This is a genomic window from Salmonella sp. GDC200615 (genome assembly GCF_050574145.1).
Classification (GTDB): Bacteria; Pseudomonadota; Gammaproteobacteria; order Enterobacterales; family Enterobacteriaceae; genus Salmonella; species Salmonella enterica.
Window position 1 is genome coordinate 1264846 of record NZ_CP192247.1, and the last position, 57671, is coordinate 1322516.

The 57671-nt window shown below is 54.4% G+C and carries 36 protein-coding genes and 7 pseudogenes (2 of these 43 only partly in view); 27 read left to right on the plus strand and 16 right to left on the minus strand.

Features of this window, described 5'->3' with window-relative positions; genetic code table 11:
- From der to shdA, 8 genes and pseudogenes are all read left to right on the plus strand, one after another.
- A protein-coding gene (gene der / locus ACQ29O_RS05870) for a ribosome biogenesis GTPase Der (RefSeq protein ID WP_000249415.1) crosses the window boundary here: on the plus strand, nt 1-440 show its final stretch. 1033 nt of this gene lie to the left of the window's left edge; 440 of the gene's 1473 nt are visible here — the last part of the coding sequence; the start codon falls outside the window, past its left edge; it ends in the stop codon at nt 438-440.
- A gap of 88 nt (nt 441-528) precedes the next feature.
- Nucleotides 529-750, plus strand: coding sequence for a zinc ribbon domain-containing protein (locus ACQ29O_RS05875; protein ID WP_000406466.1), 222 nt, complete (start codon nt 529-531; stop codon nt 748-750).
- Between the two features lie 345 nt (nt 751-1095).
- Nucleotides 1096-3288, plus strand: a complete 2193-nt coding sequence (gene sinH / locus ACQ29O_RS05880) for an intimin-like inverse autotransporter SinH (RefSeq protein ID WP_000252220.1) — start codon at nt 1096-1098, stop codon at nt 3286-3288.
- Nucleotides 3289-3345: 57 nt separating this feature from the next.
- Nucleotides 3346-4305 (plus strand): SinI family autotransporter-associated protein, encoded by a 960-nt coding sequence (locus ACQ29O_RS05885; RefSeq protein WP_001149061.1) that lies wholly within the window; start codon nt 3346-3348, stop codon nt 4303-4305.
- A gap of 119 nt (nt 4306-4424) precedes the next feature.
- The gene (locus ACQ29O_RS05890; protein WP_073938591.1) at nt 4425-9209 is read left to right on the plus strand and encodes an adhesion domain-containing protein; all 4785 of its coding nucleotides are present in this window, start codon (nt 4425-4427) and stop codon (nt 9207-9209) included.
- A gap of 165 nt (nt 9210-9374) precedes the next feature.
- A pseudogene (gene ratB / locus ACQ29O_RS05895) lies at nt 9375-16683 on the plus strand (DUF823/DUF824 repeat adhesin RatB).
- Nucleotides 16684-16697: 14 nt separating this feature from the next.
- Nucleotides 16698-16784, plus strand: a pseudogene (locus ACQ29O_RS05900) (IS1 family transposase); the annotation flags it as partial.
- 559 nt (nt 16785-17343) lie between these two features.
- Nucleotides 17344-22884 (plus strand): fibronectin-binding autotransporter adhesin ShdA, encoded by a 5541-nt coding sequence (gene shdA, locus ACQ29O_RS05905; RefSeq protein ID WP_073938594.1) that lies wholly within the window; start codon nt 17344-17346, stop codon nt 22882-22884.
- 161 nt (nt 22885-23045) lie between these two features.
- Here the strand turns inward: shdA and xseA are convergent, their stop codons facing one another.
- The gene (xseA, locus tag ACQ29O_RS05910; protein ID WP_000953166.1) at nt 23046-24395 is read right to left on the minus strand and encodes an exodeoxyribonuclease VII large subunit; all 1350 of its coding nucleotides are present in this window, start codon (nt 24393-24395) and stop codon (nt 23046-23048) included.
- A gap of 160 nt (nt 24396-24555) precedes the next feature.
- On the opposite strand from xseA, the gene guaB reads away from it, so the two are divergent.
- The 3 genes and pseudogenes from guaB to ACQ29O_RS05925 form a co-directional block, all read left to right on the plus strand.
- The gene (guaB, locus tag ACQ29O_RS05915) at nt 24556-26022 is read left to right on the plus strand and encodes an IMP dehydrogenase (RefSeq protein WP_045161678.1); all 1467 of its coding nucleotides are present in this window, start codon (nt 24556-24558) and stop codon (nt 26020-26022) included.
- Nucleotides 26023-26091: 69 nt separating this feature from the next.
- Entirely contained in the window at nt 26092-27669 is a 1578-nt protein-coding gene (guaA, locus tag ACQ29O_RS05920; RefSeq protein WP_000138293.1) for a glutamine-hydrolyzing GMP synthase, read from the plus strand.
- 141 nt (nt 27670-27810) lie between these two features.
- Nucleotides 27811-28119: pseudogene (locus tag ACQ29O_RS05925) on the plus strand (DDE-type integrase/transposase/recombinase); the annotation flags it as partial.
- Between the two features lie 79 nt (nt 28120-28198).
- On the opposite strand, the gene ACQ29O_RS05930 reads toward ACQ29O_RS05925, so the two are convergent.
- Nucleotides 28199-28528: a DUF1493 family protein gene (locus ACQ29O_RS05930; protein WP_001747357.1), complete on the minus strand. Its 330-nt coding sequence runs from the start codon at nt 28526-28528 to the stop codon at nt 28199-28201.
- Nucleotides 28513-28733, minus strand: a pseudogene (locus ACQ29O_RS05935) (STM2901 family protein); the annotation flags it as partial. The gene ACQ29O_RS05930 and the pseudogene ACQ29O_RS05935, both read right to left, overlap by 16 nt.
- A gap of 267 nt (nt 28734-29000) precedes the next feature.
- Between ACQ29O_RS05935 and ACQ29O_RS05940 the strand changes: the two are divergent.
- Nucleotides 29001-29144 (plus strand): annotated as a pseudogene (locus ACQ29O_RS05940) (hypothetical protein); the annotation flags it as partial.
- Between the two features lie 77 nt (nt 29145-29221).
- On the opposite strand, the gene ACQ29O_RS05945 reads toward ACQ29O_RS05940, so the two are convergent.
- Complete coding sequence (locus tag ACQ29O_RS05945; RefSeq protein ID WP_000075924.1) at nt 29222-29413, minus strand: YfgG family protein; 192 nt, start codon at nt 29411-29413, stop codon at nt 29222-29224.
- 178 nt (nt 29414-29591) lie between these two features.
- Between ACQ29O_RS05945 and ACQ29O_RS05950 the strand changes: the two genes are divergently transcribed.
- Complete coding sequence (locus ACQ29O_RS05950; protein WP_001540598.1) at nt 29592-29729, plus strand: hypothetical protein; 138 nt, start codon at nt 29592-29594, stop codon at nt 29727-29729.
- Between the two features lie 96 nt (nt 29730-29825).
- Nucleotides 29826-32038, plus strand: a pseudogene (locus ACQ29O_RS05955) (bifunctional diguanylate cyclase/phosphodiesterase).
- 35 nt (nt 32039-32073) lie between these two features.
- Here the strand turns inward: ACQ29O_RS05955 and ppx are convergent.
- From ppx to purM, 4 genes are all read right to left on the minus strand, one after another.
- Complete coding sequence (gene ppx, locus ACQ29O_RS05960; protein ID WP_001123326.1) at nt 32074-33615, minus strand: exopolyphosphatase; 1542 nt, start codon at nt 33613-33615, stop codon at nt 32074-32076.
- Between the two features lie 4 nt (nt 33616-33619).
- On the minus strand, nt 33620-35686 hold the full coding sequence (ppk1, locus tag ACQ29O_RS05965) for a polyphosphate kinase 1 (protein WP_000529555.1): 2067 nt from the start codon (nt 35684-35686) through the stop codon (nt 33620-33622).
- A 188-nt stretch (nt 35687-35874) separates the two neighbouring features.
- A complete protein-coding gene (purN, locus tag ACQ29O_RS05970) occupies nt 35875-36513 on the minus strand; it encodes a phosphoribosylglycinamide formyltransferase (RefSeq protein WP_001028590.1) in 639 nt (212 codons plus the stop codon).
- On the minus strand, nt 36513-37550 hold the full coding sequence (purM, locus tag ACQ29O_RS05975) for a phosphoribosylformylglycinamidine cyclo-ligase (RefSeq protein ID WP_000130477.1): 1038 nt from the start codon (nt 37548-37550) through the stop codon (nt 36513-36515). The genes purN and purM overlap by 1 nt, the downstream gene beginning before the upstream one ends.
- Before the next feature lie 412 nt (nt 37551-37962).
- Here purM and upp point away from each other — a divergent pair, with 412 nt between their 5' ends.
- From upp to ACQ29O_RS05990, 3 genes are all read left to right on the plus strand, one after another.
- Nucleotides 37963-38589, plus strand: a complete 627-nt coding sequence (gene upp / locus ACQ29O_RS05980; protein ID WP_000706208.1) for a uracil phosphoribosyltransferase — start codon at nt 37963-37965, stop codon at nt 38587-38589.
- Between the two features lie 87 nt (nt 38590-38676).
- Nucleotides 38677-39966 (plus strand): uracil permease, encoded by a 1290-nt coding sequence (gene uraA / locus ACQ29O_RS05985; RefSeq protein ID WP_000198332.1) that lies wholly within the window; start codon nt 38677-38679, stop codon nt 39964-39966.
- Between the two features lie 94 nt (nt 39967-40060).
- A complete protein-coding gene (locus tag ACQ29O_RS05990) occupies nt 40061-40762 on the plus strand; it encodes a DnaA inactivator Hda (protein WP_061835882.1) in 702 nt (233 codons plus the stop codon).
- 26 nt (nt 40763-40788) lie between these two features.
- On the opposite strand, the gene arsC is transcribed toward ACQ29O_RS05990, so the two are convergent.
- Together arsC and bepA are read right to left on the minus strand one after the other, a co-directional pair.
- Nucleotides 40789-41148, minus strand: coding sequence for an arsenate reductase (glutaredoxin) (gene arsC, locus ACQ29O_RS05995; RefSeq protein ID WP_000132650.1), 360 nt, complete (start codon nt 41146-41148; stop codon nt 40789-40791).
- A gap of 39 nt (nt 41149-41187) precedes the next feature.
- Complete coding sequence (bepA, locus tag ACQ29O_RS06000; RefSeq protein WP_000489630.1) at nt 41188-42651, minus strand: beta-barrel assembly-enhancing protease; 1464 nt, start codon at nt 42649-42651, stop codon at nt 41188-41190.
- A gap of 207 nt (nt 42652-42858) precedes the next feature.
- Here bepA and ACQ29O_RS06005 point away from each other — a divergent pair, with 207 nt between their 5' ends.
- From ACQ29O_RS06005 to ACQ29O_RS06020, 4 genes are all read left to right on the plus strand, one after another.
- Nucleotides 42859-43926, plus strand: a complete 1068-nt coding sequence (locus ACQ29O_RS06005; protein ID WP_000892056.1) for an AI-2E family transporter — start codon at nt 42859-42861, stop codon at nt 43924-43926.
- 275 nt (nt 43927-44201) lie between these two features.
- On the plus strand, nt 44202-45389 hold the full coding sequence (locus ACQ29O_RS06010) for a sugar diacid recognition domain-containing protein (RefSeq protein WP_041030965.1): 1188 nt from the start codon (nt 44202-44204) through the stop codon (nt 45387-45389).
- Between the two features lie 67 nt (nt 45390-45456).
- Entirely contained in the window at nt 45457-46725 is a 1269-nt protein-coding gene (locus ACQ29O_RS06015; protein ID WP_000200859.1) for a GntP family permease, read from the plus strand.
- Between the two features lie 5 nt (nt 46726-46730).
- On the plus strand, nt 46731-47870 hold the full coding sequence (locus ACQ29O_RS06020) for a glycerate kinase (protein ID WP_253336163.1): 1140 nt from the start codon (nt 46731-46733) through the stop codon (nt 47868-47870).
- 46 nt (nt 47871-47916) lie between these two features.
- On the opposite strand, the gene bcp is transcribed toward ACQ29O_RS06020, so the two are convergent.
- Together bcp and ACQ29O_RS06030 are read right to left on the minus strand one after the other, a co-directional pair.
- Nucleotides 47917-48387: a thioredoxin-dependent thiol peroxidase gene (bcp, locus tag ACQ29O_RS06025; protein WP_001068686.1), complete on the minus strand. Its 471-nt coding sequence runs from the start codon at nt 48385-48387 to the stop codon at nt 47917-47919.
- Entirely contained in the window at nt 48387-48959 is a 573-nt protein-coding gene (locus ACQ29O_RS06030; protein WP_020936853.1) for a glycine cleavage system transcriptional repressor, read from the minus strand. The genes bcp and ACQ29O_RS06030 overlap by 1 nt, the downstream gene beginning before the upstream one ends.
- A 145-nt stretch (nt 48960-49104) precedes the next feature.
- On the opposite strand from ACQ29O_RS06030, the gene dapA reads away from it, so the two are divergent.
- The 5 genes from dapA (at nt 49105) to tmcA (ending at nt 54950) form a co-directional block, all read left to right on the plus strand.
- On the plus strand, nt 49105-49983 hold the full coding sequence (dapA, locus tag ACQ29O_RS06035) for a 4-hydroxy-tetrahydrodipicolinate synthase (RefSeq protein ID WP_000494019.1): 879 nt from the start codon (nt 49105-49107) through the stop codon (nt 49981-49983).
- Nucleotides 49984-49999: 16 nt separating this feature from the next.
- The gene (bamC, locus tag ACQ29O_RS06040) at nt 50000-51034 is read left to right on the plus strand and encodes an outer membrane protein assembly factor BamC (RefSeq protein WP_000331868.1); all 1035 of its coding nucleotides are present in this window, start codon (nt 50000-50002) and stop codon (nt 51032-51034) included.
- A gap of 174 nt (nt 51035-51208) precedes the next feature.
- Nucleotides 51209-51922 (plus strand): phosphoribosylaminoimidazolesuccinocarboxamide synthase, encoded by a 714-nt coding sequence (gene purC / locus ACQ29O_RS06045; RefSeq protein ID WP_001171630.1) that lies wholly within the window; start codon nt 51209-51211, stop codon nt 51920-51922.
- 130 nt (nt 51923-52052) lie between these two features.
- Nucleotides 52053-52916: a KPN_02809 family neutral zinc metallopeptidase gene (ypfJ, locus tag ACQ29O_RS06050; protein ID WP_001267523.1), complete on the plus strand. Its 864-nt coding sequence runs from the start codon at nt 52053-52055 to the stop codon at nt 52914-52916.
- 15 nt (nt 52917-52931) lie between these two features.
- Nucleotides 52932-54950, plus strand: coding sequence for a tRNA cytosine(34) acetyltransferase TmcA (gene tmcA / locus ACQ29O_RS06055; protein ID WP_001279809.1), 2019 nt, complete (start codon nt 52932-52934; stop codon nt 54948-54950).
- Nucleotides 54951-54976: 26 nt separating this feature from the next.
- On the opposite strand, the gene ACQ29O_RS06060 is transcribed toward tmcA, so the two are convergent.
- Genes ACQ29O_RS06060 through ACQ29O_RS06070 form a run of 3 tightly spaced genes read right to left on the minus strand, consistent with a single transcriptional unit; the run spans nt 54977 to nt 56692 of the window.
- Nucleotides 54977-55177, minus strand: a complete 201-nt coding sequence (locus tag ACQ29O_RS06060; protein WP_000383842.1) for a YpfN family protein — start codon at nt 55175-55177, stop codon at nt 54977-54979.
- A gap of 27 nt (nt 55178-55204) precedes the next feature.
- On the minus strand, nt 55205-56332 hold the full coding sequence (dapE, locus tag ACQ29O_RS06065; RefSeq protein WP_001277827.1) for a succinyl-diaminopimelate desuccinylase: 1128 nt from the start codon (nt 56330-56332) through the stop codon (nt 55205-55207).
- A gap of 3 nt (nt 56333-56335) precedes the next feature.
- Nucleotides 56336-56692, minus strand: a complete 357-nt coding sequence (locus ACQ29O_RS06070) for an ArsC family reductase (protein WP_000631922.1) — start codon at nt 56690-56692, stop codon at nt 56336-56338.
- Nucleotides 56693-57104: 412 nt separating this feature from the next.
- Here ACQ29O_RS06070 and ypfM point away from each other — a divergent pair, with 412 nt between their 5' ends.
- Nucleotides 57105-57164 carry a protein YpfM gene (ypfM, locus tag ACQ29O_RS06075; RefSeq protein WP_001386977.1) on the plus strand — a complete coding sequence of 20 codons (60 nt, stop codon included), beginning with the start codon at nt 57105-57107 and terminating at the stop codon, nt 57162-57164.
- Between the two features lie 101 nt (nt 57165-57265).
- Here ypfM and acrD read toward each other — a convergent pair.
- Nucleotides 57266-57671, minus strand: a pseudogene (gene acrD / locus ACQ29O_RS06080) (multidrug efflux RND transporter permease AcrD); it runs 2708 nt beyond the window's last position.

A 57671-nucleotide genomic window follows, 5' to 3' on the forward strand; every position in this document is an offset into this window, starting at 1 on the left:
TTGATTTTGCCCGCGTTCATTTTATCTCTGCGCTACACGGCAGCGGTGTCGGCAACCTGTTTGAGTCCGTACGCGAGGCTTACGACAGTTCCACTCGCCGGGTGAGCACTGCGATGCTGACCCGTATCATGACGATGGCGGTGGAAGATCATCAGCCGCCGCTGGTGCGCGGTCGCCGTGTGAAACTGAAATATGCCCACGCTGGCGGCTATAACCCGCCGATTGTGGTTATTCACGGCAACCAGGTAAAAGATCTGCCAGACTCCTATAAGCGCTATCTGATGAACTACTTCCGCAAGTCGTTGGAAGTGATGGGGACGCCGATTCGCATTCAGTTTAAAGAAGGGGAGAACCCGTATGCGAACAAGCGTAACACACTGACGCCAACGCAAATGCGCAAACGTAAGCGTCTGATGAAACATATCAAGAAAAGCAAGTAATGCTTTTTCAGTAATATTCCAGGCCTGACAAGCGCTGCGCTATCAGGCCTTTCAAGTAAAAGTGAGTCATGCGCCTGAGGAGAATGTTATGGAAATAACCTGCCCCGTTTGCCATCACGCGCTGGAGCGCAATGGCGATACTGCGCATTGCGAGACATGCGCTAAAGATTTCTCGTTACAGGCACTTTGTCCTGACTGCCGCCAGCCGTTACAGGTTTTGAAAGCCTGCGGCGCAGTGGACTATTTTTGCCAGAACGGTCATGGTTTAATTTCAAAAAAACGGGTTAATTTCGTCATTTCCGATCAATAAAACCGCTGTCGACGTTGCGCCGCAGAGCAGAGGCGCCGACGTCTTATCCGGCTAAGGGCAAAAGCGTTATTCGATACTCCCGTAATATCAGCATAGTATCCTGCCCGGCGGTTATTTTATTCTTTTTATTGATTCAACTATTTATAGGGAATATTATTCCCGAAAATTAATATTAGAAATAAATAACAGCTTTCTTTTTATTTATTATATCAATATTATAAATCTGTTTCATATTAAACTTTTCTTTTTAGGAATATATTTAGGCCTGTTAGTTATGATTCCATCTGAATCATCCATATAATATCTTTTCATAGAGGCGTGTTTATTTAACGACAGGGATATCATATGGTGCGAAGGATTCGCATTCTGGTTTTGCTATTAGTGTCTGGAGTCTCAGTTGCGGCTTCTGGCGCAGATAACTCTGCATCTGCAAATGATGAAAGCCACTCCTCCCTGCCTGATTTAGCCAGCGAATCCGCGAAAAAAGAAGAACAGGAAAATAAAGGAAAGTCCTTTAAAGAACAGGGCGCTGACTACTTTATTAATTCCGCCACCCAGGGCTTTGATAATCTCACCCCGGAAGCGCTGGAATCCCAGGCGCGTAGCTATTTGCAAAACCAAATCACTTCCTCAGCACAGTCATATCTTGAAGGTGTAATGTCACCTTATGGCAAGATCCGTACCAGCCTGTCCGTGGGCGAAGGCGGCGATCTGGACGGCAGTTCGCTGGATTATTTTATTCCCTGGTATGACAACCAGAGCACGCTTTTCTTTAGCCAGATTTCGGCTCAGCGTAAGGAAGACCGCACCATTGGTAACTTTGGGCTTGGCGTTCGCCAGAACGTCGGCAACTGGCTGCTTGGCGGCAACGCATTCTATGACTACGATTTTACGCGCGGTCACCGTCGATTAGGTCTGGGAACCGAAGCCTGGACGGATTACCTGAAATTCTCCGGCAACTATTACCATCCTCTTTCTGACTGGAAAGACTCCGAAGATTTCGACTTTTATGAAGAACGACCCGCGCGCGGCTGGGATATCCGCATGGAAAGCTGGCTGCCGTTTTATCCGCAGCTTGGCGCTAAATTAGTTTACGAACAGTACTACGGCGATGAAGTAGCGCTGTTTGGCACCGATAATCTGCAAAAAGATCCTCATGCCGTCACTTTGGGGCTGGAATATACGCCGGTACCGCTGGTCACGGTTGGTACGGATTACAAAGCCGGTACTGGCGATAGTAACGACTTTAGCGTTAACGCGACCGTGAACTACCAGATAGGCACGCCGCTGGCGGCGCAGCTCGATCCGGAAAACGTTAAAATTCAGCACTCCTTAATGGGCAGCCGCACCGATTTTGTCGATCGTAACAATTTCATCATTCTCGAATATCGTGAGAAAGATCCGCTGGACGTCACGTTGTGGCTGAAGGCTGACGCCACCAACGAACACCCGGAATGCGTGATTGAAGATACGCCTGAGGCCGCGGTGGGGCTGGAGAAATGTAAGTGGACGGTCAACGCGCTGATTAACCACCATTACAAAATTATTTCTGCCTCCTGGCAGGCGAAAAACAACGCCGCCCGTACGCTGGTGATGCCGGTGGTAAAAGCTAATGCGTTAACCGAAGGCAACAATAACAGCTGGAATCTGGTGCTTCCTGCCTGGGTTAATGCCGATACCGAAGAGCAGCGCACCGCCCTGAACACCTGGAAAGTACGCATGACGCTGGAAGATGAAAAGGGCAATAAGCAGAACTCCGGCGTGGTGGAAATCACCGTCCAGCAGGATCGCAAAATTGAGCTGATCGTCGACAACATTGCCGATACCGATCGCAGCGATCACAGCCATGAAGCCAGCGCGCTGGCCGATGGCGAAGACGGCGTGGTGATGGATCTGCTGATCACCGATTCCTTTGGCGACTCCACGGATCGCAATGGTAACGAACTGGTGGACGATGCCATGACGCCCGTGTTGTACGACAGCAATGATAAAAAAGTCACCCTGGCCCAGACGCCCTGCACCACGGAAACCCCCTGCGTGTTTATTGCCAGTCGTGACAAAGAAGCGGGGACGGTGACGCTTTCCAGCACCCTGCCGGGGACTTTCCGCTGGAAGGCGAAAGCAGACGCCTATGGCGACAGTAACTACGTTGATGTCACTTTTATCGGCGACAACCTGAGCGCGCTGAATGCGGTGATTTATCAGGTCAAAGCCGCCAACCCTGTCAACCTTATCGGCAAAGAAGATAAGCACCCTACGGTCAATAATGCTTACCGTTTCCTGCTGTGGCGCGACAAAAATAAAGACGGCGTATTCCAGATGTCCGAGCAGCTCACGGAAGAAGAGATGGCGCTGTACGACTACCAGTGGGAGTTTACCGGGCAGAGTACAAACGGACATACCGGCGCGCTGGCCAACACCATGAATGAAGATCTTGTCCTGCCAGTAACCAATAAAGAGGCGGCGCAGAAGTTTGCCGCCAATGTGGAAGATGGCGTTCAGGGTTACGGCATACGCGTTACGTATAGTCAGAAATAGCGTCAGCGTTGTGGCTGACCAGCCAGCCGCTGAATTTTGAGAAAAAGGAGAGTCTGAATGCAAGCAACAGTAAAACGGCGGCTGACGAAGGTCGCTTTAGCATTAGTAGTTGCCGGGTATTGCGCCGCGCCAGCGGTGGCGGCAAACGGTAATCTGAAATCGGGGCAGTGGCAGATTGTCTCTGAACAGACGGGCACCATTCAGGGTACGGTGCCGTGGATTACCCGTGCGGCGGATAAAACTGCGGATACCGACAAAGATCACGTAACGGTAACTATCGATCGCGGCGATCGTAAAATTGTGACCGAAGGCGATAAGCAGTTCCACGTTGGCGATAAGGTCACGGTGAACTGGGCGATTGGCGATACGGAAGGCGACCTGGACACCGACAACACGGCAACTAAAGCCACCGTGAAATGGGTGAGCTTTAGCGATCAGAATGGCAGCGACCCCAAAGATCTTGGTACTGGTGACAGTTATGAAATCCAGGCCGCTGATGCGGATCGTTATATCGGTATCAAAATCACGCCAACCACTACCACCGGTGACCCTGCCGTGGCAACCGAACTGCTGTTGAAAGACTTGTCGACCGATGCGGGCGGTGGTTCGGATGATGACGAAATTCCGGAAGGTCCGGTGGTGGATGAAAACGTCCATGTGGTTATTCATGAGAAAGATTCGAATACCAACCTGTTGAAGAATTCAGGGATGACACTCAAAACGAATACTACCTATCAGGTATTGCTGTGGAGCGATAAAAACGGCAACGGCACCTATGATGCCGGTGAAAACGTTACCGACCAGTATGACTACCGCTGGAAATTCGTCGGCACCAGTAAAATTGCAGGTACCGGTACTGGTGGTATCGTCAACGAAAACTGGAACGATAAAGACCTTGTCATCCCGCTTACCAACGCCGAAGCGAAAGAGGCGTTCGAGGGTGCGGAAGGCGGCGTTACCGTGGGTAGCGACGGTGTCCAGGGCTTTGGTCTGTCCATCGACTACAAACGCAAATAAGTTGTCCTCAACATACCACTCCCCGCGGGGAGTGGTATTTTCCGCGCACTTTGCTTAGCCGCGCGCTAAGCAAAGTGGGTTGAATTACGACAGAGAATGAAAACGGGTGGCTATCTCTCATGGACAGGAATCGGCAAGTGAATAAAGTTGTACATTTCTTACTGACATTACTGATCATGTTTGCAGTGTCGATCGCACCTGCGCAGGCGCTATTGAAGGGCGGAACCTGGCAAGAGCTGAACTCAGTCACCGGTGCGGTTAACGGAACCGCGCCGCTGGCCGACGGCGCTATTATCCCCCTTTACCAGGGAAGTACGCTGCTTGACCCGAGCAAAACCCACGATATTGAATTCAGCGCCATGCCGCGCGATTTTAGCGCGGATGCTACCTCAACCTCGATGCGGGCGGTCAATTCCACCGATACCGAAGGCGATCTCTTTAGCGATCCGCCCACCATCGCCTGGGAAAACCGCCAGCCGCCCGCCATGGGCCTGGTATGGGCCGATGCCGCCACGCCCGACACGCCGCTCTCGCCGCAGCCGGTTCCGAACCTGACCTTTTGCGCCCAAAACCCCGCCGGGCGACAGCTGGTGGCCTGGGCGCAGGTGGAAGATGAAACCAACGTTCCCGCGCTGTGGCTCTTTACGCGTACCGGGGTGCCGAATTATGCGACCATTCCGCTGTTAAGCCCGAAAGTGGCGCTGAATATCAAACCAGCGGTGAGCGACCCTGTTTCTGTGAGCGGCGATCATGTCGATGCCAGTTTTGAAGCATCGAAAGTTAAGGTCGGAGAAAGTATTACTCTTACTGTCACCACCAAAGCGTGTGATGGCGAACCTGCGATCAATGCGCCGTTTGTGATCCGTCGCGAGGATGCAATAAATCGCCAGGGTGTGGTCAATAACGCTAACCCGGTGCGCGTTGGCAATACCGAGTTAACGACTGCGCAAACAGAATATCATGGTGTAACGGACGGGCAGGGCAACGCCACGGTGGTGGTAACGCAAGAGAACGGTCCGGGGGTAAAAACGCGACTTATCGTCTCTTCGCAAAACTATCCCACGCTGACCGACAATGTCGACGTCATTTTCACCACCATCACCAGTCCAGACAGCGATAAGGCCAGTATGTACGGCCACATGATAGAGAGCGCTACCGCGACGCTGAACGGTATAACCTACACCTTCACCCGCCCGAAGCTGGCGGCGGAAGCGAGCGGCGCTGACAAAAGCGTCGTCGATACCAACGAAACCTGGGCGCTGTTCGACTGGAACGGCGCCGATAACCATTGCAATATTCTGCCGGACGCCGAACAACTGGTGCAGATGCGACATGAGCACAGCACGCTGGCAACGTACACCGGCTGGCCGGCGACGGACGATGCCGAATACTGGTCGTCGACCAAAGATCAGATGAGCGGCTACCACGCTGCCGTACATATGAACAGCGCATCGGTCGTCAGGGCCGCCGACAGCGACACGCTGCTGGTCAGTTGTGTGGATAAAGCCCAGCCTGCGGCGCACCCGCAGATTACTCTCTCCCCACAAGGACCGTATAAAGCGCAGGTGGGGGAGTCGATTGATCTGACGATGACCGTAGTTGACCGGGACACGCAAAAACCGCTGCCTTACCGCTACATGGAGCTGTTTATCGACCCGGCGAAAAACCGCAAAGGGGAACATCAGGACGCATGGGATAACCTGCGGGTCACCGTTGATTCCGAAGGTATGAGCGCCTCGTCGCCGGAGCACTATACCGGCGTGACTGACGTCAACGGCCAGGCGCACCTGACGTTAAAACATAACAGCGGCCTGGGCGTCGAAACGCCCATCCGCATCGTGATGCCGGACGACGAAGGCGGCAACGTCGAGCTGTCCTTTAGCGTAATTTTCACCGTGGTCACCAGCCCGGACGTGGACGGCGCCAACATGTGGGGCCATATGCGCGGCGTGGTGGACGCGGGCAACCTGTACAAACGTCCGCTGCTGGCGGTGGAGGCCAGCCATAAAGACGGCCAATTCAGCGAAAATAACGAAGAGTGGGCGACGTTTAACTCCGTGGCGTCGGCCACCGCGCAGTGCGGTGTCGGCCAGGTGCCGGATCAGTCGTCGCTGGCGCATTTGTACAGCGAACATGCGGGCGGACAGATGGAAAGCGAGCACGGCTGGCCGACCTATCTTAACTACTGGTCGTCCACCTACCAGAGCGCCACCACCTGGAAACTGATCGCGCTGACGAACGGCAGTGAATTTGCCAACAGCAACGTCTCGATTTACGCCAGCTGCCTGGCCAGCGATAACCCGGTGGCGGCGTCCATCACCATTGAACCGGTCAATCCGTCGCAGTGGTACGACGGCAGCGACGTCCACGCGGTCAAAGTGAAAAAGGGCGAGACGATGCAGCTCAAGGTGACGGTGAAGGACGCCAGCGGCAACCCGATCCCGGAAGCGCCGTTTGTGCTCACCCGCGGCGACGGTTACGATCGCCGGGGCGAAAAGTATACCGCTCAGGACGGTGACGATCTGCAAGGCATCGTGACGCCCGTGGTGATCGACGGCGAATCGCTGGCATGGACCACCACCAAAATGGGGTCGCAGACCGGCACTGACGGCACCCGTATCATCAGCGTCACCCGCCCGGACACCCACGGCACCCGCACCGCGATTAACGCGACGCTGTATGAAAATGCCGCCGTGAGTGCCAGCATCGACACTATCTTTACCGTCGTCACCAGCCCGGATGTCAGCGTCGCCCGCATGTGGGGGCATATGGCGCCATCGCTGACGGCGGCGGATGGCGCGGTGTACCAGCGCCCGCTGCTGTACGCTGAGCTGTCCAGTACGGACAATACTGCGTCTAAGCAAGAAACCAACGAAACCTGGGCGGTTTTTCATGGGCCAGCCAGTGAAGGGGCCAATCCGGCCCGTTGCGCGGCGGGCTATTACCCTGCCGTTGAGGCGCTGGATTCGCTCTACAGCAAATACCCGAGCCGAACGATAAATACCGCCCAGGGCTGGCCGGTCTACTATTCTTACTGGAGCGGATCGAACTCGACGTCATTTTCCAGCGGGGCAAAACTTGACTTCTATTACGCAGTCGATCTGGCTGATGGTTCGCGTCGGTCAGAAAACAGCGCGACCAGCACTGCCTGGCAGTATCAAATTTGCGCCACGACGCCGCTGCCGCAGGCCACGCAGATTACCCTCACCTCCCCGCAGGCGATGGATGACGCTATTCAGGCGGTGAAGGCGAAAAACAGCGAGTCGATCCCGCTACTCATCACCACTACCGATGCGATGGGCAACCCGGTGCCTTATGCGACTTTTTCGCTTAAACGCGACGCCGGGAAGGCGCGCAACACCGACTATAATAAATTTGTAGCCACTAACGGCACCAACATGACGGTGACGCCGCTCACCGGTGCGCAGCAACAGTTTTACTATGCCACATCGGTTCTGACCGGCGCGGATGGTACGCTGGCCCTGACGCTTGCCGAACCCGGCGGCATAGGGTTGAAAAACCAGCTGACCGCGAATCTGAACGATACGCCGACGGCGACCTCATCGCTGCCGGTGGTGTTCACCGTCCTCACCAGCCCGGACAGCGACAAGGCCAACATGTACGGCCATATGCCGGAGACCTTCACCGCCAGCAACGGTGCGGAGTTTAAGCGCCCGCTGGTGGCAGGCGAGCCCTCATCGGAGGCGCACACGGATACATATTTCGAAACCAATGAGAACTGGCTCATGGTGAATAGTTTTAATACCGGCAATTACGGCGGGTGTCCGATGAACCAGATGGCTGCGATAGATGATTTCACTGCGCTGTACAACGATCACCCAAGCGGCAAGGTGGCGACCGATATTGGATTGCCCGTCGGGAAGCGGTGGTGGGCGGGGGATAGCCTGCTGAAAGGCTCAACCCTTTACTGGCAGTATAAAGATCTCAAGACGGGGAAAAACTACAGCATGTCGGAAAACCCGGGTAACTACTACTTACAACTCTGCCTGACAACATCGCGCAGCGGGCTGAATATCGCGCTCTCTTCCGACGCATGGAACGCCGATAAATCGGCGGCCGTGGCGAAAAAAGGCGAAACGATACCGATGACGGTAACGGTGACTAACGACGCCGGGCAGCCGCAGGCCGGGGTGGCCGTACTGTTGACGCGTGATTACGCTTATTCGCGCGGTGCGGTGGATAAGCAATACATTGAACCAGGCGTGATTGGCGAGCCGGTTCCGTTTACAACTTCGCCTGCGAATATGATGCTGACGCCGGTTGCACCTGCGGGTACGGCAATGGCGTTTAATAACCAGAATGGCCTCAGCACAAAATGGTCTGGCTTCACCGGCGATGACGGTAAGTTGCGGTTTACGTTAACTCAGGATAAATCGCTGGGGTTAAAAACGTCTGTCACGGCGGCGCTTGCGAATCAATTTGATGAGGCGGCGAGCGTAGATGCAATCTTTACGGTACAAACCAGCCCGGACACGCCGTATGCGTCATACTGGGGTCATATGCCGGATACCGTGCAGGTGAACGGCGTTACGCTGCGCCGCCCGTACCTGAAAGCCGAGCTCTCTGCCGCGCCCCGGGATACCTGGCCGTTTAATAATGAAATCTGGGGGACGAACTATTATTATCAGTCCGAACACGTGGAAACGTCGTTGACGCATCTTTGCGGATCGCAGGAAAATATAGCCTCGCTGGACGATCTGAAAGCGTTGCAGAGCGTTATCGGCACGTTGCAATGGCCGACGACATCATCCTGGGACTATGTGTCGCAAGATGAAGGTCAAAGCAATAAGTACTACTGTTCATTTAACGAAACGACCGGCCAGACAACCTGTACTCGTGAAAAAGCGACGACCTCAGGCTTAGGCTCGTGCCGGGTGCCGTAGTGAATGGGGAATGGGGCCGGGAGCGCGTTTGAATGTTGGGTGACGCTTTGCGGCGCCCAACCTGGGTATCCCTTGTAGCTGGCGCTGTTCCGGTAGCGATGTATTTTTACGTTTTTGTATTCATGGAATGAACTGCAACGAAATGGACTTTTCTCAGGTACGTCAGTGAAATCGAAAAAGTGTGTCGGTTTTTTACCCTGGCTGCTGCTATGCGCCCTCAGTTTAACGCCTTTCTTCGCGCAGGCCGTGCGAAGCAGCGGCGCATGGCAGGAACTCACTGAGCAAACTGCGGCTATTAATGGCACTCCGCCTCAGGCCGACAGTGTAACGATCCCGGTATATCAGGGCAGCGTGCAGTTGCGCTCTGATGCGGCGAATCCTGTTGACTACTCCGCGAAGCCCAGCCAGTTCAGCACCAGTGATGCTGGCAGCGCGCTGACCTTAACCAATCCGCACGACACCGAAGGCGATATCTTCGCCGTGCCGCCGCTGGTCTGGCAGGCTGAACGCGCGCCCACCGTCACGCTGGTGTGGGCCGACGCCGCCACGCCGGACACGCCGCTTGATCCACAACCCGTCAGCAATATAAGTTTCTGCGCGCAGAATCTGGCGGGCCGCCATCTGGTGGTCTGGTCGCAACTGGATACCTCAACCGCCATACCGCCGCTGTGGTTGCTTACCCGCACCGGCGTGCCTTATAACACGGCGGTCGAAGTGCTTGCTCAAAAGTTTGCCGTGGATATCGCGCCCGCCGTGGGCGACCCGGTAACGCTCGCCGCCGATCATCTGGACGAGTCGCTCAACGCCGCGAAGGTCAAAGCGGGCGAAAGCATCACGCTGACGGTAACGACCAAAGACTGCGGCGGCGAACCGGAGGGCAACGTTGATTTCGTGATTACCCGCGGCGACGCGCAAAACCGCCAGGGCGTGGTAAACAATGCCGCGCCGGTGCGCGTCGGCAACACCGAACTGACCACCACCGCCACGGAATATCACGGTACGACCAACGCCGAGGGCGTGGCGACCGTGGTCGTCACCCAGGCGAACGGCCCGGGCGTTAAAACGCCGCTGATAGCGCACCCGTCGAGCGCGCCAGCGCTGAAAGCCAGCGTGGACGTGATTTTTACCACCCTCACCAGCCCGGACAGCAGCAGCGCCAACATGTACGGTCATATGGCAGAGACGTCCACCGCCACGGTGGACGGCGCAAGCTACACCTTTTACCGCCCCAAACTGGCGGCGGAAACCGACGGTGAAGACCGCACCGCCAGCATCAACAATGAAACCTGGGCGCAGTTCAACTGGGGCCACGCCGACGCGCACTGCGATATTCTGCCGGATGCACGCCAACTGGAAGGGTTAAAAATTGCGCGCGGCGATCTGGCCACCACCCTCGGCTGGCCGGTAGGGCTGACATCCGGTGATGAAGAGTACTGGTCCTCCTCCCAGGGATCGACTGCCACTGACCATATCAGCATTGATATGCGCAGCCGCAGCCTCACGCAGATGCCGGACGCCACGCAATCGCTGGTTAGCTGCGTGGATAAAGCCCCGCCTGCGGTCACGCCGAAATTAGTGATTAGCGCCGACAATTTTGATTCAACGGTCAACGCGGCGAAAGTAAAGGTGGGCGAAGAGATCAACATGAAGATCACCGTCACCGACAGCGCCACCAATAAACCGCTGCCTTATCGCTACCTTAACGTCTACCTGGGCGACGAGCAAAATCGCCAGAATCAAAAGAATGCCGATATTGATAGCGGGCATCAGTGGACGGATGATCCGGTAATTATCACCAATCTGGAAGGCAGCGACGGTCACTATCACGGCGTCACCGACGCCAACGGTCAGTTCTCGCTGGTGTTGACTCAGGACAAGGGGGCGAGCGTATTAACCCCGGTGCGCGTGGTGCTGTTCGACGGCACGGAAGCGACGCAGAACGTGATTTTTACCGTCGTCACCAGCCCGGACGTGGCGCAGGCGCGCATGTGGGGCCATATGCAGGGCGTGGTGGAAGCGGGCAATATCTACAAACGCCCGCTGCTGGCGGACGAAGCCGCGCAGGATACCGGTTCCGAATTTGAGAATAACGAATACTGGGCGACGTTTAACTCGGTAACGGCGGCGACGAACCAGTGCGGTACCGGCCAGGTGCCGGGGCAACTGTTGCTGGATACGCTGTATCAGGCCCATTCCGGCAACGCGATGGAAACGACCTACGGCTGGCCGACGCAGAAACACAGCTATATCGCGGCGGATACTGATGGTTCCACCACCGCGCACGTCAACCTGGCGACCGGTGCGGACAGCACGTTCAGCGGCACCGAACCGAACTATCTCTCCTGCTCCGGCAATGAGTTGGTGACCAGTCTGGACGTTTACTTTAATGGCGATGAGTCGTTACGCAATGCGGTAGCCAAAGTCGGCGAACAAATCACGATGAACGTCCATTCCGTCAATGCGCTGAATGGGTTAAGCGTGCCCAACGCCAGCTTTATCGTCACCATGGCGCACGGCAAAAATCGCGACAACGCCACGACGGGCTTTACCGACTCCAGCGACGGAACGCTGGTGATGGGCGGAACGCCTTTCGGCTCTTCCCAGGCGTCGATGACGTATCAGGGCATGACCGACAATGAGGGCAACGCCACGCTGGTGATTGAACAGCCGCAGGGCGTGGGCTTGCTGACGCCGCTGAGCGTACTGCCGGTCAACTCACTGATTACCACGCCCGTCAACCGCAGCGTGAAATTTACCGTTCCCACCAGTCCCGATACGCCGGAGGCGCAGATGTGGGGTCATATGGCGGACACGCTCACCGTGGGTGATATGGAATTCCAGCGGCCAAAGCTGGCGGCGGAAGCGACTGCCGCCACCCGTACCCAGGAGCAGGATAACGAAACCTGGGCGCGTGTCAGCCACGCCGACGCGCTGAATAACCCCAACGCCGGGGGCTGCGAGGCCGGCCATCTGCCGCGCGCCGATCAGCTTGCCGCACTGTATGCCTCCAGCGACGGCAATAAAATCCACACAGTATCCGGCTGGCCGACGACGTATGACTACTGGTCTTCCACCTTCGCCAGCGCCGCTACATGGCAGGCGGTATCACTGGCTGCGGGCGGCTATACCGCTTCCGGCGATGCGTCGGACTACGTGAGCTGTCTGGTCAGCAAAAATCCGACGGCGGCGTCTATCACCATTGAGCCGGTGGATGCGGCATTGTGGTATAACGCAAACAGCGAACACGCGGTGAAGGTGAAAAAGGGCGATACGCTCCAGCTTAAAGTGACGGTAAAAGACGCCAGCGGCAATCCGCTGCCGCAGGCGCCGTTCGTGTTAAGCCGCGGCGACGGCTATACCCGCCAGGGGGGAGAAACATATCGCCGGTAGCGGCGACGGCATCGTCTCGGCGGTGGTGATTGACGGCGATTCGCTCAACGACAGCGCCACCCAAATCGGCGGTATGACCGGTGAAAACGGCAGCAAAATCATCAACGTCACCCGCCCGGATGCCCACGGGACGAAAGTCGCGATTACGGCGGCGCTGTACAATAACGCCAGCGTGACGGCCAGCATTGATACTATTTTTACCGTGGTCACCAGCCCGGACAGCGACAAAGCCAAAATGTGGGGCCATATGCCGGAAACGACGACGGCGGCCAACGGCGAGGTGTTTAAGCGCCCGCTGTTATCGGCTGAAATCGCCAGCGGCGTTACCCACGGCGACAATACGGAAAACAACGAAGCGTGGGGAATCGTCGATTTTGAAATGGCGAACGACGCCTGCGGCGCGGGATACGTGCCGACCCTTGCCGATATGCAATCGCTGTACGACGCCAGGCCCGGCGGCGCCATGAATACCCAGCAGGGCTGGCCGCTGGATGGTAAAAACTACCAGGACAGCACCGCCGATTTGAGCCGGAGTACGCAAAACCGCTACGTTAAGTCGATTAATCTGCGCGACGGCGGCGTCGGTTCGCTATTGTGGAATGAACAACTCTATTTTGTCTGCCTGCAAAACGCCCATCCGGCGGCGACGCAGATAACGCTCACTTCGCCTGTGTATAACGACAGCGACGGATTCGCCAAAGCGAAAGTCGGCGAGACCATCCCGGTCATCATCACCACGCGGGATGCCCAGGGCAACCCGGCCGCCGACACGCCGGTTATCTTTACGCGCGGCGACAGCGTCGGGCGCGCGAATCAGGAGGTGAATAGCTCGGCGGCGGCGGATATACAGATAAACCACAGCGACGGGCGTAGCAGCGGCGCTAACTATTACACCGCCACGGGCGCCGACGGCACGCTGACGCTGAATATCAGCTAGGACAGCGGCGCGGGCTTTAAAACGCCGCTGACGGCGGCAATAGAGCACAACGGCGTAACGAGCGCGCCGCTGCCGGTCATCTTTACCGTGGTCACCAGTCCGGACACGCCGAAGGCCAACTACTGGGGCCATATGGCGGAAACGCTGACCGACAGCAGCGGCGTGGCGTACAGGCGTCCGCTGCTGGCCAGCGAGTTTAGCGCTACGCCCGGCAAAACGCTGACCATCGCCAACGGCTACTACGACAAAGGCGAAACCTGGTGCATGATAACCGTCGATAAAGCCTGGAACGGCACCGGTGGCGGCTGTGGGCGCGACACGCTACCGACCGTAGCCAACCTCCAGACGCTGTACGGGACATACCCGGATAACGCCATGCGCAGCCGTAACGGCTGGCCGATGACCAGTTCAGGCAACAACAACGTCAGCCGCTACTGGTGGGCGGGGGATTACGTGATATCGTCAGACGGCACGAAGTCGCTCTACGCGGCGGTCAACCTGTTTAACGACGGCAATGATGTCAAAACGACGACCAGCACCTCGATGTACTACATGCAGACCTGTCTTGCCTCGCCGCGCAGCGCCGCCGCCAGCCTGACGCTGACGCTGGCAGGCCAGGATGAAACCACCGGAAGCGCAAAGGCGAAGAAGGGCGAGCAGATGGCCGCCACCATCGACGTGAAAGACGCCGCAGGTCAGCCGATGAAAAACGTGATGGTGAAAATCAGCCGCGGATCTTCGTACAATCGCGCCAACAGCGCCACATCGTCCTCAAGCGTCACAGACGATATTACGCTGCGTAATGTGATGCCGTCCGGCCTGGCGACATACCTGCTGGATACCTCGGCGAAATATCTGTATGCGCAAACTGATGCCCAGGGACAGGTGACATTTACCCTTGCGCAGGACAGTACCGCCGGTTTAAAAACCACTATCAGCGCCGCCACGATGGACGGCAGCAACCTGACAGACAGCAAAGACGCAATCTTTACCGTAGTGACCAGCCCGGACAGCGATAAGGCCAAATACTGGGGCCATATGCCGGAAACCTTTACCAACAGTAAGGGGGTTGAATTTAAGCGACCGCTGCTGCGCGCTGAACTTTCTTCAACGGCGGACACGTCGGGTTATACGGAAAATAACGAGACCTGGTATACCTGGAGCCGTTATCCGAATATGTATCAGGACACCGCCAGCCCGTGCGATCGGCTGGGGTTGCCGACGGTAAATGATTTACAGACGCTATATACCGATTATCCCAATGGCGCACTCACGACAACGCTTGGCCTACCGGTGGCATCAGGAAAATATTGGGGGGCGGGTAACTCAGTACCGGATGCCACGCACTCAGACAGTCAGTTCCAGTATGTCAGACTCAGCGATAATAATACGCTGACAACCAAAGCCAATACCGCCACGGCGCAGCTTTGTCTGGCAAAGCGCCGGGACTTGTCGATAGAACTCACCTCCAGCGCCATGGATGCGGATAAAGGCGCTCCAGTGGCGAAGAAGGGCGAGAGCCTGCCGTTGACCGTCACTGTGAGGGATGGTTCCGGCACGCCGCAGCCCAATACCACTATCCGTTTGGGACGAACGCTTTCGATAGACCGGGCGGGTGTCGTTGATGGCAGTTCCGGCGGAGGCATGGTACTCACATCGGTTGCGCCGTCTACGGGCTCAATGACGTTTAACTGCACGGTATCTTCGTGCACAAGTTATTGGTATGGCATTACGGATGAGGATGGTAAAGCGCAACTCGAAGTGACGCAGGATGATTCCCGTGGCCTGAGAACACCGCTGCAGGCGATGCTTGTCGACGATCCGCTGACAGTTAGCGATATGGACGTCATTTTCACCGTCATTACCAGCCCGGACAGCGATAAAGCCAAATACTGGGGACACATGCCGGAAACCGTGACCAACAGCGCGGGCGTGAAGTTCCGGCGTCCGCTGCTGGCGGCGGAGATGACGTCGAATAGCGGTACTTACCTGGTTAACAATGAAACATGGCCCTTAGTCACCGCAGCGAACACTGAAAAAGCTGGCGCAACCGGCTGTGATGCGGAATACCAGCCGTTGTCGGGCGATCTGCAAACGTTGTATAGCGACAATCCTAACGGCGCAATCGGTACAAATTACGGCTGGCCGGTGGCGGGGAACAAATCCTGGTGGGCGGCGGATCGTGCGCCGAATACCGGATATTACCAATTTATAAACCTGAATAGCGGCGGTAAGGGCACCGCCAGTTCATCGACTGCCACCGGTGCTCAGGTGTGTCTGGTCGAGCCGCGTACTTCTACTCCTGCCAGTATTACGCTGACCTCGACGGCGATGGACAGCGCGAAAAATGCGGCGGTAGTGCCGAAGGGAAGCGCGATGCCGTTAACGGTGACGGTAAAAGATAGCAGCGGTAACCCGGTCGCCAACGTTGGTTTTACGTTGTCACGTGGCGATTCGAAAAATCGGGCAGGTATGGTGATAACGGATGGCGACGTGGCAGCGGATGCCGGAGCAGACGATCTCATGCTTAAAGAGCTGACTCCCGCAAGCGCCAGCCAAAGTATGACCACCACCGGGATTGTCTTTACCGGCACTACCGGCAGCGACGGTACGGCAACGTTTACGCTTAATCAGGATAAAAGCCTGGGGTTGAAAACGCCACTCACGGTGAAAGTGACGGACAATACGACTCTTCACGCATCGCTGGATGTGATTTTTATGGTACTTACCAGCCCGGATACGGATAAAGCGTTGTTCTGGGGAAATATGTCGGATACGACATCCGTCAACGGAAAAACGCTGCATCGTCCGTGGCTTCAGGCTGAGATGCTGTCAGGCGTGACGCCAGTATTTACCAACGGAGTGCATGCAAATAACGAGTACTGGGCGATGGCGCATACGGTGGACAACACGAAATGGGATATTGCCAAACAGTGCGGTAGCCTTAGCAAAGCACCGGATAATAACGACCTGTTGACGCTGTATCATTCAATTAGCTCGTTAGGCTGGCCGACGCTGGGCTATCCCTATTTATCTAAATCAACCTCGAGCAGCGGCATGTATTGCGGCGTAGATGGGAATACCAAGAGTCAAAACTGCGCCATTAAGCCGGCAGGCACAGCGGGTTATGCGACGTGCGTGGAGTAACGTATTATGCGTCTGGCACGAAAATAATCTGCTTTTCACGTTCAATTGAGCTTCATGAAAAAGTGAAAGTAGCATTCATTGAAAAGTATATGTTCTGCTAATTGGCGCCACCACCGTTTGCCGCGCGTGTGTAAAAGCGCCGTCTCCCTTCTGCAACCCGGCATCTGGCGCTACGTATATACTCTAAATAATTCGAGTTGCAGGAAGGCGGCAAGCGAGCGAATCCCCAGGAGCTTACTAAAGTAAGTGACTGGAGTGAGGGAACGCAGCCGCAGCACATGCAACTTGAAGTATGACGAGTGTATTTAAAATAACGCCAGGTGTCGCATGATAATCACACCTTTTTGTTTCACGCATTTATTTATTTTAATATATGAAGTTATTAAATGTTATTCACGACATAAATATTTATTAAATGGATGAATGTATTTATATCAATTATAAATCAACCAGAAATTGACCTGGCATTGAAATAAGCCTTGAAATTAGTTAATAATTTGGCTTGGATAATATATTGTTTCAGGTGATTGCAACCATTCATAGAGCTGTATTTTTGTTATTTATTATTTAACTCATTGATAATGTAGCATTTAAAGGCTATTTGCAGCCCAATCAAAATCCAGTTTGCTTCGTGAACGTTATTAAAGGGAAATTTAAAAATTGAACAGGACTTACAGTATTGTCTGGAGCGCCGTGCGAAATATGTATGTCGTGGCTTCAGAACTGGCGCGAGGCCACAGCAAAGTTAAAGCGCAAGTATGCGCGAGTGAAATCCATTCTCCAAACCAAAAGTCCGAATATGGACAAATAATAAAAGCAACGCGCGCGGCGCTGGCTTGCGCCGTGGCTGCAGCGCTCGGATTTTTCAGCCCGCTGGCCATGGCCGACAATCAGGTATCATATGCTGATGCGCAGACCCACGTTCTGGATGCGTCAACGCCGCCGATGAGCTATTCGGGCACCGATGAAGGCGCGGCGCTATATGTCTCGGGTGTCGCCACCGTCGGCTGGCAGCCCACCACGGTCACAGGGACGGGGCTCGTCATTGAAACAAGCGGAGGCGGAGCTGATGATCCGGATGGCGGTAAGTATGTTTCCAACGCAATTTCGCTGGATCATTACGCTATCCTTGAGCTTACCGACGCGAAGATAACCACTACGGGCATTTATACCCAGGGTATTTCCGCAGCGGATGGCAGCACACTGACGTTAACAGACAGTACGCTAACGATTGACGGCAATTTCGGCGTAATGACGTTGTATACGGGTTCAGAAGCAACGCTGGACGGTACCATCGTTGAGGCAGCTAACAGCAGCAGCGCGCAGGTGCAACAAGGCAGTACGCTGAACGTGCTGGACGGTAGCACAATCACCCTGGCGCAAGGCCAGATAAACGTTGTTGCCGGAAACACCGCGACAGACGAGGGTTCCACCCTGAACCTGTCTGATAGCTCGGTCAGCTCTGCAGGTACGATGAGCACCATCCAGGGTACCAATAAGGCCGCTCTTAATCTCACCAACGCGACCATAACACATACCAATGCCAGCGGCGCGGCGGTACAGGCCAATAACGCCACTACCCTGGATATTACAGGCGGCAACATTACCTCTGCCGGTACGGGCGTGTATATTCTGGCGTCGGACGCCAGGATCGACGGCGCCACCATCAACGCCGACGGCGACGGTATCTTTATAACCAGCAAAAGAAAACTCGACGGGTATGAAGATCTCAACGCGCTGACGGTCAACAAAGCACAGGTTAATTCAGACACGATTGCGCTGCATGTGGACACTGGCACGACGATTAACGCTCCTATCGTGCTGACCGACAGCACATTTGAAGCGCCGGAAGTGATCAAGCTTGGCAGCAAGGCGGTCATTCAGGCCAACAATACGACATTGATCGGTGACGTTGCTCAGAGTGACATGTCATCGTCATCGCTCTCTTTAAGCCAGGGGTCCACGTTAACCGGTAGTGTAGATGCGATGTTTACTACGCTGTCGCTCGACGACACCAGCCAGTGGAACATGACCGACCCGTCAACCGTCGGCAATCTGACCAACGACGGCGATATTACGCTGGGCAACGCGAGCGGTTCGACAGGTACGCTGCTGACGGTGGACAATACCCTGACCTTACAGGATAACAGCCAGATAAACGCGACGCTGGATACCGCCAACAGCGCGCCAATTATCAAAGCCGCCAACGTCACGCTGGACGGGACGCTGAACCTTAGCTCAACGGCCACCTTTGTCGCGCCCGAAACCGACGAACACTTTGGATCGATCACGCTGATTGATTCACAAAGCGCAATCACTACCGATTTTGACAGCGTAACACTGGATGCTGACACCTCCGCTATGCCGGATTATCTGACGATCAACGCGGGCTCAAATTCTGCGCGCGCTGCGCATGGCACTTTTACCGTTGATGCAGGCAGTACCTTTACCGTCACCAGCGAACTGGACGAAACCACGGCGACCTCCAACTGGAACGGCAGCAAGCTAACCAAACAAGGCGACGGCACGCTGATCCTCAGCAACACCGGCAACTACTACGGCGATACTGAAATTGACGGCGGCATTCTGGCCGCCAAAGACGCCGCCGCGCTCGGCACTGGCGATGTGACGATTGCAGAAAGCGCAACGCTTGCGCTGAGCCAGGGCACGCTGGATAACAACGTGACCGGCGAGGGCCAAATTGTCAAAAGCGGTAGCGATGAGCTGATCGTGACCGGCGATAACACTTACAGCGGCGGCACCACTATTTCCGGCGGTACGCTGACGGCTGACCATGCGGATTCGCTGGGTACCGGGGCTGTTGCTAACAGCGGCGTGCTTCAGGTCGGCGAAGGCGAGCTGGAAAATACGCTTTCCGGCAGCGGCTCGCTGGTGAAAACCGGCACAGGCGAGCTGACGCTAAGCGGCGACAACACTTACTCCGGCGGCACCACCATTACCGGCGGTACGCTGACGGCTGACCATGCGGATTCGCTGGTCAAAACCGGTACGGGCGAACTGACGTTAAGCGGCGATAACAGTTACTCCGGCGGCACCACCATTATCGGCGGTACGCTGACGGCTGACCATGCGGATTCGCTGGGTACCGGAGCTGTTGCCAACAGCGGTGTGCTTCAGGTCGGCGAGGGCGAGCTGGAAAATACGCTTTCCGGCAGCGGTTCGCTGGTGAAAACCGGTACGGGCGAGCTGACGTTAAGCGGCGATAACAGTTACTCCGGCGATACCACCATCGCCGACGGCACGCTGATTGCCGCCAACGTCAACGCGCTGGGCAGCGGCAATATCGACAACAGCGGTACGCTGATGCTGGATGCCAACGGCGCATTTGAGCTTGCGAACATCACCACCCATACCGGCGCCACGACCGCGCTGGCGGCGGGCAGCACCCTTGACGCGGGCCAGCTCACCCAGGAAGACGGCAGTACGCTAAGTATTGACCTCGGCGCGGCCACCGACGACGCCGTGATTACCGCCGACAGCGTCACGCTGGGCGGCACTCTGAATGTTACCGGCATCGGCAGCGTTACAGACAGCTGGACGCCTGAGGCATACACCTATACGCTGATTGACAGCGACAGCGCCATTACGAGCGATTTCGACGATCTGACCATTGCAGGGATGAACCGCGAAGATGTTGACTTCCTGACTATCGACGGAAAAGTCGATGAAGCAGACAACACCCACTATGATCTGACGGCCTCCCTCTCCTGGTATGCGGACAGAGACAACGCCACTACCGACGCCCACGGCACCTTTACCCTGAGCGACCCTGACGGCAGCTTTAACGTTGCGGCTACACTGACAGACGTTGATGACACGCTGGATCCGGGTAGCAGATGGGACGGTAAATCGCTGACCAAAGAAGGCGCAGGCACTCTGATCCTCTCCGGCGACAACGACTACAGCGGCGGCACCACCATCAATGAAGGTACGCTGGTCGCCGCCAGTACGACGGCGCTGGGCACCGGTCTGGTAGACAATAACGCCACGCTGGTGCTGGACGTAGACGGTGAAGTCAGCGCGGTGGGCGGCATCACCACTCATAGCGGCGCGACGACCCAACTGGCGCTCGGCACCTCGTTGGATCTCGGCGACAGCGCGTTAATTCAGCAAGATGGCAGTACGCTGAACGTTGAGCTGAATAGTGACTCAGTGCAACCGCTGATCACCGGCGGCAGCGCCACGCTTGGCGGCGATTTGGTCGTCAGCGACGCCAGCCTGCAAGCGCGCGCCTCCGACGCGGAGTTCCAGTCCTTTAAACTGATGGATATGGACAGCGATATCAGCGGCGACTTTACCAGCCTGACGATGAACCTCACCGACCAGCCGGACTATCTGACCGTAACCGGGACAATCAATCCTGCAGATGCGTCAGAATATTTGCTTACCGAAGGGCTGAGCTGGAATGCGACCGCCACGTCAGCGACGCCAGCACACGGCACGTTTACCCTGGGCGCAGGCGACAGTTTTGAAGTCACCAGCGTACTGGGCGATAAAACCGGCAACGGCGACTGGGACGGTAAATCGCTGACCAAACTGGGCGCGGGTAAACTGACGCTGAGCGGCGCGAACACCTACACCGGCGATACTAACGTACAGGAAGGCACGCTATGGCTGTCCGGAGACGGCTCGATTGGCGAGATGGGCAGCCAGCAGGCGGTGAACGTCGCCTCCGGGGCGACCTTCGGCGGCAGCAATGGTACGACCGTTAACGGTAAGGTGACCAACGAAGGGACGCTGGTCTTCGGCGACAGCGAGGAGACAGGCGCTATCTTCACCCTCAATGGCGATCTGATCAACATGGGGACGATCGCCAGCGGCAGCACCTCCAGCACGCCGGGCAATACGCTTTATGTTGATGGCAATTACACCGGCAACGGCGGCTCGCTTTATCTGAATACCGTCCTGGGCGACGATGATTCGGCGACCGATAAGCTGGTGATTACCGGCGATGCCTCCGGCACCACCGATCTGTACATCAACGGCATCGGCGATGGAGCACAGACCACTAACGGTATTGAAGTGGTGGATGTTGGCGGCGTATCGACCAGCGATGCGTTTGAGCTAAAAAATGAGGTTAACGCCAGTCTGTATACCTACCGTCTGTACTGGAATGAAAGTGACAACGACTGGTATCTGGCGTCAAAAGCACAGTCTGATGATGACGACAGCGGTGGTGATGACAGTGATGTCACGCCTTCGGATGGCGGTGACGATGGCGGCGATGTCGCACCACAGTACCGTGCGGATATCGGCGCGTACATGGGCAACCAGTGGATGGCGCGCAACCTGCAAATGCAGACCCTCTATGACCGCGAGGGCAGCCAGTATCGTAATGCCGATGGCAGCGTATGGGCGCGCTTCAAAGCGGGTAAAGCAGAATCAGAGGCTGTCAGCGGCAATATCGATATGGACAGCAACTACTCCCAGTTCCAGTTAGGCGGCGACATTCTGGCCTGGGGCAACGGCCAGCAGAGCGTTACCGTTGGCGTCATGGCGAGCTACATCAACGCCGATACCGACAGCACCGGTAACCGTGGCGCGGACGGTAGCCAGTTCACCAGTAGCGGCAACGTAGACGGCTATAACCTTGGCGTCTATGCCACCTGGTTTGCCGATGCCCAAACGCATAGCGGCGCGTATGTCGACAGCTGGTACCAATATGGTTTCTACAACAACAGCGTAGAGAGCGGTGATGCGGGATCTGAATCTTATGATTCAACCGCTAACGCCGTCTCGCTGGAAACTGGTTATCGCTACGATATTGCTCTTAGCAACGGTAATACTGTCAGTCTGACGCCGCAGGCGCAGGTTGTCTGGCAGAATTACTCAGCGGATAGCGTGAAGGATAACTACGGCACCCGGATCGATGGTCAGGATGGCGACAGTTGGACAACGCGTCTGGGTCTGCGTGTTGACGGCAAGCTGTACAAAGGCAGCCGTACGGTTATCCAGCCGTTTGCTGAAGCTAACTGGCTGCACACCAGCGATGATGTGTCGGTATCGTTTGATGATGCTACGGTGAAACAGGATCTTCCGGCTAACCGTGCGGAGCTGAAAGTGGGTCTGCAGGCAGATATCGATAAGCAGTGGAGCGTTCGCGCTCAGGTTGCCGGGCAGACTGGCAGCAATGACTTTGGCGATCTGAACGGTAGCCTCAATCTGCGCTATAACTGGTAAGTTAGACAAAACCGGGCGGGTGTTCCCTGCCCGGTTTTGAGGCGAATGACAAACCGGTTGATCGTCAGATTATGGCTACACCTTATCCGACGTGGCGCGTAGGTTGGCTGAGGCGAAGTCGAAACCCAACATCGCGCTGCAAAGGGTGGGGGAGTGTTGGATTACGTGCCCGGCGTGACGGATTTGACTTCACTTTCAAGCCAGCCGTCCTCCAGTCTCGTGGTCATGATATCGCCTGCTTTGACCTGTTTGATCTTTTTCAGCACCTTGCCGTCCGTTGTCGTCGAAACCGTATAGCCGCGCGCCAGCGTGGCTAACGGGCTGACCGCTTCCAGATGCGTGACCGCGTTGCCAAAACGCTCGCGCTGTTCGCTTAACCGTGAGCGGATATTCTCCGTCAGACGATATTCCAGCTGTTGGATGCGCGACTGCGCGCGGTGAATGAGCGGCTGCGGATTTTGCTGGCTCAGGCGTTGACTTACGCGCTGTTGGCGTTGATTGGCCTGCTTAATCCTGGCCTCAAGCGCAAATCCCATCCGTTGGCGTAGACGTTCCAGCGCGGTTTGCTGACGGGCCAGACGCAGTTGCGGATGTTGCTGTTGCAGACGGTGAAAAATCTGCGTGAAACGGCGGCTGCGATTGGCGAGGTAGTAGTCCATCGCCATGCCCAGACGCTGCTGGGCGGACTGGATCTGACGCAACAACTCCTGCTGGTTACGGCTGACAATTTCTGCCGCTGCTGATGGCGTAGGCGCGCGCAGGTCGGCGACAAAATCAGCTATCGTGACGTCCGTTTCGTGACCGACGGCGCTGACCACCGGAATGCGGCTGGCAAAAATCGCCCGCGCCACGCGTTCGTCGTTAAAACTCCACAAATCTTCCAGCGAACCGCCGCCGCGTCCGACGATCAGTACATCACATTCGCCGCGCGCGTTCGCCAGTTCGATAGCACGAACGATCTGCCCCGGCGCGTCGTCGCCCTGGACTGCGGTTGGATAGATAATAACGGGCAGGGATGGGTCACGACGCTTTAGCACGTGGAGAATATCGTGCAGCGCCGCGCCGGTTTTCGAAGTGATCACCCCAACGCAGTGGGCCGGGGAGGGCAACGGCTGTTTATGCTGCTGATCGAACAAGCCTTCGGCCTGCAGTTTGGCTTTTAGCTGCTCATATTTCTGCTGCAACAAGCCTTCGCCCGCGGGCTGCATACTTTCGGCGATGATTTGATAATCGCCGCGCGGCTCGTACAGCGTAATGTTGGCGCGTACCAGCACCTGCTGCCCGTGCTGCGGGCGGAACGTCACCCGGCGATTGCTGTTACGGAACATCGCACAGCGCACCTGAGCGGTATCGTCTTTGAGCGTAAAGTACCAGTGGCCCGACGCAGGCTGCGTGAAATTAGAAATCTCGCCGCTGATCCATACCTGTCCCATCTCCTGTTCTAACAGCAGACGAACCGTCTGGTTAAGGCGGCTTACGGTAAAAATTGAGGAAGTTTGAGAGGATAACATGTGAGCGGGATCAAATTCTAAATCAGCAGGTTATTCAATCGATAGTAACCTGCTCACGGGGGATCGCAAGCACTATTTGCAAAAAAATGTAGATGCAACCGATTACGTTCTGTATAATGCCGCGGCAATATTTATTAACCTCCCAGGTGAGATATTGCCCATGCTACGTATCGCTAAAGAAGCTCTGACGTTTGACGACGTCCTCCTTGTTCCCGCTCACTCCACCGTTTTGCCGAATACTGCCGATCTCAGCACGCAGTTGACGAAAACTATTCGTCTGAATATTCCTATGCTTTCTGCGGCGATGGACACCGTGACGGAAGCGCGCCTGGCAATTGCCCTGGCCCAGGAAGGCGGCATTGGTTTTATCCACAAAAACATGTCTATTGAGCGCCAGGCGGAAGAAGTTCGCCGCGTGAAGAAACACGAGTCCGGCGTAGTGACCGACCCGCAGACCGTCCTGCCAACCACCACGTTGCATGAAGTGAAAGCCCTGACCGAGCGTAACGGTTTTGCGGGCTATCCGGTGGTGACTGAAGATAACGAGCTGGTGGGTATCATCACCGGTCGTGACGTGCGTTTTGTGACTGACCTGAACCAGCCGGTGAGTGTCTACATGACACCGAAAGAGCGTCTGGTGACCGTTCGTGAAGGCGAAGCCCGTGAAGTCGTGCTGGCAAAAATGCACGAAAAACGCGTAGAAAAAGCGCTGGTCGTTGATGATAACTTCCATCTGCTTGGCATGATTACCGTAAAAGATTTCCAGAAAGCGGAACGTAAACCAAACTCCTGTAAAGATGAGCAGGGCCGTTTACGTGTCGGCGCGGCGGTCGGCGCAGGCGCGGGCAACGAAGAGCGCGTTGACGCGCTGGTGGCGGCAGGCGTTGACGTACTGCTGATCGACTCCTCTCACGGTCACTCTGAAGGCGTGTTGCAACGTATCCGTGAGACGCGTGCTAAATATCCTGACCTGCAAATCATCGGCGGCAACGTTGCGACGGGCGCAGGCGCTCGCGCACTGGCGGAAGCCGGTTGCAGCGCGGTGAAAGTGGGTATCGGCCCGGGTTCCATCTGTACGACTCGTATCGTGACTGGTGTGGGCGTTCCGCAGATCACCGCTGTTTCTGACGCGGTGGAAGCGCTGGAAGGCACCGGGATTCCGGTTATCGCTGACGGCGGTATCCGTTTCTCCGGCGACATCGCCAAAGCCATCGCCGCAGGCGCGAGCGCGGTAATGGTGGGTTCTATGCTGGCCGGTACCGAAGAATCCCCGGGCGAAATCGAACTCTACCAGGGCCGTTCTTACAAATCTTATCGCGGTATGGGTTCTCTGGGCGCGATGTCCAAAGGTTCCTCCGACCGTTACTTCCAGAGCGACAACGCCGCCGACAAACTGGTGCCGGAAGGTATCGAAGGCCGCGTAGCCTATAAAGGTCGCCTGAAAGAGATCATTCACCAGCAGATGGGCTGCCTGCGCTCCTGTATGGGGCTGACCGGTTGTGCTACCATCGACGAACTGCGTACTAAAGCGGAGTTTGTGCGTATCAGCGGTGCGGGTATCCAGGAAAGCCACGTTCACGACGTGACCATCACCAAAGAGTCCCCGAACTACCGTCTGGGCTCCTGATTTTCTTCGCCCGACCTTCGCGTCGGGCGATTTATTTAATCTGTTTCACTTGCCTCGGAATAAGCGTCAATGACGGAAAACATTCATAAGCATCGCATCCTCATTCTGGACTTCGGTTCTCAGTACACTCAACTGGTTGCGCGCCGCGTGCGTGAGCTGGGTGTTTACTGTGAACTGTGGGCGTGGGATGTGACAGAAGCACAAATTCGTGACTTCAACCCAAGCGGCATTATTCTTTCCGGCGGCCCGGAAAGCACCACCGAAGAAAACAGCCCGCGCGCGCCGCAGTATGTCTTTGAAGCAGGCGTGCCGGTATTTGGCGTTTGCTATGGTATGCAGACCATGGCGATGCAGCTTGGCGGTCATGTAGAAGGTTCTAATGAGCGTGAATTTGGTTATGCGCAGGTCGAAGTGTTGACCGACAGCGCGCTGGTTCGCGGTATTGAAGATTCCCTGACCGCAGACGGCAAACCGCTGCTGGACGTGTGGATGAGCCACGGCGATAAAGTGACGGCGATTCCGTCCGACTTCGTGACCGTCGCCAGCACCGAGAGCTGCCCGTTCGCCATTATGGCCAACGAAGAAAAACGCTTCTACGGCGTACAGTTCCACCCGGAAGTGACTCACACCCGCCAGGGTATGCGCATGCTGGAGCGTTTTGTACGCGATATCTGCCAGTGTGAAGCGTTGTGGACGCCGGCGAAGATCATCGATGACGCCGTGGCGCGCATTCGCGAGCAGGTAGGCGACGATAAAGTGATCCTCGGTCTCTCCGGCGGCGTGGATTCTTCCGTCACCGCCATGCTGCTGCACCGCGCGATCGGTAAAAATCTGACCTGTGTTTTCGTCGACAACGGCCTGTTGCGCCTGAACGAAGCCGAGCAGGTGATGGACATGTTTGGCGACCATTTTGGTCTGAACATTGTTCACGTACCGGCAGAAGATCGCTTCCTGTCCGCGCTGGCTGGTGAGAACGATCCGGAAGCCAAGCGTAAGATCATCGGCCGCGTTTTCGTTGAAGTGTTCGACGAAGAAGCGCTGAAACTGGAAGACGTGAAATGGCTGGCGCAGGGCACCATCTACCCTGACGTTATCGAATCTGCGGCGTCTGCAACCGGTAAAGCGCACGTCATCAAATCTCACCACAATGTTGGCGGCCTGCCGAAAGAGATGAAGATGGGGCTGGTTGAACCGCTGAAAGAGCTGTTCAAAGACGAAGTGCGTAAGATTGGTCTGGAGCTGGGCCTGCCGTACGACATGCTGTATCGCCATCCGTTCCCGGGGCCGGGCCTCGGCGTGCGCGTACTGGGCGAAGTGAAGAAAGAGTACTGCGACCTGCTGCGTCGCGCGGACGCTATCTTCATTGAAGAGCTGCGCAAAGCGGATCTGTACGACAAAGTCAGTCAGGCGTTTACCGTCTTCCTGCCGGTCCGTTCCGTAGGCGTGATGGGCGATGGTCGTAAGTACGATTGGGTTGTCTCTCTGCGTGCTGTCGAAACCATCGACTTTATGACCGCACACTGGGCACATCTGCCGTATGATTTCCTGGGTCGTGTTTCCAACCGCATCATCAATGAAGTCAACGGGATTTCCCGTGTGGTGTATGACATCAGCGGTAAACCACCAGCTACCATTGAGTGGGAATAAGCCGATAATCCTTCCTGTGTTTTCATGAACAGGTAAAAGTGAATTTAACCCTCTGTTTTTGCAGAGGGTTTTTATTTATGTGCATAGATGAGTTTTCTGTGTAGTGCACAGCTTCTGGCGGCAAATTTGACGTAATCATGAACCCACGAAGGTTGGCTGTATCTTGCCGTGGTCGTTGATTTGTTCTCGCGCAAAGTTATCGGTTGGTCAATGCAACCACGAATGACAAAAGACATTGTCCTGAATGCGCTTCTGATGGCCGTGTGGCGACGTCATCCCCAAAAACAGGTGCTGGTTCAGTCTGAGCAGGGTAGTCAGTACACCCGCTATGAATGGCTGAAATCGCACGGACTGGAGGGCAGTATGAGCCGTCGTGGCAACTGTCATAATGCGGTTGCAGAAAGCTTTTTCCAGCTACTGAAGCGTGAGCGGATAAAGAAAAAGATCTACCAACGACTCAGAAGTGTCCAGGTTATCCGTGGCGATTCAGCCCAAATAAGGGGTATTTAAAATATAATAACTTTATTCTTCAACTATATAACCAACGTCCAGTTTTAGCACTTTCAACGAGCATACCAACTGTTAGTGGCTTACGCGGATCAGGCTCTTTACTTCCAAAGTACTCTGGATTCAGATAGTTGAGTATGTCAAATCCTTCTGAATCTACATTCCAACGCTTGAAGTACTCTTGTAGAAGTTCTTCACTATCTTCAAAAACGAGTTTTAGATCATCCCTAATACTGATATCAAGCGTGATGGTTCGCTTTGGCCCACAGAGAAAGTACTTTTTAGTGTTATATTCCTGATCGATAAAATCGATAATTTCTTTCTCAATATCTCTCATTAGAAGTACGCCCACTGAATGCGATCTTTAGGAACCGCCACACGATTAAATGTATTTTTAATTCACGCTGGATATCATAAATCGTAGTGAATGTCATAACCCAACCGAGCCAGGGTACATTACGACCAACGAAACGACCTAAATTATTCGTTGAGCTTAGCTGTAATGAGTTGATGGTTTTGCCTGTCAACGTTGGTAATCTGATCCCAGGTGGCTCTTTACAAAACAAATTCTGACGTATAGGACTGGTCACCTTATTCTCCTCCCACGATGGTTATCTTCCTGATTTCGCATTGACTCTGGCGGATAGGTCGGAGCCGCAGGTGACCTTTGAGTATACGTTTACGGTAAAGCACTGCATCGACACAATAGCGGGTTTCCTGAAGTGCGTTGAGGTTGAGCCGCATCCGGTTATCGCAGAGATACTCACACAGTTTGAGAGTACCGTACGTCAGTGCCCGCTGGGATTCCAGATTTGCCCTGAACTTGTGCCAGCTACCGGGAGTTTAACCACGCTGAAGGCTATCGGGTTTTGTATTCGGTCGAGGGAATCTTAGTAACCGCGCATGTGATCTTATCACCCAGGCAGGATATCCCGCGGTTGCTCTTTAAGCGTCTGATCATGGCCTGAACCCATTGAGTGGGTTGTCTTTTTGCGTTAACGCTAAAGCTTCTTTTTCTTGCGCGGGCTTTTTAACGGATAACAGCTTAACGTTGTCCCGGCGTGGTGACAGAAAGCGATGACTGTTGCGCTTCTTTTTTATCCTGATGGTGCTGCCAGGCGCCGATAGAAGAGTAGACGAAACGTCCAAAGAAGAAGAGAAAACTGATAAGCAGTACGATACGGGTCATGCGAGTGTTAAATCGATGTCGTTTTCGCATACTGTTGGCCTGACTCACAAAGGGTTCCTTAACGTTGGCCCAGCGATATGGGCGGGATCAGGCTGGGTTCTTCAAGGGTATTATCAAGGCGAAGAACGTAACAAGCCTGCGTTCACTCTACATTAAGGCATACTGCGAACCGATGGTCAATTCCTCTTAATGTAAAATTGCGTCAGTTGATTTATCTTATATTGTTATGGAAGATAATTTTAGTATTTACATTAATAATAAATTAATGATAACAAAGAATAAAAAGGCGAATAAAGGCTGCAGGAGAAAGGTAATAATTGACTTAAATCAAATGTTACTTTTGTTTAATAATTACAATCGATGACTATCGTGTGATGTATATCGCATCATCAATTTAAAGTCAGGTGGGATGCCTGTCTGTTAACGCCCCTTTGGGATTGGGGGGTTCTGCTGAGCATCTATGAAACTAAATAAAACTTATATAAATATCAGAGATAAATGGTGGGGACTACCGCTCATTCTCCCTTCGATTTTACTGCCTGTTTTAAGTAGCGCAAATACTTATGCGCTTACCAGCACTGGAAATGTGGTTCTTTTTTACCTGCCGTTAGCTTTTATGCTTAGCCTGATGCTCTTTTTCGGCTGGGCAGCACTGCCGGGCATTGTGCTTGCTATCTTCTGGCGCAGATACCCGCAGACAGGGCTGTATGAAACCCTTTCTGTGACGATGCACTTTATCATTACTATCGTGCTAAGCTGGGGCGGCTATCGTGTCTTTTCCCCCGGCGAAACAATGTTTCCCACGGCGACGCCCACCTGCTGTTTCAACGAATATTCTGGCAGGTATTTTGTTCAGCAACATTATTTCTGGTCATCTACCAGTTTGCCGCTTTTGTTGGCATGTACGAAAGTAAAGCCAGCCTGATGGGGGTAATGCCCTTTAATATCAACACGCTGATTAATTACCAGGCGTTACTGGTCGGTAACCTTGTCGGCGTGCCATTGTGCTATTTTATTATTCGTACTCTCCGTAATCCGCTGCACCTGCGGGGGTATTATCAGCAATTAAAGCTACAGATTGATAGCAAGGCCACTAAAAAAGAGATCGTTATTTGGCTGGCCGTATTGACTACACTAATGTTTATACTGTGTATGCCATTGACTGATAATAGTTCAATATTTAGTACCAACTATACGCTTTCGTTATTATTGCCGGTCATGCTGTGGGGTGCGATGCGCTATGGCTATAAGTTTATTTCAATTATCTGGGCCGTCGTGCTAATTACGTCGATTCATTATTATCAGCGTTATATGCCCTGGTATTCAGGTTATGATACGCAATTAGCGATTACCTCTTCGAGCTATCTGGTTTTTTCTTTTATTGTTAATTATATGTCTGTACTGGCCACGCGTCAGCGCGTAGTGAGTGGTCGCGCACGGCGGCTGGCCTATCTTGACCCGGTTGTACATCTTCCCAATTTACGTGCGTTAAACCGCGCGCTCCAAAATGCGCCCTGGTCTACGATCTGTTTTTTACACGTGCCGGGCCTGGAGCTATTGGGTAAAAATTATGGCGTCATGCTACGCATCCAGTATAAGCAAAAGCTCTCTCACTGGATTACGCCGATGCTGGCCTCAAATGAGTGCGTCTACCAGATGTCAGGGCACGACCTGGTGCTGCGTCTTAATACAGAGGCGCATCAGCAGCGTATTGAAGCGCTGGATAAACATATTAAGCAGTTTCGGTTTATCTGGGATGGACTGCCGCTACAGCCGCCTGTCGGCGTGAGCTACTGCTGCGTGCGTTCTCCGGTTAGCCACCTTTATCTTCTGCTGGGCGAATTAAGCACCAGTTCCGATCTTTCGTTGACGACTAACGCGCCGGAGGATTTACAGCGGCGCGGCGCAATGCACCTGCAGCGCGATTTGAAGGGCAGAATTGCGATGATGAATCGCCTGCAACAGGCGTTGGAGCACGATCATTTTTTCCTGATGGCGCAGCCTATTTTCGGTGTTCGTGGGGACGTTTACCATGAAATTTTACTGCGACTCAGGGATGACAACGGCGACGTTACCAACCCGGACAATTTTTTACCCGTGGCGCATGAGTTTGGTTTGTCTTCCGCTATCGATCTCTGGGTGATTGAAAACACGCTGCGGTTTATGGCGGCCAGCCGGGAATATATGCCCGCGCATCGTTTTGCCATTAATCTGTCGCCAACATCGGTATGCCGCGCTCGTTTCCCTGCAGAAGTTAAGCAGTTGCTTACGCAATATCAGGTTGAACCCTGGCAACTGGTTTTTGAGGTAACGGAAAGCAACTCTCTCACCAATGCTGAGCAGGCGCAGTTGACGCTGGGACAGCTACAGCAGTTTGGCTGTCAGATAGCGATTGATGATTTCGGTACTGGCTACGCCAGCTATGCGCGGCTGAAAAACGTTGACGCCGATATTCTTAAAATTGATGGCAGTTTTATTCGCAATATAGTGTCAAACAGTCTCGATTATCAGATTGTGGCTTCTATTTGTCATTTAGCGCGAATGAAAAATATGCAGGTCGTCGCGGAGTATGTCGAGAGCGAAGAAATACGAAGCGTCGTGCTCTCGTTGGGGATCGACTATCTTCAGGGATATTTAATTGGCGAGCCGCAGCTATTATCTGAGATTCAGTAAAGGCAGACGCCGCGGCGCGGCGTCTGGCTCACAATTTACGCGGCGATCTCCGGCGAGCTTTCTTCCTCAATATTGAGACGCCAGCCAGTTACAGCTTCCCAGTACTGCTGTTCTTTTTCCAGATCAAGCAGTACCAGCGCATTCTGGCTGAACCAGTCATGCGGAAAACATAACGTCCAGTGGCTGTCATCGGTCGTTAGTCGCAGCGTCGGCGGCGTAGTGGTCGCCTGCCGCTGGTTGTTCAGTAATACGCCCAGCCGAAGTAGCTGAATTAACGGCAGATACTGTTTTTTCTTAAACAGCGTAAAGCGGGGCATATCATCCAGTTTTATGGCTTTACGATGGTAACGCACCAGCGTCGCCATCATCATTTGCTGCTCCTGATTAAAGCCGGGCAAATCGCTGTGTTGCAGAATATAAGCCGAATGGCGATGTAAACCGCTGTGATTAATATTCAGTCCAACCTCATGCAGCATTGCCGCCCAGCGGAGCAACGCTTCAAGCTGCGGATGCGCCAGTTTTGGCTGCTGGGCCTGCCACTGCTCGTACATCTGCATGGTGGTTTCCAGCACGCGTCTGGCCTGTTCTCTGTCAATGTTGTATTGATTGGCCAGACTTTTTGCGGTACGGCTGCGAACATCCTGATGGCGGAAGCGGCCTTCCATTTCATACAGCACGCCTTCGCGCAACGCGCCGTCGGAAAGGCGAAGCTCGCGGATAGCCAGAGCATCAAAAACGCCGCACAGAATCGCCAGGCCCGGCACAAAGACCGCTTTTCGTTCTTCAGACAGACCCGGCAGGCTGAGCGCATTAAAGGAGCGGTGCTTCAACACTTCTGACTTCAGTTTATCGAGGCGATCCGGCGTAATGAAGCCATCTTTCTCACCCAGCGCCAGGAGAACTTCATGAGCGGCCTTAATCGTACCGGAAGCGCCCATCGCTACGTTCCAACCCTGAATACGATACTGCCAGGTTAAGGTTTCCAGTTTTTGCGCCGCCGCCATTCGGGCGCGCTGGAAGTTTTCTTTATTGATAACGCCGCCGGGAAAGTAGAGCTGCGCGAAGCTCACGCAGCCCATACGACGGCTTTCAACCAGCCTGGGTTCGAAGTTTTCGCCAATGACCAGCTCTGTTGACCCGCCGCCGATATCGATCACCAGCTTGCGGCCTTTTTCCGGCTGCGTATGTTCTACGCCCATAAAAATCAGGCGCGCTTCTTCGTTACCGGAAATAATCTCTATCGGGTAGGGAATAACCTTTTCCGCGCGTTTGAGAAAATCAGCGGCATTTTGCGCCTGACGTAACGTATGGGTGCCTACGATACAGACGCTGGAAGGGGAGAAACCTTGTAAGCGTTCAGCAAACAGCGACAGACAGCTAAGCCCCCGTTCCATGGCTTCTTCGCTGAGTTTATTATCTGCGCCCAGCCCGTCCGCCAGATGGACGCGCTGTTTTAAACGCCCGATAATCTGCATTGCGCCGTCAACCACGCGGGCAATGACCATATGAAAGCTGTTTGAGCCGAGATCGACCGCAGCGAACTCCTGCGGACGAGGGGATTTATCGTAAATTGGCATAGCGTTAGTCTGGTTGCTCGAGTGATTTGATGTAGTCATAAATTGCCAGCTGCGCCTGGACTTTACGGCGATTGCCGCGCGGTACGTAGCGGTTGCTGAGTTCTTTATCGATAAAACGCGCTTTTACCGTGTCGCTAAACAGAATGTCAATGATATCCAGGACGCGCTGTTTAAGCCGCGGGTCGAGGATAGGCGTAGCGACTTCGATACGGTAGTCAATATTACGCGTCATCCAGTCAGCTGAAGAGAGCCAAACTTGCTTATCACCGCCGTTTTCGAAAATATAAACTCGATCGTGTTCCAGATAGCGATCCACGATGCTAATCGCGCGAATATTATCGCTAATGCCTTCCAGTTGCGGAATAAGAGAACACATACCGCGTACCAGCAGATTGACCTGGACGCCCGAACCCGACGCGGCGTATAGCCTGTCGACCAACCCTTTATCAACCAGGTTGTTAAGCTTTAAGGTAATCCCTGACGGTAAGCCTTGCTGGGCATTGGCGATTTCACGATCGATCATCTCATACAGCAGACGCCGTGAGTTTTGTGGAGAAACCATCAAATAATCGAAAGTGACCGGGCGATAGGGGTTTTCAATAAAATTAAAGACCCGACGCACTTCATTGGTAATGCGCGCATCGGCGGTCAGCAGCGAATAATCGGTATACAGCCGCGCTGTTTTTTCGTTGAAGTTACCGGTGCCGATATGCGCATAACGCACCACGTCATCACCCTCTTTTCGTGAGATGAGAAAGAGTTTGGCGTGAATTTTCAGCCCGGGCGCAGAGAAAATAACATGGACGCCCGCTTCGGTTAACCGCTTGGCCCAGTGAATATTCGCCTCTTCATCGAAGCGCGCCTGCAACTCCACCACCACGGTAACTTTTTTGCCGTTATGGGCGGCATGGATCATCGAGTCAATAATGCGCGAGTCTTTCGCTACGCGATAAATATTGATTTTGATCGCCAGCACGCTTGGGTCAAACGACGCCTGACGCAGCAGTTCCAGCACATGTTCAAAGGTGTGATAAGGATAATAGAGCAGCACATCACGTTCACGAATCGCGTCGAAACCGTTACGAAACTTCTCTTTATCAAACCAAAGATGGCGTAACCGCGGTAACGGTTTATTGACCAGGTTGGCTTTACCGACATTCGGAAAATTAATAAAGTCTTTAAAATTGTGGTAGCGCCCGCCGGGTACGATTGAGTCATACCGGGAGATCGTCAGTTTTTCCCGCAGTACGTCGACCAGCGCGGCGGGCATATCGCGTTGATAGACAAAGCGCACAGGCTCAGCGGTCAGGCGCTGCTTCAGGCTGGAAGACATCAGCTCCATCAGACTGGATTCCATCTCATGCACCAGGTCATATTCGGCATCGCGGGTCATTTTCATCGAATAGGCATTAAGCGCGTCATAGTCGAAGAACCCTTTAAAAATGTCATCCAGGCAGTAGCGCAGAATATTATCCAGCAGGATCATCGGCTTGCGTCTGCGCGGTGTCTCCGGCGGCAGATTAACGAAGCGTGGGACTTTGTCGGACGGTATCTCCAGCAGCGCATAGTTGATGGTGTCGCCGCGGATAATCTCCACCGCCAGATAGGTGTAATCATCTTTTAAAAACTGAACAAGATCCGTCTCCCGGTTAATAAGAATCGGGGTAATATGCTGGCGCAAATAGTGCTTAAAATAGTGGCGCAACCAGCTTTGTTGGTTCACCGAGAGCTGACGCTCGTTGATCAGAAAGATTTGATTACGCGCCATTTCCAGCAGTAATTCGTTGTACAGGCCGTCGAACTCCTGGTCTGCTTTCAACACGCGGGACTGAATTTTGCCTAACAAATGGCGTGAATGAGAATTTGAACCCTGTTCTTCGCTGATAATAATGCGTCGTTTCAGTTCAGCGAAACGCACTTTGTAGAACTCGTCGAGGTTATTAGAATAGATTCCCAGGAACCGCATCCGCTCAATCAACGGGTTGGATTTGTCCGCCGCTTCCTGTAACACGCGTTCGTTAAATGCTAACCAGCTTAGTTCTTTCTCGATATATAGCTTTTCCTGACCCATTACTACCTATACTCCGTTTTATTCACGGGACACTGCCTGATGATTATGGCGAGCATTACGCGTTAATGTCCAACTGCGCCAGAAAAATATGACAATAAACTGATAGCATAAAGGAAGGGAAAAGAGTAGGCCGGATAGGCATTTATGCCGCCATCCGGCAAGCAGACGCAGTCCTGTTCGATGACGTATTATTCGTCAGACGCATAACCTTGCGGCGGCAGACGACGCCCGTCCAGCCAGGCGGCGTTATCGCGCATCTTTAGACGCCCCTGCGCAAACCAGCTAATCACCAGCGGATAAATCGCATGTTCCTGAGTCTGTACGCGTGCGGTGATATCATCTTCGCTGTCGCCGGCAAAAACCGGCACCTTCGCCTGGAGAATGACCGGGCCGCCGTCGAGTTCGTCTGTCACGAAATGTACCGAGGTACCGTGCTCCTCATCGCCGTTTTCCAGCGCCTGGCGATGGGTATGCAACCCCGGATATTTTGGCAGCAGGGAAGGGTGAATGTTCAGCAGACGCCCGTAGTAATGCGCGACAAACATCGGACTCAGAATACGCATAAAACCGGCCAGCACGACCACATCGGGCGCATACGCGTCTATCTTGCGAATCAACTCGCGATCGAAGGCGTCGCGGCTGTCAAACCGATCGGCAGTCAGCGCTTGCGCCGGAATGCCGGCTTCTCTGGCGCGTTCAAGGCCGAACGCGTCGGCCTTATTGCTGAATACTGCCCTGAGGGTGCCTTTAATTTTCTTCGCTTCGCAGGCATCGATAATCGCCTGTAAATTGCTTCCATTGCCGGAAATCAGCACCACAATATTCATTATTCAATAACCACACGCTGTTCGGAATCAGAGGCTTTGATGATACCGATTTTCCATGCGTTTTCACCTTTCTCGTTTAGCAGAGCAAGCGCTTTGTCCGCTTCCGGAGCGGAGAGCGCAATCACCATGCCGACGCCGCAGTTAAAGGTACGGTACATTTCATGTCGGCTGACATTACCGGCGGTTTGCAGCCAGGTAAAGATGGCGGGCCACTGCCATGACGACTCATTAATTACCGCCTGGGTATTCTCCGGCAGAACGCGCGGAATATTTTCCCAAAAGCCGCCGCCGGTGAGGTGGGCGATAGCGTGCACATCGACGTTTTCAATCAGTTCCAGAACCGATTTTACGTAGATACGGGTCGGTTCAAGCAGATGATCGGCCAGCGGCTTCCCTTCCAGCAGAGTGGTTTGTGGGTCGCAGCCGCTAACGTCAATAATTTTCCGCACCAGCGAATATCCATTCGAGTGCGGGCCGCTGGAGCCGAGCGCAATCAGCACGTCGCCTTCGGCAACCCGGGAGCCGTCGATGATTTCTGATTTTTCGACTACGCCGACGCAGAAACCCGCCACATCGTAATCTTCGCCGTGATACATGCCCGGCATTTCCGCCGTCTCGCCGCCGACCAGCGCGCAGCCGGATTGCAGGCAGCCTTCGGCAATACCGTTGATCACGCTGGCGGCGGTATCGACATCCAGTTTACCCGTGGCATAGTAATCGAGGAAAAACAGCGGTTCCGCGCCCTGAACGACCAGATCGTTTACGCACATTGCCACCAGATCAATACCGATAGCGTCGTGGCGCTTTAAGTCCATCGCCAGGCGAAGTTTGGTGCCTACGCCGTCAGTGCCGGAAACCAGTACCGGTTCACGATATTTTTGCGGCAACGCGCACAGCGCACCGAAACCGCCCAGACCGCCCATAACCTCCGGGCGGCGAGTTTTCTTCACTACGCCTTTGATTCGATCAACCAGAGCGTTACCCGCATCAATATCGACGCCGGCATCTTTATAGCTAAGAGAGGTCTTATCGGTCACTGCCTGGTTCCCCACGTTTTTTTTGCGGTAAAAGTTAAATTCGGCGCAATTCTAACAGGGAAAGCAAACGTTTGCGAGCGTGGTCTGCGCCCTGATTATCCGGGCGATTTTTTTTGCATGGTTTCGGTCGCTGCTTGAAAATTTCCCTGTTGGTAAAAAAGAAAAGGATATCCAGCACTTGGTTTACGACAGGCGGTCGGGACAGGTCATTCACCCTTAAAATTGCTAATATTCAAACGGTTGTTAGCCTTTATCGCCTGTTTCAACGTGAGTGATTTATACTCACTTTTCCGCTATCAGCGCTTTTGGTTGATCCAGGTCAAGCATACATTGTGTTGCGTCAGAGAGGAAAAGCGGTATAATCCGGCGATTTTTTTTGTGGTTGCCAGTCATCTGAGGATAGGAGAAGAGTATGAAGATCGTGGAAGTCAAACACCCACTCGTCAAACACAAGCTGGGTCTGATGCGTGAAAACGACATTAGCACTAAACGCTTTCGTGAACTCGCCTCAGAAGTAGGCAGCCTGCTGACGTATGAAGCGACAGCCGACCTGGAAACGGAAAAAGTCACCATCGAAGGCTGGAATGGCCCGGTGGAAATCGACCAGATCAAAGGTAAAAAAATTACCGTTGTGCCGATTCTGCGCGCGGGTCTGGGCATGATGGAAGGCGTTCTGGAAAATGTACCGAGCGCGCGTATCAGCGTAGTCGGGATGTACCGTAACGAAGAGACGCTTGAGCCAGTACCTTATTTCCAGAAACTGGTATCGAACATTGATGAGCGTATGGCGCTGATCGTCGACCCGATGCTGGCGACCGGCGGTTCTGTCATCGCGACCATCGACCTGCTGAAAAAAGCAGGCTGTAGCAGCATTAAGGTGCTGGTGCTGGTCGCCGCGCCGGAAGGCATTGCGGCGCTGGAAAAAGCGCACCCGGACGTTGAACTGTACACCGCCTCTATCGATCAGGGGCTTAACGAACACGGATACATTATTCCGGGGCTTGGCGATGCCGGCGATAAGATTTTTGGTACCAAATAAGTGAATAAATAATTAAAAGCCGACTTTAAGAGTCGGCTTTTTTTTGAATAAAACCACTCATAACAAACACACTTAGAGGAAAACACTATGACGCGCCGTGCTATCGGGGTGAGTGAAAGACCGCCGCTTTTACAGACAATCCCGCTTAGTTTACAGCACCTTTTCGCCATGTTTGGCGCGACCGTGCTGGTGCCAGTTCTGTTTCATATCAATCCCGCGACGGTGCTGCTGTTTAACGGTATCGGAACGTTGCTGTATCTCTTTATCTGCAAAGGTAAAATTCCTGCCTACCTCGGATCGAGCTTTGCCTTTATTTCCCCGGTACTACTGTTGTTGCCGCTGGGTTATGAAGTGGCGCTGGGCGGTTTTATTATGTGCGGCGTGTTGTTCTGTCTGGTCTCTTTCATCGTTAAAAAAGCGGGCACCGGCTGGCTGGATGTGATGTTCCCGCCTGCGGCAATGGGCGCAATCGTTGCCGTCATCGGTCTGGAGCTGGCTGGCGTCGCGGCGGGGATGGCCGGATTGCTGCCTGCGCAAGAGCAGTCGCCGGACACGAAAACAATTATTATCTCCATGGTCACGCTGGCGGTGACGGTGTTCGGCTCCGTACTGTTTCGCGGTTTCCTGGCGATCATTCCGATTTTGATCGGCGTGCTGGCGGGCTATGCGCTGTCATTCGCGCTGGGGGTGGTCGATACCACGCCGATTGCCCAGGCGCACTGGTTTGCGCTGCCGACCTTCTATACGCCGCGTTTTGAATGGTTCGCTATCCTGACGATTCTGCCCGCGGCGTTGGTCGTGATTGCCGAGCATGTCGGTCATCTGGTGGTGACGGCGAATATCGTCAAAAAAGATTTAGTGCGCGATCCCGGTTTGCACCGCTCGATGTTCGCTAACGGATTGTCGACGATCATTTCCGGTTTCTTCGGCTCCACGCCGAATACCACCTATGGGGAAAATATTGGCGTCATGGCGATCACCCGCGTTTACAGTACCTGGGTTATCGGCGGCGCGGCGATTTTCGCCATTCTGCTTTCCTGCGTTGGCAAACTGGCGGCGGCGATTCAGATTATCCCGTTACCCGTGATGGGCGGCGTCTCGCTGCTGTTGTACGGCGTTATCGGCGCGTCGGGGATTCGCGTCTTGATCGAATCGAAAGTCGACTACAACAAAGCGCAAAACCTGATCCTCACCTCGGTGATTTTGATCATCGGCGTGAGCGGCGCGAAAGTGCATATCGGCGCGGCAGAATTGAAAGGGATGGCGCTGGCGACCATCGTCGGGATTGGCCTGAGCCTGATTTTTAAACTGATTAGCCTGTTGCGTCCGGAAGAAGTGGTACTGGAGGCAAATGATGCGGAGCCTCCGCATCAGTAACGGGTTGCCGGGCAGCGATGCTGCCCGGTTCTATCTCACGGGAATTATGTGGTAAACTCAGCGCGATTTTATGTCATCCTGGGTTGAGGTATCTCTGAACACACCGGCACAGCTCTCTTTGCCACTTTATCTTCCTGACGACGAAACTTTCGCAAGTTTCTGGCCGGGGGATAACGCCTCTCTACTGGCCGCGTTACAAAACGTGTTGCGCCAGGAACATAGTGGATATATCTACCTTTGGGCGCGTGAAGGCGCGGGCCGCAGCCATTTGCTGCACGCCGCCTGCGCTGAATTGTCGCAGCGTGGAGATGCGGTAGGCTACGTCCCGCTCGATAAACGTACCTGGTTCGTGCCGGAAGTGCTCGACGGTATGGAACACCTCTCGCTGGTGTGTATTGATAACATTGAGTGTGTCGCTGGCGATGAACTGTGGGAGATGGCGATCTTTGATCTCTATAACCGCATTCTGGAGTCCGGTAAGACGCGGTTATTGATCACCGGCGATCGTCCGCCAAGACAGTTAAATCTGGGCTTGCCCGATCTCGCTTCCCGTCTGGATTGGGGGCAAATCTATAAACTCCAGCCTCTTTCCGATGAAGACAAACTTCAGGCGCTACAGTTGCGTGCCCGGTTACGGGGGTTTGAACTGCCGGAAGATGTTGGGCGGTTTTTACTCAAACGTCTTGATCGCGAAATGCGCACGCTGTTTATGACGCTGGATCAGCTCGATCATGCGTCGATCACTGCCCAGCGAAAACTGACGATCCCGTTTGTCAAAGAGATTCTGAAACTGTAATACGCCGCGACGGCGGCGTTCAACGGTTAACCGAGGATGTCCAGCACCTGCTCAGGCGGTCGGCCAATGCGCGCCTGACCATTTGCCACCACAATGGGGCGCTCCATCAGTTTAGGGTGTTCAACCAGCGCCTGGATTAACGCCTCTTCACTCAGCTGGCTATCCGCCAGGTGAAGCGTTTTATAGAGATCTTCTTTCTGGCGCATCAGTTCGCGCGCGCTGGACATGCCCAACATACGCAGCAGTTCCCGCACGGTGGCGGCGTCGGCGGGCGTATCCAGATAAAGCACCACTTCCGGTTCCACGCCGTTAGATTTCAGTAGGTTCAGCGTGTCGCGGCTCTTCGAGCAGCGCGGGTTATGGTAGATTTTAATCGTGTCGGTCATGAGTTCTCCTTGTGACGCCATCCGGCTAATAAACGGCGATTACATTTTCGTGTATGGCTTGAAGCGTTCCTGTAACTGGCGCAGCTGGTCGATACGCGCATCGTAACGCGCCTGTTGCTGGCTACCCAGTTTTGCCTGGGCGCTGGCGCTACTGAGCAGTGAAATTGCCTGATCCAGTCGTCCCGCCAGCGCATAACTTTCAGCGCGCGCCGCCAGCTCCTGATCGCGGTTGTTCAGCGCGGCTTCGGCCTGAGCAAGCAGATCCCAGCCGTTACCGTCATCTTTATGGCTAAAGGTGTAGCGATTCAGAATGGTTTCCGCCGCTTTTGGCTGGCCTCCCTGGAGGTACGCATTGGCGAGGTTTAACTGCAGCACAGGATTAACGCGCAGATCGCGGGCATTTTTCAGGCGATTAATCGCGTCGTTGGCTCTTTTCTGCCCGAGGTCAATATCGGTGGCGAGGTCAAGATACCAGGCATTGTTCGGTTCTGCGCTTAACAGCGGCTGCAACGTTTTGCGCGCTTCATCGTACTTGCTCGCTTCCATCGCCTGCAACGCCCGGCCATATTGCGCCGCATGTTGCTGACGCACGTTGCCTTTAGACCACTGATCCAGCAGGTCGCTGGTGAGCTGGTTACGTCCGGAATTGTACATTCCCAGGGCGCGCGCTTTGGCGAAATAAAAGTCGGCGGAAGATTGCACCACGACCGGGCGCATCTGGTTGGCACGGTTGCGGGCATCCGCAAGGCGGCTTTCCGGTAAGGGGTGAGTGAGCAAAATTTCAGGCGGACGCGTGGAGTAACGCGCCTGGTCGAGCAGTTTTTCGAGGAAAGAGGGCATCGCCTGTGGGTCAAATCCGGCGCGTTGCAGTACCTGAATACCAATACGGTCGGCTTCTTGCTCATTTTGCTGGGTGAAACTTATCATTCCCTGGCGCGTTCCCGCCAGAGTACCGGTTAGCGCCGCCATACCGGCCTGTGGGCTGGCCATGGCCAGCAAAATGGAACCCAGCGCGCCCACCCAGGTAAGCGGCGCGCTGCGCTTTTGATCTTCCATCGCGCGCGCCAGGTGGCGCTGCGTCACGTGGGAGATTTCATGCGCCATGACTGAAGCTAGCTGGCTTTCGTTATCCGCGTAGCGAAAAAGCGCCGAGTGCAGCACCACATTGCCGCCAAAGAACGCGAAGGCGTTGATTTCGTCATTATTGATCAAGAAAAAATGGAAGGGCGTTTTGACGGAGTCGGCGTGCGAGACCAGACGCATACCCAGCGCGTTAATGTATTGCACCAGCAGCGGATCGTTGATTAACGGCGCGCTGCCGCGTAGCTGGCGCACATAAAAGTCGCCCATTTGCATCTCTTGTCCGATAGAAAGCGTGCTTCCTGCCGAGGTTCCCATATCGGGCAGCGTGTCGGCAGGGTCGGCAAATGCGGGCGCGACCTGACCGAGAGCCAATGCTGCAATGAGGGTTGCCACCAGGTTTTTTTTCAACTGCCTGAACATAACCTCTATCCTGTTGTTTTGAGATAGCCCTTTGACCAACGTCGTGAAATATCGTTCCACGCTCCGACACTTCATAAGTGTAACTGTGATGAGCACAGACTCACTATTTTAGTTTCCTGAATCAACGATAAAAAGCGAAGTCTTTTTTGTGACATTTCGATACAATTCGGCATCACAATCCCGCAGTTGAGTTCTGGGAAGGGTTTTATGCTCGAAATGTTAATGCAATGGTATCGCCGTCGCTTCAGCGACCCGGAGGCGATTGCCTTGCTGGTCATTCTGGTGGCTGGTTTTAGCATCCTCTTTTTCTTTAGCGGCCTGTTAGCGCCGCTGCTGGTCGCAATCGTACTGGCCTACCTGCTGGAGTGGCCGACGGCGCGCCTGCAGGCGATTGGCTGTTCCCGGCGCTGGGCAGCCTCCATTGTCCTTATCCTCTTTGTCGGCATTCTGTTATTAATGGCGTTTGTGGTGATGCCGATTGCCTGGCAGCAGGGTATTTACCTGATTCGTGATATGCCCGGTATGCTGAATAAACTGTCCGATTTCGCCGCGACCTTGCCGCGACGCTATCCGGCGCTGATGGATGCGGGCATTATTGATGCGATGGCGGAAAACATGCGTACCCGGATGCTTAACATGGGCGATTCGGTGGTGAAGTATTCGCTGGCGTCGTTAGTCGGGCTACTGACGCTGGCGGTATATCTGGTGCTGGTGCCGCTGATGGTCTTTTTCCTGGTAAAAGATAAAGAGCAGATGCTGAATGCCGTGCGCCGCGTGCTGCCGCGTAATCGCGGGCTGGCGGGGCAGGTGTGGAATGAGATGAATCAGCAGATCACCAACTATATCCGCGGAAAAGTGCTGGAGATGGTAGTGGTGGGCGTGGCGACCTGGCTGGGCTTTTTGCTGTTTGGCCTCAACTATTCGCTACTGTTGGCGGTACTGGTGGGCTTTTCGGTCCTGATCCCCTATATCGGCGCCTTTGTGGTGACAATTCCGGTGGTGGGCGTCGCGCTGTTTCAGTTTGGCCTGGGGACGGAATTCTGGAGCTGTTTTGCCGTTTATCTGATTATTCAGGCGCTGGATGGCAATTTGCTGGTACCGGTACTTTTCTCCGAAGCGGTGAATTTGCATCCGCTGGTGATTATTCTGTCAGTGGTGATTTTCGGCGGTCTGTGGGGATTCTGGGGGGTGTTTTTCGCCATTCCATTGGCGACGCTGATTAAAGCCGTTGTCCATGCCTGGCCGGATGGTCAGGTGACGGATGCCTCATCCTGAGCGGTCAGTACAAAAGTTGTAAAGCGTGAACGACATCATAGTGCCCTGCCGCCATTTTGCGCACGCCTGATGAGGGACAAGCGCTTAGAAAGCCGCTCTTTTTTTAATGCCGCACCGTGTTGCGGCATTTTTATTGTCGGAACCTACAAAATTCTCGCTGTAAAGCCGCCAAAATTTGGTGACTTAGCCTAAGCATTCTTCTGAGAAATTCGTTAATAAGTGACATCATTGATGCGAGATTGTTTTTTTAATGTGAAGCGATAACGAAACAGGGAATGAGTGTGTTGAGAAAACATTACTTGAAAGGGTATACCGCGCGGCAAATTGTACAGCGAGCCATGAAAATTATTCCTTACTCGGTAAACGTCATGGATGAGCATGGCGTCATTATCGTGTCTGGCGAACCTTCGCGGCTTCGCCAGCGTCACGAAGGGGCCATTCTGGCGCTGAAGGAAAACCGTTTTGTAGAAATTGATTCCGCTACCGCCAATCAGCTTAAAGGCGTGCGATCCGGCATTAATCTTCCCATCTCTTTTCATGAACAGCTTATCGGCGTGGTCGGCATTACCGGCGAGCCGGAGGAGGTTCGCGCGTATGCCGAGCTGGTTAAAATGGCGGCGGAGCTGGTGATCGAGCATATGGTGCTGATCGAACAGCGACAATGGGATAAACGCTATCGCGAAGAGCTGTTCAACCAATTGATTTTGCGAGAAAATTCAACAGAGTCGTTGCGCTCCATGGCGGCCTATCTGGGTATTGATCTGGCGGTTCCCAGAGTGGTGCTGATTATTGAACTTTCCCAGCCGGATCGCGAAGCGCTGCGCAATGTAATGGATTATTTCGAGAATCACGCGCGTAACCATTTGGTGACGTTTACCGAATTTAATGAATTAATCATTATTAAGCCTATCACGTTAAAAGAGGGAAAGTGGAATACCCGCCAGGAAATGGGCGAATTGCAGATTTTTAAATCATGGGCTGCATCATCGGGCTTTAGCCGTATTTTGGTTGGGGGCTATTTTGCCGGCGAGACGGGATTGCACCGATCTTTGCTCACAGCGAGAGCCACGCAGGCGATGGCGAAAAGACAAAAGCTGCGTAGCCAGTACATTTTTTATCATGACCACGCGCTTCCCGCGCTGCTAAGCGGACTGTCTGAAAGTTGGCAAGTGCAGGAGTTATCGCGTCTGTGGCTGCAACTGGCGCAACATGACGCGAAAGGCGTATTGCAACAGACGCTGCGGACTTGGTTTGAACATAATTGTGACCTGACGCAAACGGCCAAAGCATTGCATATTCATGTGAATACATTGCGCTATCGCTTACAGCGCTGTGAGGATATTACGCACATAAAAATCAACGAGTTAAAAAGTACGCTTTGGCTTTATATCGGTATGGAGCTTCAGGCCGAATCTGTACCGTCCGACAAGTTACCGCTGCCTGGTCGAATCGAAATTTGTTGAAAGCTCCAGCGGATTTTTAGGCGGTTTTTTCCATACTGCGCGCTCCATGTTAAAGGAGGCGCAGTATATGACGTCGATATCCACCCTGGGAGCCATTGCCGCATTGGTTGTGGCCATCGTATTAATTTTAAGAAAAGTGTCGCCAGCCTACGGCATGATGGCGGGCGCGCTGGTCGGCGGTTTGATTGGCGGCGCCGATCTTCTGCAAACCGTGTCGCTGATGGTGTCAGGCGCGCAGGGCATCGTTAATGCCGTATTGCGTATTCTGGCCGCAGGCGTACTGGCGGGCGTATTAATTGAGTCCGGGGCGGCGAATACGATTGCTGAGACGATTGTCCGCAAAGTGGGGGAAACCCGGGCGTTATTGGCATTAGCCATTGCCACACTATGTCTGACCGCCGTCGGCGTATTTATTGATGTGGCGGTGATTACCGTCGCGCCGATTGCGCTGTCGATTGCGCGTAATGCAGGCCTGTCAAAAAGCGCTATTCTGCTGGCGATGGTCGGCGGCGGCAAAGCGGGTAACGTGATGTCACCCAACCCGAACGCTATTGCCGCCTCCGATGCGTTTCATGTTCCTCTTACCTCTATTATGCTGGCGGGCGTGGTTCCGGGCATCGTTGGGCTTATTATCGCCTATCTGTTAGCGAAACGCCTGAATAATAAAGGCGCGGGCGTCGCCGATCATGAAGTGACTCACCATGATGACTCCGTCGCCAGACCCGGTTTTCTGGTGGCGATTAGCGCGCCGCTGGTCGCTATTTTCCTGCTTTCTCTCCGTCCGTTTGCCGGCATTTCCATTGACCCGTTAATTGCCCTGCCCGTAGGGGGATTGGTCGGTCTGCTGTTGATGGGACGCGCGCGCCACTGTAACCAGTACATGGTCGCTGGTCTGATGCGTATGGCGCCTGTCGCTATTATGTTGCTGGGAACCGGTACGCTGGCCGGCATTATCGCTAATTCCGAACTTAAAGATGTCCTGATTCATGGCCTCACCGCTTCGGGATTGCCATCCTGGCTGCTGGCGCCCGTGTCTGGCGCCATGATGTCAATGGCGACGGCCTCAACCACGGCGGGAACGGCGGTGGCGTCTGGCGTTTTCTCTCCCACGTTACTTGAACTTGGCGTTTCCGCCCTGGCGGGAGCCGCTATGATCCATGCGGGCGCCACGGTGCTGGACCATCTGCCGCACGGCAGCTTTTTCCACGCGACGGGCGGCAGCGTCAATATGCAAATTCATGAACGTTTAAAGCTAATGCCGTATGAAACGCTGGTGGGGTTAGCCATTACCTTTATTTCTACTCTGATGTTCGGTTTCTTTGGTTTTGCAGGATAATCCCTATGAAAATTGTTATTGCTCCTGATTCATTTAAAGAAAGTTTGTCCGCAATGGCGGTCGCTGAGGCGATAGAAAAGGGGTTCCGCGAAATTTATCCTGACGCCGACTACGTTAAAGTGCCCATGGCGGATGGCGGGGAAGGAACCGTACAATCAATGGTGGAGGCCAGCGGCGGGCGTTATATTGACCAGTGGGTACAAGGCCCGCTAGGGCAACCGGTGGCCGCGCGCTGGGGAATGCTGGGCGATAGCGATACCGCCGTGATTGAAATGGCGGCGGCATCCGGGCTGCATCACGTTTCGCCTGAATTGCGCAACCCGCTTAATACCACCAGCTACGGCACCGGCGAGTTAATCGTCGCGGCGCTGGAGCGTGGCGTAAAGCGTATTATTCTGGGAATTGGCGGCAGCGCGACGAATGACGGCGGCGCGGGGATGATGCAGGCGCTTGGCGTTATATTGCGCGATAAACAGGGGCGCTCGCTTTCTCCGGGCGGCGAGGCGCTGGCGGCGCTGGCCTCTATCGATCTGTCCGGTTGTCACCCATTGCTGCGTAAGGTATCGATAACCGTGGCGTGCGATGTCAACAATCCGCTGTGTGGTCCCCAGGGCGCATCGGCCATTTTTGGCCCACAAAAAGGGGCGACAGCGGAAATGGTGAACACCCTGGACGCGGCGCTGGAAAACTGGGGCCGACATATTTATCAGGCTACGGGGCGTGAGGTGATTAATGCTCCCGGCGCGGGCGCGGCAGGTGGAGTGGGCGCCGCGCTTTTAGGATTGCTCAATGCGGAATTACGCGCCGGCGTAGAGATTGTCGTGGAAACGCTACAGCTTGAGCAGGCGGTTAAAGATGCCGATCTGGTGATTACCGGAGAAGGGCGGCTGGACAGCCAAAGTATTTGCGGCAAGACGCCGATTGGCGTCGCCAGAGTGGCGAAGCGGTATCATAAACCGGTTATCGCGCTCGCCGGTGGGCTGCAACACGATCATCACGTTGTGTATCAACAGGGTATCGATGCAGCGCTGTCGATTTTGTCGCATATCGTTACGCTGCCGGAAGCCTTACACGAGGCGGAATATAACCTGAGCCTGTCGGCGCGCAATGTGGCGGCGATATGGCGTCTGGCGCGGCAAGCCTGACGGCGCATTCCCTTTCCAGGCCGCACATCAGCGCGGCCTGAGGCTTTTACGCGTTTTCTTTCAGCCAGTTCAGCACCACATCATGGTGATTGCTGGTTTTAAAATCATTAAAGACGTGTTCAATCTTACCATCAGCGTCAATCAAAAAGCTGATGCGGTGAATGCCGTCATACGTTTTGCCCATAAACGACTTTTCGCCCCAGACGCCGAACTGTTCACACACCTGATGGTTTTCATCGGACAAAAGGGTAAAGTTCAGCAGCTCTTTTTCAGCGAAACGGGAGAGTTTTTCAGGTTTATCGGTGCTGATGCCCAGCACGTCCACGCCTGCTTTTTTGAGCTCGTCCATGTTATCGCGTAAGCCGCAGGCCTGCACGGTACAGCCGGGTGTCATGGCTTTTGGGTAGAAATAAACCAGAACGCGCTGTCCCTGGAAGTCGGTCAAATTTACTTGTTCCCCGTCTTGATCCGGCAAGCTAAATTTCGGTGCGATATCACCGGCTTTCAGTGGATTCATTACTTAACTCCATCCTGTTCATCATGTTGTGAGTAATTGACGAAGTTTATACTGCCTTGCGCATTGAGTTCTGTACATAGTGCTTTAAAGGCTTGCTCAATATTTGCGGAATTTTGCGACGCCGGGCTATGTGCGGTGATTTGAATAAATAATTGCGCAGCTTTATCACCTTCAGCCGGCTGCGTGCGGGAGACCAGCTCCGCAATATTCATTTCATGACTATTAAACAGCGCGGTGAATCGCTCAATTAAATGCGGGGAGTCGGCGACCTCAACCTGAACCCATACCGTCGCGGGCATTGCCGGGCGGGGGCGGTCGGACGTCCGTTTCATCACAATCAGCAGATCCAGCTCCGCGCCTTTTAACGGCAATGTCGATTCAATCAAGGTAATCGCGTTCCACGTGCCGGACAACAGCATAATAAACGTGAATTCATCGCCCAGCATCGCCAGTCGGCTGTCTTCGATATTACAGCCGCAACTGCTGACATGGCGAGTAATGGTATTCACAATACCGGGCCTGTCGGCGCCCAGCGCAGTGATAACCAAATAGTGTTGTGATGACGGTGTCAAACCAGTTATTCCTTTGAGCGGTGAGGTAATCTTAAGGAAACCATAAAAAAAACCTGCATACAACAATCAGAACGGCTTTGGTCGCTTGCTTTTATTGCCATACCAAACGTACCATTGAGGGACTTGTTTGCACAGAGGATGGCCCATGTTCACGGGAAGTATTGTCGCGCTTGTTACGCCGATGGATGAGAAAGGTAACGTCAGTAGGTCTTGCCTGAAAAAACTCATTGATTATCATGTCGCCAACGGTACCTCGGCGATTGTTTCGGTTGGCACTACCGGCGAGTCTGCCACGCTAAGCCATGATGAACATGGCGATGTCGTGATGATGACGCTGGAACTGGCTGACGGACGTATTCCGGTTATCGCCGGCACGGGCGCAAACGCGACCGCGGAAGCGATTAGCCTGACGCAGCGTTTTAACGATAGCGGCATTGTTGGCTGCCTGACGGTAACGCCGTACTACAATCGCCCCACGCAGGAAGGTTTGTTCCAGCATTTCAAAGCCATCGCGGAACACACTGACTTGCCGCAAATTCTGTATAATGTGCCGTCCCGTACCGGTTGCGACATGTTGCCGGAAACCGTGGGTCGTCTGGCGGAAATAAAAAATATTATCGCTATCAAAGAGGCGACAGGGAACTTAACCCGCGTTCACCAGATCAAAGAGCTGGTTTCAGACGATTTTATTCTGCTTAGCGGTGATGACGCGTCTGCGCTGGACTTTATGCAACTGGGTGGTCATGGCGTGATTTCCGTTACGGCTAACGTAGCGGCGCGCGATATGGCTGACATGTGCAAACTGGCGGCGGAAGGGCAATTTGCCGAGGCGCGCGCTATCAACCAGCGTCTGATGCCGTTACACAACAAACTATTTGTCGAACCCAATCCTATCCCGGTGAAATGGGCATGTAAGGCATTGGGTCTTGTGGCGACCGACACGCTGCGCCTGCCAATGACGCCTATCACAGACCATGGTCGTGACATCGTCAAAGCAGCGCTTCAGCATGCTGGCCTGCTGTAAAGTTTAGGGAGATTTGATGGCTTACTCAGTACAAAAGTCGCGCCTGGCGAAGGTTGCGGGTGTTTCGCTTGTTTTGCTGCTCGCTGCCTGTAGTTCCGATTCGCGCTACAAGCGCCAGGTAAGCGGCGATGAATCCTATCTGGATGCCGCGCCGCTTGCTGAACTTCACGCCCCGGCAGGAATGATCCTGCCGATAATGACCGGCGACTACGTTATTCCGGTCACGAAGGGGAGCGGCGCGGTTGGTAAGGCGTTGGATATCCGTCCGCCAGCGCAGCCGTTAGCGTTAGTGAGCGGCGCGCGTACCCAGTTCTCTGGCGATACCGCTACGCTATTGGTGGAAAATGGTCGTAGCAGCACGCTGTGGCCGCAAGTCGTCAGCGTGATTCAGGCGAAAAATTATCCGATTGAAAAACGTGACGATGCCAGCCAGACCCTGACGACCGATTGGGTGAACTGGAACCGCCTGGATGAAGACGAACAGTATCGTGGACGTTATCAAATCTCGGTGAAGCCGCAGGGCTATCAGCAGGCGGTAACGGTAAAACTGGTTAATCTGGAACAGGCTGGCAAGCCGGTCGCTGACGCGGCGTCGCTGCAGCGCTATAGCACGGAAATGATGAACGTCATTTCCGCCGGTCTGGATAAGACCGCTGCGGATGCGGCAAATGCCGCGCAGAACCGTTCCGCCGCAACGATGGATGTGCAGAGCGCCGCTGATGATACCGGTTTACCTATGCTGGTCGTTCGCGGTCCGTTCAACCTCGTGTGGCAACGCCTCCCGGCCGCGCTGGAAAAAGTGGGCATGAAAGTCACCGACAGCACTCGCTCTCAGGGCAGCATGGCGGTAACGTACAAACCGTTGTCTGACAGCGACTGGCGGGATCTGGGCGCTAGCGACCCGGGCCTGGCATCCGGAGACTATAAATTGCAGGTCGGCGATTTAGATAACCGCAGCAGCTTGCAGTTTATCGATCCTAAGGGGCATACTCTGACGCAAAGCCAGAACGACGCGCTGGTTGCCGTCTTCCAGGCAGCGTTCAACAAGTAATTTAACAGGGCTGGAGTAATCCGGCCCTTTTTTCTGATAAGATACGCAAACGTGTGCGTCGGTACAAAAACGCGATTTAACCGCTATTTCGCACCACAATTACAGGCCGACGTCTCCGGCAGGCGTAGCAGGAAATGAATACTTATCGTTAATTCACACCCAGGAGTGTTAAAGATGCAAAAGCAAGCTGAGTTGTATCGTGGTAAAGCGAAAACCGTATACAGCACGGAAAACCCGGACCTGTTGGTGCTCGAATTCCGCAATGATACGTCAGCAGGGGATGGCGCGCGCATTGAACAGTTTGATCGCAAGGGCATGGTAAATAACAAATTCAACCATTTCATTATGACCAAACTGGCCGAGGCGGGCATCCCGACCCAGATGGAACGTTTGCTGTCTGATACCGAGTGTCTGGTGAAGAAGCTGGAGATGGTGCCGGTTGAATGTGTGGTGCGCAACCGTGCGGCAGGGTCGCTGGTCAAGCGTCTGGGCGTGGAAGAAGGCATGGAGCTTAACCCGCCGATCTTCGATCTGTTCCTGAAAAACGACGCGCTGCACGACCCGATGGTGAATAGTTCCTACTGTGAAACGTTCGGTTGGGTAAGTCAGGAAAATCTGGCGCGTATGAAAGAGCTAACCTACAAAGCCAACGACGTACTGAAAAAACTGTTTGATGACGCGGGTCTTATCCTAGTGGATTTCAAACTGGAGTTTGGCCTGTATAAAGGCGAAGTGGTGCTGGGCGATGAGTTTTCGCCGGACGGCAGCCGCCTGTGGGATAAAGAGACGCTGGACAAAATGGACAAAGACCGCTTCCGCCAGAGTCTGGGCGGTCTGATTGAAGCCTATGAAGCCGTCGCGCATCGCCTGGGCGTGAAATTAGATTAATTCCGCTTCTGACCGGGGGGCAACCGCTCTCCGGTATCATCCTTTCCTCATTCTGATAGCGTTTACCTGTGGTAATCCTGCGCCTGACCGCCTACGATCATCTGTATAACAAAGAGAGAATGAGGTGATTATGCGCTGGCAAGGGCGTCGTGAAAGTAACAATGTAGAGGACAGACGTAATCGGCCAGGCGGCCCCTCGCTGGGTGGTCCTGGCTTTCGTCTTCCGCGCGGAAAAGGCGGCATCATTCTGTTGGTGGTGGTGTTGGTCGCAGGGTACTATGGGGTGGATTTAACCGGTCTGTTGACCGGTCAGCCGGTTTCGCAGCAGCAGTCGACGCGTTCGATAAGCCCCAATGATGATGAAGCGGCAAAATTTACCTCGGTGATTCTGGCGACGACCGAAGATACCTGGGGGCAACTCTTTCAAAAAATGGGGCGCGGCTATCAGCAGCCAAAACTGGTGATGTACCGTGGTATGACGCGCACCGGCTGTGGTGCGGGTCAGTCCGTGATGGGGCCGTTTTACTGCCCGGCGGACGGCACCGTCTATATCGATCTCTCATTTTACGATGATATGAAAAATAAGCTGGGCGCGGACGGTGATTTTGCTCAGGGTTATGTCATCGCCCACGAAGTCGGCCACCACGTACAAAAACTGTTAGGTATTGAGCCTAAAGTACGCCAGTTACAGCAAAACGCGTCGCAAACGGAGGTGAATCGCCTTTCGGTGCGCATGGAGCTACAGGCGGATTGCTTTGCCGGCGTGTGGGGACACAGTATGCAGCAGCAAGGTGTACTGGAGGCGGGCGATCTGGAAGAGGCGCTCAATGCCGCACAGGCTATCGGCGACGATCGCTTACAGCAACAGGGGCAGGGGCGCGTCGTGCCGGATAGTTTTACCCACGGCACCTCAGAACAGCGCTACAGCTGGTTTAAGCGTGGATTTGACAGCGGTGACCCGGCGCAATGTAATACGTTTGGCAAAAACTTTTGATAAACCGGGGCAGGGATGTCTGATATCGATGCGCTACAGGCGTTAACGTCGCAAATGACACAGGAAGGCATTCGCCGTTTACTGGTCATCAGCGGCGATGCGGCGTGGTGCCGGGAGCGGGCCGAGGCGATACGCGCTGCATTGCCCGGTGACTGGCTGTGGGTCGCGCCTGACGCGCCCGCCCAGCCGTGCTGTACGCCACAGGCGTTACAAACGCTGCTGGGCCGTGAATTCCGTCATGCGATATTTGATGCCTGGCAGGGCTTTGACGCCGCAGCGTTTGCCGCCCTGAGCGGGACCTTGCAGGCCGGAAGCTGGCTGCTTCTGCTGATGCCGCCGTACGAGACGTGGGAAAGCCGGCCTGATACCGATTCACTGCGCTGGAGCGACTGCGCGCAGCCTATCCCCACACCGCAGTTTGCACAGCATCTTAAACGGACTCTCTCCCGCGATCCGCAAACGCTGCTTTGGCGACAGCACCAGCCGTTTTGCTGGCCATCTTATCCTTTCCGTGGACGCTGGCGACCCGCCACCGGCGAGCCGCAGCCGGAGCAGGCGGCTATCTTATCGCGTTTACGTGAAATGCTGCCCGGCGTGGCGACGGTGATTGCCCCCCGTGGGCGCGGCAAATCGGCGCTGGCCGGGCAATTCATCTCCCGGATGGCGGGCACGGCTATCGTGACCGCACCGGCGAAAACGGCAACGGATATCCTGGCAGCGTTTGCCGGTGAGCGGTTCTGCTTTATGGCGCCGGATGCGTTGCTGGCGAGCGGGGCAAGAGCCGACTGGCTGGTAGTTGACGAGGCGGCGGCAATCCCCGCGCCGCTGCTGCTGCAACTGGTTTCGCGCTTTCCCCGCATACTACTCACCACCACCGTTCAGGGCTACGAAGGCACCGGACGCGGTTTTTTACTTAAGTTTTGCGCCCGTTTTCCGCAGCTTCACCGCTTCACGCTTCGTCAGCCTGTCCGCTGGGCGCCAGAATGCCCGCTGGAAAATATCGTCAGCGAGGCGCTGATATTCGACGATGAAGCGTTTGCGCAGGCGCCACATGGCGCGATAGCAATCTCGGCGTTTTACCAACAGGCCTGGGTGAATACGCCCGCGTTGCCGAGGGCTGTGTATCAGTTACTGTCGGGGGCGCACTATCGTACTTCGCCGCTGGATCTGCGCCGAATGATGGATGCGCCAGGACAGCATTTCTTGCAGGCTACGGCGAATAACCGTGTGGCGGGCGCCCTCTGGCTGGTCGAAGAGGGCGGGTTATCCGCAGAACTCAGTCAGGCTGTATGGTGCGGTTTCCGGCGGCCGCGTGGGAATCTGGTGGCGCAGTCGCTGGCGGCGCACGGTAGCGACCCTTTAGCCGCGACGCTGGTTGGGCGTCGCGTAAGCCGTATCGCAGTGCACCCCGCTCGCCAGCGTGAAGGCATCGGTCAGCAGTTGATTGCCTGCGCGTGCATGCAGGCGGCGCAGTGTGATTATCTTTCCGTCAGCTTCGGCTATACGCCGGAGCTGTGGCGTTTCTGGCAACGCTGCGGCTTTGTACTGGTACGGATGGGCAACCATCGGGAGGCGAGCAGCGGTTGCTATACGGCGATGGCGTTATTGCCGCTGAGCGACGCGGGAAAACGGCTGGCGCAGCAGGAACACCAACGTTTGCGCCGCGATGCGGATATCCTGACGCAGTGGAACGGCGAGGCGATACCGCTGGCGGCGTTAGATGAACAGGCGCTTAATGATGAAGACTGGCGTGAGCTGGTCGGTTTTGCGTTCGCGCACCGTCCGCTACTGACATCGTTAGGTTGCCTGCATCGTTTACTGCAATACAGCGCATTGCCATTACCGGCGCTGAGAGGGCGGCTGGAGGAAAAAGCCAGCGATGCCGAACTGTGCGCCCGGCTACGCATTTCAGGCCGTAAAGCTCTGCTGGCGTTGCAACGTGCGCAGGCGGCGCAGGCGCTGATTGCGTTGGATGCCGGACGAACGCAGCGTTTACGCGACGTAATGCCCGGCGGTGGGGAGCATGCCGGATAGCGATACCTGTCCGGCATTATATCCGGTTACTTTTTCGGCTGATCTTTCTTCGGCCAGTCTTCTTCATCGTCCCACTTATCGTTAAAATCGCGATGCGGGGGCAGCTCAGGTTTATTGGCAAGGAATTTCTTATGGTCGATGCGTTTGAGATCTTTGATCACATTCAGCAGTACGCCTACCAGAAACACCAATACCAGAATCCACCAATATTTTGCCAGCCAGTCCATGCTTATTTCCTCTTACCGGAACGCTCATCAGGCGACGAGCTGTTCCATAATGCGTTGATACATACGGGCCAGTAGCTGGAGATCGGCGGCATTCACACATTCATTAATTTTATGAATGGTGGCGTTCACCGGCCCCAGTTCTACCACCTGCGCTCCCATACGGGCGATAAAACGTCCGTCGGACGTACCGCCCGTCGTCAGTAATTGCGGTTTAATTTCATTATAGTGCTCAATGGCGTTTACCACCGCGTCCACCAGCTTGCCGCGTGCGGTCAGGAACGGCTGGCCGGAAAGCCACCAGTCTACGGTATAGCGTAGCTGATGCTTCTCAAGCAGCGCATGTACCCGCTCTTTGATCATCTCATCGGTCAGTTCCGTGCTGAAACGGAAGTTAAACTGCACGAACAGTTCACCGGGAGTGACATTATTGCTGCCGGTGCCTGCCTGGATATTAGCTACCTGCATGCTGGTGGCCGGGAAAAAGTCATTGCCCCGATCCCACTCGATAGCGACCAGTTCATTAAGAAAAGGCGCGGCGCGATGAACAGGGTTATCCGCCAGATGCGGATAGGCAACGTGCCCCTGAACGCCATGGATAGTGAGGTTACAGGTGAGAGAACCGCGACGCCCGTTTTTGACGACATCGCCCACAATTTCAGTACTGGAAGGTTCGCCGACCAGACAGTAATCCAGCCGCTCGTTACGGGCCATCAGCGCTTCAACCACCTTTACGGTGCCATTTTTTGCGCTGGCTTCTTCATCAGAGGTAATCAAAAATGCGAGGCGGCCCCGGTGATGAGGATGCTGCGCAACAAAACGTTCAGCAGCCACCACCATGGCCGCCAGTGAACCTTTCATATCCGCCGCGCCGCGACCGAACAACATTCCGTCGCGAATCGTAGGTTCAAACGGCGGATTGATCCAGCGATCGACATCGCCAGCCGGTACGACGTCAGTATGCCCGGCGAACGCCAGCGTTTCGCCACGCCCACGCCATGCCCAAAAATTTTGCGTGTCGCCAAAATCCATATGCTCAATGGTAAAACCGATTTTACGCAGGCGTTCAATCATTAATGCCTGACAGCCTGCGTCATCCGGACTCAGGGAGGGGCGACGAATAAGTTGCTGTGTCAGCTCAATAACCGGGCACGACATAGACTACACCTCATCAAAAAACTGCTGATAACGGGATTCACTGAAACCAAGCAGCATAGGCTTCCCGGGCGCGCAGAGCAATGGGCGTTTGATGATTGCCGGCTGTTCAACCATGAGAGCAGCGGCGGAGTCGGCATCGGTAATCCCGCTGCGGTCGCCTTCATCCAGTTTGCGCCATGTTGTGCCGCGCTTATTCAGTAACGGCTGCCAGCCGAGTTCGGCAATAAAGGTATTAAGAAGAGGGAGGTCTATGCCATCCACACGGTAATCGTGAAAACGATAATCAATGCCATGCTCCTCCAGCCAACGGCGCGCTTTTTTGATCGTGTCGCAATTCTTAATGCCATAGAGGGTAATCATATTGAATCCTTTAACGCGAAATTCGAATAAATAATCAATAGTATCGTCTGCGGGATAATAAGTGTGGCTGTTAATGGTTATTTATCCAGCGCTGATCGGCAATCAATATAACATTGTTGAGTGAATGTGAATAATGATTCCAAAACGTTCCAGATGTGGCTTGTTTATAATTCGCGAGGAAAATCCTATTTTGCGCACATGCAATTGATTGTTTTTTAACCCGATTTGATAAAGTAGTAGAAAAGGTATTAATGTTGCTAAATATTGCAGTAAGTCACATAAAATTTACGGCTACAGCGCCATAGTAATATCATAGACAGCATAACCAGAGGATATCGCAACAATCGGTTAAATGAACTTCTCTCTATACCGCTAACTACGTAGAATACCCATAATAATAAGAGAGGCTATTATGATTGAACGTGAACTGGGGAACTGGAAAGATTTTATCGAAGTCATGCTTCGTAAATAAATGCCTGGAAGGCACCGCGCTCCCATAGGGGATAAGAAAAGGCGACTCAACGAAAGTCGCCTTTTTTGTGCCCGACACCTCGTATCAGGCTGGCCGGGAGCTTATTCCGGGCGCGGCTTCAGCGGGAAGCGGCGGCGTATCAGCACGAAAAACAGGGGTACAAAGAAGATAGCCAGAATGGTTGCTGAGATCATTCCCCCCATCACGCCGGTTCCGACAGCATGTTGGCTACCCGAGCCTGCCCCGGTGCTGGTGGCCATCGGCAATACGCCAAAGATAAACGCCAGCGAAGTCATCAGTATCGGTCGCAGGCGCTGGCGGCTGGCGTACAGCGTGGCGTCTAACAGCGCGTGTCCCTTCTGATTCATTTCGTTGGCGAATTCCACAATCAGAATCGCGTTTTTCGCCGAGAGGCCGATAACGGTCAACAGCCCCACCTGGAAGTAAACATCGTTTTCCAGCCCGCGCATCCAGGTAGCGAGTAGCGCGCCAATGACGCCGAGCGGC

What these genes read in the sequence shown, in the direction of transcription:
- ACQ29O_RS05875 (WP_000406466.1), top strand. Translation starts at nt 529, where the DNA reads ATGGAAATAACCTGCCCCGTTTGCCATCACGCGCTGGAGCGCAATGGC.
- sinH (WP_000252220.1), top strand. Translation starts at nt 1,096, where the DNA reads ATGGTGCGAAGGATTCGCATTCTGGTTTTGCTATTAGTGTCTGGAGTC.
- ACQ29O_RS05885 (WP_001149061.1), top strand. Translation starts at nt 3,346, where the DNA reads ATGCAAGCAACAGTAAAACGGCGGCTGACGAAGGTCGCTTTAGCATTA.
- ACQ29O_RS05890 (WP_073938591.1), top strand. Translation starts at nt 4,425, where the DNA reads ATGGACAGGAATCGGCAAGTGAATAAAGTTGTACATTTCTTACTGACA.
- xseA (WP_000953166.1), bottom strand. Translation starts at nt 24,395, where the DNA reads ATGTTATCCTCTCAAACTTCCTCAATTTTTACCGTAAGCCGCCTTAAC.
- guaB (WP_045161678.1), top strand. Translation starts at nt 24,556, where the DNA reads ATGCTACGTATCGCTAAAGAAGCTCTGACGTTTGACGACGTCCTCCTT.
- guaA (WP_000138293.1), top strand. Translation starts at nt 26,092, where the DNA reads ATGACGGAAAACATTCATAAGCATCGCATCCTCATTCTGGACTTCGGT.
- ACQ29O_RS05950 (WP_001540598.1), top strand. Translation starts at nt 29,592, where the DNA reads ATGGAAGATAATTTTAGTATTTACATTAATAATAAATTAATGATAACA.
- ppx (WP_001123326.1), bottom strand. Translation starts at nt 33,615, where the DNA reads ATGCCAATTTACGATAAATCCCCTCGTCCGCAGGAGTTCGCTGCGGTC.
- ppk1 (WP_000529555.1), bottom strand. Translation starts at nt 35,686, where the DNA reads ATGGGTCAGGAAAAGCTATATATCGAGAAAGAACTAAGCTGGTTAGCA.
- purN (WP_001028590.1), bottom strand. Translation starts at nt 36,513, where the DNA reads ATGAATATTGTGGTGCTGATTTCCGGCAATGGAAGCAATTTACAGGCG.
- upp (WP_000706208.1), top strand. Translation starts at nt 37,963, where the DNA reads ATGAAGATCGTGGAAGTCAAACACCCACTCGTCAAACACAAGCTGGGT.
- uraA (WP_000198332.1), top strand. Translation starts at nt 38,677, where the DNA reads ATGACGCGCCGTGCTATCGGGGTGAGTGAAAGACCGCCGCTTTTACAG.
- arsC (WP_000132650.1), bottom strand. Translation starts at nt 41,148, where the DNA reads ATGACCGACACGATTAAAATCTACCATAACCCGCGCTGCTCGAAGAGC.
- bepA (WP_000489630.1), bottom strand. Translation starts at nt 42,651, where the DNA reads ATGTTCAGGCAGTTGAAAAAAAACCTGGTGGCAACCCTCATTGCAGCA.
- ACQ29O_RS06005 (WP_000892056.1), top strand. Translation starts at nt 42,859, where the DNA reads ATGCTCGAAATGTTAATGCAATGGTATCGCCGTCGCTTCAGCGACCCG.
- ACQ29O_RS06010 (WP_041030965.1), top strand. Translation starts at nt 44,202, where the DNA reads ATGAGTGTGTTGAGAAAACATTACTTGAAAGGGTATACCGCGCGGCAA.
- ACQ29O_RS06015 (WP_000200859.1), top strand. Translation starts at nt 45,457, where the DNA reads ATGACGTCGATATCCACCCTGGGAGCCATTGCCGCATTGGTTGTGGCC.
- ACQ29O_RS06020 (WP_253336163.1), top strand. Translation starts at nt 46,731, where the DNA reads ATGAAAATTGTTATTGCTCCTGATTCATTTAAAGAAAGTTTGTCCGCA.
- bcp (WP_001068686.1), bottom strand. Translation starts at nt 48,387, where the DNA reads ATGAATCCACTGAAAGCCGGTGATATCGCACCGAAATTTAGCTTGCCG.
- dapA (WP_000494019.1), top strand. Translation starts at nt 49,105, where the DNA reads ATGTTCACGGGAAGTATTGTCGCGCTTGTTACGCCGATGGATGAGAAA.
- bamC (WP_000331868.1), top strand. Translation starts at nt 50,000, where the DNA reads ATGGCTTACTCAGTACAAAAGTCGCGCCTGGCGAAGGTTGCGGGTGTT.
- purC (WP_001171630.1), top strand. Translation starts at nt 51,209, where the DNA reads ATGCAAAAGCAAGCTGAGTTGTATCGTGGTAAAGCGAAAACCGTATAC.
- ypfJ (WP_001267523.1), top strand. Translation starts at nt 52,053, where the DNA reads ATGCGCTGGCAAGGGCGTCGTGAAAGTAACAATGTAGAGGACAGACGT.
- tmcA (WP_001279809.1), top strand. Translation starts at nt 52,932, where the DNA reads ATGTCTGATATCGATGCGCTACAGGCGTTAACGTCGCAAATGACACAG.
- ACQ29O_RS06060 (WP_000383842.1), bottom strand. Translation starts at nt 55,177, where the DNA reads ATGGACTGGCTGGCAAAATATTGGTGGATTCTGGTATTGGTGTTTCTG.
- dapE (WP_001277827.1), bottom strand. Translation starts at nt 56,332, where the DNA reads ATGTCGTGCCCGGTTATTGAGCTGACACAGCAACTTATTCGTCGCCCC.
- ACQ29O_RS06070 (WP_000631922.1), bottom strand. Translation starts at nt 56,692, where the DNA reads ATGATTACCCTCTATGGCATTAAGAATTGCGACACGATCAAAAAAGCG.